General features: G+C 60.2%; 50 protein-coding genes (2 of these 50 cut by a window edge). 25 read left to right on the top strand and 25 right to left on the bottom strand.

The features are described 5' to 3' along the window. Both DX909_RS14495 and DX909_RS14490 read right to left on the bottom strand, forming a co-directional pair. Positions 1-913, bottom strand: the 5' portion of a protein-coding gene (locus tag DX909_RS14495) for a catalase (RefSeq protein ID WP_128545900.1). Its footprint begins 599 nt before the window's first position; 913 of the gene's 1,512 nt are visible here — the first part of the coding sequence; its start codon is at positions 911-913; the stop codon falls past the left edge of the window. Between the two features lie 197 nt (positions 914-1,110). Continuing rightward, positions 1,111-1,752 carry a cysteine hydrolase family protein gene (locus tag DX909_RS14490; RefSeq protein WP_128545899.1) on the bottom strand — a complete coding sequence of 214 codons (642 nt, stop codon included), beginning with the start codon at positions 1,750-1,752 and terminating at the stop codon, positions 1,111-1,113. A 180-nt stretch (positions 1,753-1,932) separates the two neighbouring features. On the opposite strand from DX909_RS14490, the gene DX909_RS14485 reads away from it, so the two are divergent. Next, entirely contained in the window at positions 1,933-3,126 is a 1,194-nt protein-coding gene (locus DX909_RS14485) for an FAD-dependent oxidoreductase (protein ID WP_128545898.1), read from the top strand. Positions 3,127-3,138: 12 nt separating this feature from the next. Here DX909_RS14485 and DX909_RS14480 read toward each other — a convergent pair whose 3' ends face one another. Then, positions 3,139-4,059, bottom strand: a complete 921-nt coding sequence (locus tag DX909_RS14480; RefSeq protein WP_128545897.1) for an aspartate carbamoyltransferase catalytic subunit — start codon at positions 4,057-4,059, stop codon at positions 3,139-3,141. 176 nt (positions 4,060-4,235) lie between these two features. On the opposite strand from DX909_RS14480, the gene DX909_RS14475 reads away from it, so the two are divergent. The 4 genes from DX909_RS14475 to DX909_RS14460 all read left to right on the top strand — a co-directional run bounded on the left by DX909_RS14475 (position 4,236) and on the right by DX909_RS14460 (position 6,364). Next, positions 4,236-4,694, top strand: a complete 459-nt coding sequence (locus tag DX909_RS14475; RefSeq protein ID WP_128545896.1) for a DUF3592 domain-containing protein — start codon at positions 4,236-4,238, stop codon at positions 4,692-4,694. A 54-nt stretch (positions 4,695-4,748) separates the two neighbouring features. Continuing rightward, positions 4,749-5,705, top strand: coding sequence for a hypothetical protein (locus DX909_RS14470; RefSeq protein WP_128545895.1), 957 nt, complete (start codon positions 4,749-4,751; stop codon positions 5,703-5,705). Positions 5,706-5,766: 61 nt separating this feature from the next. Further along, positions 5,767-5,994: a hypothetical protein gene (locus DX909_RS14465; RefSeq protein WP_128545894.1), complete on the top strand. Its 228-nt coding sequence runs from the start codon at positions 5,767-5,769 to the stop codon at positions 5,992-5,994. Beyond that, positions 5,981-6,364: a type II toxin-antitoxin system VapC family toxin gene (locus DX909_RS14460; protein ID WP_128545893.1), complete on the top strand. Its 384-nt coding sequence runs from the start codon at positions 5,981-5,983 to the stop codon at positions 6,362-6,364. Before DX909_RS14465 ends, DX909_RS14460 begins: the two co-directional genes overlap by 14 nt. Positions 6,365-6,371: 7 nt before the next feature. Here DX909_RS14460 and DX909_RS14455 read toward each other — a convergent pair whose 3' ends face one another. Both DX909_RS14455 and DX909_RS14450 read right to left on the bottom strand, forming a co-directional pair. Continuing rightward, positions 6,372-7,919: an alpha-amylase family glycosyl hydrolase gene (locus DX909_RS14455; RefSeq protein WP_128545892.1), complete on the bottom strand. Its 1,548-nt coding sequence runs from the start codon at positions 7,917-7,919 to the stop codon at positions 6,372-6,374. Between the two features lie 390 nt (positions 7,920-8,309). Further along, positions 8,310-10,229: a helix-turn-helix domain-containing protein gene (locus tag DX909_RS14450; RefSeq protein WP_128545891.1), complete on the bottom strand. Its 1,920-nt coding sequence runs from the start codon at positions 10,227-10,229 to the stop codon at positions 8,310-8,312. A 147-nt stretch (positions 10,230-10,376) separates the two neighbouring features. Between DX909_RS14450 and DX909_RS14445 the strand changes: the two genes are divergently transcribed. The 7 genes from DX909_RS14445 (at position 10,377) to DX909_RS14415 (ending at position 17,668) form a co-directional block, all read left to right on the top strand. Then, positions 10,377-11,231 carry a pirin family protein gene (locus tag DX909_RS14445; protein ID WP_128545890.1) on the top strand — a complete coding sequence of 285 codons (855 nt, stop codon included), beginning with the start codon at positions 10,377-10,379 and terminating at the stop codon, positions 11,229-11,231. 37 nt (positions 11,232-11,268) lie between these two features. Then, positions 11,269-12,465: a molybdopterin molybdotransferase MoeA gene (locus DX909_RS14440; RefSeq protein WP_128545889.1), complete on the top strand. Its 1,197-nt coding sequence runs from the start codon at positions 11,269-11,271 to the stop codon at positions 12,463-12,465. Between the two features lie 100 nt (positions 12,466-12,565). Continuing rightward, the gene (locus DX909_RS14435; RefSeq protein WP_128545888.1) at positions 12,566-13,648 is read left to right on the top strand and encodes a DUF922 domain-containing protein; all 1,083 of its coding nucleotides are present in this window, start codon (positions 12,566-12,568) and stop codon (positions 13,646-13,648) included. Positions 13,649-13,713: 65 nt separating this feature from the next. Next, positions 13,714-14,730: a dipeptide epimerase gene (locus tag DX909_RS14430; RefSeq protein ID WP_128545887.1), complete on the top strand. Its 1,017-nt coding sequence runs from the start codon at positions 13,714-13,716 to the stop codon at positions 14,728-14,730. Between the two features lies 1 nt (position 14,731). Next, positions 14,732-15,799 (top strand): aminotransferase class I/II-fold pyridoxal phosphate-dependent enzyme, encoded by a 1,068-nt coding sequence (locus DX909_RS14425; protein WP_128545886.1) that lies wholly within the window; start codon positions 14,732-14,734, stop codon positions 15,797-15,799. After that, positions 15,780-17,078, top strand: coding sequence for a serine hydrolase (locus tag DX909_RS14420; protein WP_128545885.1), 1,299 nt, complete (start codon positions 15,780-15,782; stop codon positions 17,076-17,078). The genes DX909_RS14425 and DX909_RS14420 overlap by 20 nt, the downstream gene beginning before the upstream one ends. Before the next feature lie 134 nt (positions 17,079-17,212). Then, positions 17,213-17,668, top strand: a complete 456-nt coding sequence (locus tag DX909_RS14415; RefSeq protein WP_128545884.1) for a hypothetical protein — start codon at positions 17,213-17,215, stop codon at positions 17,666-17,668. Between the two features lie 96 nt (positions 17,669-17,764). On the opposite strand, the gene DX909_RS14410 is transcribed toward DX909_RS14415, so the two are convergent. Both DX909_RS14410 and DX909_RS14405 read right to left on the bottom strand, forming a co-directional pair. Beyond that, the gene (locus DX909_RS14410) at positions 17,765-19,090 is read right to left on the bottom strand and encodes a glycosyltransferase (RefSeq protein ID WP_128545883.1); all 1,326 of its coding nucleotides are present in this window, start codon (positions 19,088-19,090) and stop codon (positions 17,765-17,767) included. A 144-nt stretch (positions 19,091-19,234) separates the two neighbouring features. Further along, entirely contained in the window at positions 19,235-20,104 is an 870-nt protein-coding gene (locus tag DX909_RS14405) for a c-type cytochrome (protein ID WP_128545882.1), read from the bottom strand. 130 nt (positions 20,105-20,234) lie between these two features. Between DX909_RS14405 and DX909_RS14400 the strand changes: the two genes are divergently transcribed. Both DX909_RS14400 and DX909_RS14395 read left to right on the top strand, forming a co-directional pair. Then, a complete protein-coding gene (locus DX909_RS14400) occupies positions 20,235-21,254 on the top strand; it encodes an AraC family transcriptional regulator (RefSeq protein WP_128545881.1) in 1,020 nt (339 codons plus the stop codon). 158 nt (positions 21,255-21,412) lie between these two features. After that, positions 21,413-21,697, top strand: coding sequence for a hypothetical protein (locus tag DX909_RS14395; RefSeq protein ID WP_128545880.1), 285 nt, complete (start codon positions 21,413-21,415; stop codon positions 21,695-21,697). Positions 21,698-21,713: 16 nt separating this feature from the next. Here the strand turns inward: DX909_RS14395 and DX909_RS14390 are convergent, their stop codons facing one another. Beyond that, positions 21,714-22,550 carry a sugar phosphate isomerase/epimerase family protein gene (locus DX909_RS14390; RefSeq protein WP_128546031.1) on the bottom strand — a complete coding sequence of 279 codons (837 nt, stop codon included), beginning with the start codon at positions 22,548-22,550 and terminating at the stop codon, positions 21,714-21,716. A 45-nt stretch (positions 22,551-22,595) separates the two neighbouring features. Continuing rightward, positions 22,596-23,006: a c-type cytochrome gene (locus DX909_RS14385; protein WP_128545879.1), complete on the bottom strand. Its 411-nt coding sequence runs from the start codon at positions 23,004-23,006 to the stop codon at positions 22,596-22,598. 134 nt (positions 23,007-23,140) lie between these two features. Here DX909_RS14385 and DX909_RS14380 point away from each other — a divergent pair, with 134 nt between their 5' ends. Next, complete coding sequence (locus DX909_RS14380; RefSeq protein ID WP_128545878.1) at positions 23,141-23,938, top strand: FRG domain-containing protein; 798 nt, start codon at positions 23,141-23,143, stop codon at positions 23,936-23,938. Between the two features lies 1 nt (position 23,939). Here the strand turns inward: DX909_RS14380 and DX909_RS14375 are convergent, their stop codons facing one another. Together DX909_RS14375 and DX909_RS14370 are read right to left on the bottom strand one after the other, a co-directional pair. Beyond that, the gene (locus DX909_RS14375; protein ID WP_128545877.1) at positions 23,940-25,589 is read right to left on the bottom strand and encodes a DUF8832 domain-containing protein; all 1,650 of its coding nucleotides are present in this window, start codon (positions 25,587-25,589) and stop codon (positions 23,940-23,942) included. A gap of 26 nt (positions 25,590-25,615) precedes the next feature. After that, positions 25,616-26,875 (bottom strand): hypothetical protein, encoded by a 1,260-nt coding sequence (locus tag DX909_RS14370; protein ID WP_128545876.1) that lies wholly within the window; start codon positions 26,873-26,875, stop codon positions 25,616-25,618. Between the two features lie 155 nt (positions 26,876-27,030). Between DX909_RS14370 and DX909_RS14365 the strand changes: the two genes are divergently transcribed. The 3 genes from DX909_RS14365 to DX909_RS14355 all read left to right on the top strand — a co-directional run bounded on the left by DX909_RS14365 (position 27,031) and on the right by DX909_RS14355 (position 32,429). Beyond that, positions 27,031-29,718 (top strand): cation-translocating P-type ATPase, encoded by a 2,688-nt coding sequence (locus DX909_RS14365; protein ID WP_128545875.1) that lies wholly within the window; start codon positions 27,031-27,033, stop codon positions 29,716-29,718. Positions 29,719-29,817: 99 nt separating this feature from the next. Next, entirely contained in the window at positions 29,818-31,599 is a 1,782-nt protein-coding gene (locus DX909_RS14360) for a DUF885 domain-containing protein (protein ID WP_128545874.1), read from the top strand. Beyond that, a complete protein-coding gene (locus DX909_RS14355) occupies positions 31,599-32,429 on the top strand; it encodes a CvfB family protein (protein WP_128545873.1) in 831 nt (276 codons plus the stop codon). Before DX909_RS14360 ends, DX909_RS14355 begins: the two co-directional genes overlap by 1 nt. Positions 32,430-32,441: 12 nt before the next feature. Here DX909_RS14355 and DX909_RS14350 read toward each other — a convergent pair whose 3' ends face one another. From DX909_RS14350 to DX909_RS14325, 6 genes are all read right to left on the bottom strand, one after another. Next, complete coding sequence (locus DX909_RS14350) at positions 32,442-33,041, bottom strand: Uma2 family endonuclease (protein WP_128545872.1); 600 nt, start codon at positions 33,039-33,041, stop codon at positions 32,442-32,444. A gap of 27 nt (positions 33,042-33,068) precedes the next feature. Next, entirely contained in the window at positions 33,069-35,147 is a 2,079-nt protein-coding gene (locus DX909_RS14345; protein ID WP_128545871.1) for an acylase, read from the bottom strand. Positions 35,148-35,156: 9 nt separating this feature from the next. Next, positions 35,157-37,556, bottom strand: a complete 2,400-nt coding sequence (locus DX909_RS14340) for an ABC transporter permease (protein ID WP_128545870.1) — start codon at positions 37,554-37,556, stop codon at positions 35,157-35,159. A 387-nt stretch (positions 37,557-37,943) separates the two neighbouring features. Further along, entirely contained in the window at positions 37,944-38,906 is a 963-nt protein-coding gene (locus DX909_RS14335; protein ID WP_128545869.1) for a hypothetical protein, read from the bottom strand. A gap of 58 nt (positions 38,907-38,964) precedes the next feature. Next, the gene (locus DX909_RS14330; RefSeq protein WP_128545868.1) at positions 38,965-41,085 is read right to left on the bottom strand and encodes a M3 family metallopeptidase; all 2,121 of its coding nucleotides are present in this window, start codon (positions 41,083-41,085) and stop codon (positions 38,965-38,967) included. 37 nt (positions 41,086-41,122) lie between these two features. Further along, a complete protein-coding gene (locus DX909_RS14325) occupies positions 41,123-42,193 on the bottom strand; it encodes an alpha/beta hydrolase (protein WP_128545867.1) in 1,071 nt (356 codons plus the stop codon). Positions 42,194-42,347: 154 nt separating this feature from the next. Here DX909_RS14325 and DX909_RS14320 point away from each other — a divergent pair, with 154 nt between their 5' ends. Then, complete coding sequence (locus DX909_RS14320) at positions 42,348-42,773, top strand: DUF3592 domain-containing protein (RefSeq protein ID WP_128545866.1); 426 nt, start codon at positions 42,348-42,350, stop codon at positions 42,771-42,773. Positions 42,774-42,776: 3 nt separating this feature from the next. On the opposite strand, the gene DX909_RS14315 is transcribed toward DX909_RS14320, so the two are convergent. Next, positions 42,777-43,826, bottom strand: coding sequence for an SDR family NAD(P)-dependent oxidoreductase (locus DX909_RS14315; RefSeq protein ID WP_229311046.1), 1,050 nt, complete (start codon positions 43,824-43,826; stop codon positions 42,777-42,779). Positions 43,827-44,084: 258 nt separating this feature from the next. Between DX909_RS14315 and DX909_RS14310 the strand changes: the two genes are divergently transcribed. Further along, entirely contained in the window at positions 44,085-44,537 is a 453-nt protein-coding gene (locus DX909_RS14310) for a hypothetical protein (protein ID WP_128545865.1), read from the top strand. Between the two features lie 244 nt (positions 44,538-44,781). Here DX909_RS14310 and DX909_RS14305 read toward each other — a convergent pair whose 3' ends face one another. After that, entirely contained in the window at positions 44,782-45,831 is a 1,050-nt protein-coding gene (locus DX909_RS14305) for a bile acid:sodium symporter family protein (RefSeq protein ID WP_262707513.1), read from the bottom strand. 283 nt (positions 45,832-46,114) lie between these two features. Here DX909_RS14305 and DX909_RS14300 point away from each other — a divergent pair, with 283 nt between their 5' ends. Next, a complete protein-coding gene (locus tag DX909_RS14300; protein WP_164851285.1) occupies positions 46,115-46,765 on the top strand; it encodes an NAD(P)-dependent oxidoreductase in 651 nt (216 codons plus the stop codon). Positions 46,766-46,810: 45 nt separating this feature from the next. Here DX909_RS14300 and DX909_RS14295 read toward each other — a convergent pair whose 3' ends face one another. After that, positions 46,811-48,043 (bottom strand): hypothetical protein, encoded by a 1,233-nt coding sequence (locus tag DX909_RS14295; RefSeq protein ID WP_128545863.1) that lies wholly within the window; start codon positions 48,041-48,043, stop codon positions 46,811-46,813. A 3-nt stretch (positions 48,044-48,046) separates the two neighbouring features. Continuing rightward, complete coding sequence (locus tag DX909_RS14290) at positions 48,047-50,566, bottom strand: DUF2339 domain-containing protein (RefSeq protein ID WP_128545862.1); 2,520 nt, start codon at positions 50,564-50,566, stop codon at positions 48,047-48,049. Between the two features lie 337 nt (positions 50,567-50,903). Here DX909_RS14290 and DX909_RS14285 point away from each other — a divergent pair, with 337 nt between their 5' ends. The 3 genes from DX909_RS14285 (at position 50,904) to DX909_RS14275 (ending at position 54,057) form a co-directional block, all read left to right on the top strand. Further along, entirely contained in the window at positions 50,904-51,314 is a 411-nt protein-coding gene (locus DX909_RS14285) for a hypothetical protein (protein WP_128545861.1), read from the top strand. 116 nt (positions 51,315-51,430) lie between these two features. Further along, positions 51,431-52,582 (top strand): helix-turn-helix domain-containing protein, encoded by a 1,152-nt coding sequence (locus DX909_RS14280; RefSeq protein WP_128545860.1) that lies wholly within the window; start codon positions 51,431-51,433, stop codon positions 52,580-52,582. An 89-nt stretch (positions 52,583-52,671) separates the two neighbouring features. Continuing rightward, positions 52,672-54,057 (top strand): serine hydrolase, encoded by a 1,386-nt coding sequence (locus tag DX909_RS14275; RefSeq protein ID WP_128545859.1) that lies wholly within the window; start codon positions 52,672-52,674, stop codon positions 54,055-54,057. Between the two features lies 1 nt (position 54,058). On the opposite strand, the gene DX909_RS14270 is transcribed toward DX909_RS14275, so the two are convergent. The 3 genes from DX909_RS14270 to DX909_RS14260 all read right to left on the bottom strand — a co-directional run bounded on the left by DX909_RS14270 (position 54,059) and on the right by DX909_RS14260 (position 55,496). Further along, positions 54,059-54,481 carry a PIN domain-containing protein gene (locus DX909_RS14270; protein ID WP_128545858.1) on the bottom strand — a complete coding sequence of 141 codons (423 nt, stop codon included), beginning with the start codon at positions 54,479-54,481 and terminating at the stop codon, positions 54,059-54,061. Next, positions 54,481-54,696, bottom strand: a complete 216-nt coding sequence (locus DX909_RS14265; protein ID WP_128545857.1) for a hypothetical protein — start codon at positions 54,694-54,696, stop codon at positions 54,481-54,483. The genes DX909_RS14270 and DX909_RS14265 overlap by 1 nt, the downstream gene beginning before the upstream one ends. 83 nt (positions 54,697-54,779) lie before the next feature. Then, positions 54,780-55,496, bottom strand: a complete 717-nt coding sequence (locus tag DX909_RS14260; protein WP_128545856.1) for a LolA-like protein — start codon at positions 55,494-55,496, stop codon at positions 54,780-54,782. 137 nt (positions 55,497-55,633) lie between these two features. Between DX909_RS14260 and nfi the strand changes: the two genes are divergently transcribed. Further along, positions 55,634-56,323 carry a deoxyribonuclease V gene (gene nfi, locus DX909_RS14255; protein ID WP_128545855.1) on the top strand — a complete coding sequence of 230 codons (690 nt, stop codon included), beginning with the start codon at positions 55,634-55,636 and terminating at the stop codon, positions 56,321-56,323. 2 nt (positions 56,324-56,325) lie between these two features. Here the strand turns inward: nfi and DX909_RS14250 are convergent, their stop codons facing one another. Further along, positions 56,326-57,075: the 3' portion of an alpha/beta hydrolase gene (locus DX909_RS14250; protein ID WP_128545854.1), read on the bottom strand. 117 nt of this gene lie beyond the right edge of the window; only the last 750 of its 867 coding nucleotides appear in the window; its start codon lies off the right edge, out of view — the gene reads right to left on this strand; the stop codon is at positions 56,326-56,328.

Genomic DNA, 57,075 nt, shown 5'->3' with positions numbered 1-57,075 from the left:
TGGCCGGCACCTCATTCAGTTCCAGCGTTCCGACGTCGATGAGCGGGTAGTCGGCGTGCGGCCAGATTTTGGTCAGGTCGAACGGGTTGAAGGCGAAGCTGCGGGCCTGCTCCTCGGTCATGACCTGGATCTTCATGCTCCAGCGCGGGAATTCGCCCCGGTCGATGGCTTCGACCAGGTCGCGCTGGGCATGGTCCGGGTCTTTGCCCTTCATCTCGGTGGCTTCTTCGCTGCTGAAGTTTTTGATGCCCTGGAGGGTCTTGAAGTGGAATTTGACGTACACCCGGTGGTTACCGGCATTGATGAGGCTGAACGTGTGGCTGCCGTAGCCGTTCAGGTGGCGGTAGCTGTAGGGCGTTCCGCGGTCGCTCATCAGAATCAGCACCTGGTGGAGCGATTCGGGGTTCAGCGACCAGTAATCCCACATCATCGTCGGCGACTTGCAGTTGGTGCGCGGGTCGCGTTTCTGGGTATGGATGAAGTCGCCGAACTTCTTGGGGTCTTTCACGAAAAAGACCGGTGTGTTGTTGCCCACGAGGTCCCAGTTGCCGTCTTCGGTATAGAACTTGACCGCAAAGCCGCGCGGATCGCGCTCGGTATCGGCCGAGCCTTTCTCCCCGCCGACGGTGGAGAAGCGCAGCAGCACCCGGCACTGGTTCCCGACCTGGCTGAACAGCTTTGCCCGCGTGTACCTGGTGATGTCGTGGGTGACGGTGAAGGTACCGAAAGCGCCTGACCCCTTGGCGTGAACGACGCGTTCCGGAATCCGCTCCCGGTTAAAGTGCGCCATTTTCTCGTGCAGAATGTAGTCCTGCAGCAACAGCGGACCGCGCGGTCCGGCCGACTGGGTGTTTTCGTTCTCGAAGTAGGGACGTCCGGAGGCAGTGGTTAACTTTTTGCTTTCGTCGCTCATGAGTGGGAGTAGTTAGATGGAGCGCTAAAAGTAAATGGTTGCCGGTAATTGAAAAAATCAATTGTTTTTATGGATTATAGACGGAGTCTATGAAACCACCCCCCGGCCCCCTCCTTACCAAGGAGGGGGTGGCTTCGCGGTACGTGGAAGTGGCGGAGCACTCCCCCTCCTTACCAAGGAGGGGGTCGGGGGGTGGTTCAGGCGGTATACCCCCGCGTCTCTACCTCCGAAACCGTTTCGCCGGTGAGTTCTTCCAGGAACTGCGTGTGGGTCATAGGTTTGGAGAACATGGGGTAGTTTTTCTCACAGGCGAATTTCTGCTCCTCCTCGCTCAGTGTGGCCGTGCAGTCGGTGAGGGTAACCACTTCGAAACCTTTTTCGTAGCCCGACCGCATGGTCGACTCGACGCAGCAGTTGGTCAGGAAGCCGCCGAGGGCGATGGTGTCGATGCCTTTGCTGCGCAGGATGAAGTCAAGGTTGGTGCTGGCGAAGGCGTCGAGGCCGCGCTTGCCTTCCAGAACGATGTCGCCCGGCTGCGGTTTCAGTTCGTCGATGATCTCGACACCCCAGGTGCCTTTCCGGAACGACTTACTGTCGACGACGCCTTTCAGAATCCCGTAGGGGTGCGCCGTGATCTCATAATAACCGTCGTGAAAGCTGATGGGCGAGTGGATTACGGTGGCTCCCATCTCGCGGGCCTTCTGCACCAGCTCCTTCGTGTTTTCCAGCATGTTCGTGGATTCCATGACGCCCTTGACGGCGTCGTGCAGGGTGCCTCCGGGGGAGGTGAAGTCATTCTGGTACTCGATCAGGACCAGGGCGGTTTTCGTGGGATTCATGGTTTTGGATATGGTTTGAAGTGAGGGGCTAAAGCTAAAAAAAATCGGCAGGTAACGGCAAAAGGTCGTCGATTAATCCGCCGAAATCGTCGGCCCGTCGGCTAAAAACCGGCGTTGGCGAACAAGGGCGTGACTGCTCTCCGGTGCACGTCTACTTTTGATGCTTCCAAACGACGATCCATGAAGACCTCTCCCCGCAAAGCGCTCATCATCGGCAGCGGCATTGCCGGCCCGGCGCTGGCCCTGTTTCTGCAAAAAGCCGGTATCGAATCCGAAATCTACGAAGCCCGGCCCGGTCCGGAGGACGAAGCCGGTGCCTTTCTGAATCTGGCCCCCAACGGCATGAACGTGCTGAAATCCCTGGGAATCGGTCAGCCGGTGGAAACCGGGGGCTTTCCCGTCAAAGGCATGATGTTCTTCAACGGAGAGGGCCGTCGGCTGGGCGTGGTCGAAAACGAGGGGGAAGCGGACCGGTTCGGCAGCCGCAGCGTGGTCATCAAACGGGGGCAGCTGCAGAAAGTGCTGCGGGAGGAAGTGCTCCGCCGGAATATTCCGGTGCATTACGGCAAAAAACTTACCGACATCCGGCCCACGGGCTTTCAGGGCGTGACGGCCCATTTCGCCGACGGCACCACCGCCGAAGGAGACATGCTGATCGGCTGCGACGGTATTCACTCCCGCACGCGCCGGCTTACCTTTCCGGCCGCCCCCGAGCCGTCTTATACCGGGCTGGTGGATTGTGGCGGTTTCGTGCGCTGCCATCCGGCCCTGTGGTCGTCGGGGTACATGCACATGACGTTCGGAAAGAAGGCATTTTTCGGCTATCTGGCCAAACCGGACGGAGAAGTATACTGGTTCAGCAACGTGGCGGTGTCTGACGAACCGGCGGAGGAGGAACGCAGAGCGGTTCCGGACGGGCCATGGAAAGACCTGCTTCTGGAACGGCACGGCGAGGACCCGGAGCCGATTCCGGCCATTCTGCGGGCCATGTCGTCCGGGATCGGGCGGTGGCCAATTTACGACCTGCCTTCCCTGCCCCGATGGCATAAGGGGCCGGTTTGCCTGATCGGGGATGCGGCTCATGCCACCTCGCCCCATGCCGGGCAGGGAGCCTCGCTGGCGCTGGAGGATGCCGCCGTGCTGGCCCGATGCCTGCGGGAGGTACCGGATTTCGAGGGGGCGTTTGCACTGTTTCAGAGCCGTCGCCGGGAGCGGGTCGAAAAGCTGGTGCAGCAGGCCCGTCGGATCGGCAGCCGCAAGGCCGTCACGCATCCCATAGCCCTCTGGTTCCGGGACCTGATCCTGCCGTTTTTCCTGAAGCGGAGCGCAAAGTCGGCCGCCTGGGTGTATGCCTATAAAGCGGATGCGATGTAACGGTCGGGTCGGTCAGAGCTGGGCCAGCAGGTACAGCACCGCCATCCGGACGGCCACGCCGTTTTCGACCTGATCGAGAATGATGGAATGGTGGGAGTCGGCGGCATCCGACGTCAGTTCGACGCCCCGGTTGATGGGGCCGGGGTGCATCAGTACGATGGGCCGGTCCAGCTCGTCGAGCATTTTTTTGTTGATGCCGAAATAAAGCGAATATTCCCGCAGTGAAGGGAAGTATTTGATCTGCTGCCGTTCGAGCTGAATCCGGAGCACGTTGGCTACGTCGCACCAGCTGAGGGCCTCCCGCACGTCGTGCGAAACCTTGACGCCCAGCTGACCGATGTATTTGGGAATCAGCGTCGTGGGGCCGCACACCATCACCTCGGCCCCCTGTTTCTGAAGGCAGAAGATATTGGAAAGCGCCACCCGGGAGTGCAGAATGTCGCCGATGATGGCGATGCGTTTGCCGGCCACGTCGCCCAGTTTGTCTTGGATGGAAAACGAGTCGAGCAGGGCTTGGGTGGGGTGTTCGTGCGTGCCGTCGCCCGCGTTGACCACGTTGGCTTTGATCCGTCCCGACAGGTAGTGCGGAGTGCCGGGGCTGCTGTGGCGCATGACGATCATGTCCACCTTCATCGCCAGAATGTTATTGACCGTATCGAGCAGCGTTTCCCCCTTTTTCACCGAGCTGCCCGAGGCCGAAAAGTTGACCACATCGGCCGAAAGCCGCTTCTCCGCCAGTTCGAACGACAGCCGCGTGCGGGTCGAATTCTCAAAAAAAACGTTGGCAATCGTAATGTCCCGCAGCGAGGGTACTTTCTTGATGGGTCGGTTGATGACGTCTTTAAACTCGCGGGCCGTATCCAGAATCAGTTGGATGTCGTTTTCGGTCAGGTTTTTAATGCCCAGCAGGTGTCGGACGCTGAGTTGTTGCATGGCGGAGCGCAGGGAAAAGTTTGGCAAAGATAGCGTCTGAGGGACGGTTTCAAAATCCCGGTCCGTCCGGTTTCGGGCCGGTTTTTTCGGAATAGCGGTTCATGACCTGTTAACCTTTTTAGAAACAGGCAGATAGAAGGGAGCCGATTCGGTACCAACTTTAACTATCTCCGACCATGTTTCCGCTCCTGTCCTCCGCAGGCCGGTCTGCTTCCGGCCGCTTTTCCTGCTTCCTGCTCCTTCTGATGGGGGCCTGTACGCTGTTTTTAACGGAAGAGGCCCTGCGGGAAACCCTCGGCCACCGGAGGGTCCGGCGGCAAGGACAAACGCTGGAAGTAACGGTTACCGGCCTCAGCCGGAAGCCGGCCGGGCGCGGCTCCTTCCGGAACCGGACGCAGACGTATCGGTATCAGGCCCGTTTTCTGTACAAGAACCGCCCCCAAACGGTCCGGATCACGGAAGACGACTTCCGGCGGCTGAAACCCGCGGACCGGGTGAAGGTCCTCTACGATCCGGCGGAGGAAGCGTTTCTGCCGACCGACGCCCGCCCGGAACCCCGGCTGATGCTCCTGCCGGTCGCCGGCTGGCTGCTGTTGTTCGGCCTGCTGCGTCTTGGATTTTGCCGGTATTGCTGATTTCTTCGGTAACTTCCTTATTTTTAGCCGGGTTACCGTCCGACGACAGCATTCATGTTTGGCCGAATCCTTCATTTCCTTGGCAAACTCTACCAGATCGTCTTTGCGCTGGTCATGATCGCCGTCTCGGCGGGCGCGGCCTGGCTGATCTGGTATTTTTATGAGGACGAAAAGCTCCAGAACCGCTTCATCCGGGAAGGAAAGATGGTTCAGGTGAAGGTGTCGGAAACCACCTACGAACAGCACGACTGGCGGGACCGCATCGGCAACAGCCATTACATCCACTTCCCGTATCAGGGCAAAACCTATACGACCCGGTATGTGTTCGATACCGCCTGGGTGAGCGTCGGCGACCGGGTCCGGCTGCTTTACCACCCGCAGCTGGATCAGTTTCGCCAGATTCACGTCGAACGGCCCCCCAGCCGGGTGGTTTCACCGCTCATCGAATGGAGCACGACGAAGGGGCTGAGTCTGGAACACAAACTGCTGGGCGGAGTCATCCTGGCCGTTTGTTTCATCTTTTTTTTCGCGGGCAGCCTGCTGGTGCTGCTGACCGGCTGGACCTTCATCACGATCCTGGCCCGGGGCCTGCTGGTACTGGTGCTGGGGGCGCTGGCCGTGTTCTTCACCTACGACACCATTCAGTATTACAACTACTGGAACCGGCTGCGTGACAACGGCCGCCCGATGACCGTTACGGTGGAAGGCACCGACCGGCACAGCCTGAGCCGCCGGTCCCGCACCCGTTCCAGTTCCTTCCGCCAGTACCGCTACGAGGCTTCCTTCCGGTATCGGAACCAGACCCGGATCATCCCCATCGGGGAGCAGGATTACGACCGGCTGAAGCCCAAAGACCGCCTTGAGGTTCTGTATGACCCGGCACTGGACGATTTCATGCCCGTGGGGTATGCCGGCGACCGCTTCAAGGTGCTGCTGCCCCTGTTCTTCCTGGCCCTGTTCCTGATCTTCGGCTGGAACCTGGTTTTCAAGAAAGAAGCGAAGGGGAGGTGAGCCCCTGGAGCTTATTGTTTGTTATCCGTCAAATGACTTATTTGCGCCAAACGATTGGGATATGCAGACTTTTTCTGTGCAGATATTGAATCCGAAAGCAGTCCGGCTGTTAAAGGATCTGGCTGATTTAAAGCTGATTGCATTGACGGAACAAAAGGAGGGAAAAAGCCGGGCCGGTAAGCTAGAGCATTTGTTGCTGAATGGCCCCACCTGGACGGCCTCCGACTACGACCAGTACCTTCAGAATCGGGCTGAGTTAGACCAAACCGGCGAGCATGATCCTGATTGATACCAGCATTCTGATTGATTATTTCAGGAAATCGGAAAAAACGAAAACCGCGTTCTTCAGGTTGATAAAGCGGTATCCGGACATTGCCGTTTCCGCGCTGACCAAGTACGAAATTATCGTTGGGAGTTCATCACTTCAGGATGAGTTTTGGGCCAGTTTGTTCGAATCGGTTGTCTTGTTGCCTTTTGGCGACGAAGTCGCCGTGACGACCGCAAAAATTAAACGAGACTTGGTACGGAAAAATCAACAGATCGGTTTTGCCGATATGGCCATTGCGGCAACTGCTCTAGTGTATGATATGCAGCTTGCCACTTTAAATGTAAAGCATTTCTCAAGAGTAGAGGGACTGGTAGTGGTTGACCTCGAGTAGCTCTCTATTATTTATCCTCCAGCACCACGCACCCGTAGGCGGGCAGCCGCAGTTTGCCGCCTTTGATCAGCCGGGCTTTTCCCTGCGTATCCAGAACGATCTTTTTGCCCTCGGCTTCGGCCGCCGGGTACAGCAGCACGTCCATGCCGCGTTTGGTCAGGTTGTGGAGCACCAGCACGGAACGGTCGCCGGACCGGCGGTGGAACGCGATCACGCCCTTCTGGCGGATCTCACTGCCCTCCAGCCGGCTTCGGTTGTCGTTCAGGACGGGGTGGCCGTTGCGGAAGTGGATCAGCCGGCGGTAATGGTGGAACAGGGAGTGCGGGTCGGCCTGCTGCCGGGCCAGCGGAACCACCGTACTGTCGGTCGAGAATTTGGGCCTGCGCCAGCGGCTGCGCCCGGTATCGCGGCCTTTTTCGTCCCAGAGAAACGGCTCCCGAATGTTTTCGTCCGGTTTCATGCCCAGCATGCCGATCTCCTCGCCGTAATACAGATACGGGTTGCCGGGGAGCGTCAGCAGGAGGTTGGCCGCCACTTTGAGATGGTCGGCGTTGCCCTTCAGCACGCTGCCGATGCGGTTCTGGTCGTGATTGGTGAGCATGATGGCGTCGAGGAAATTCGGGTTCACCTGCTCGAAGACGGAGCGATTGTGCAGTAGCATCCGCACGATCTCGACCGAATCGCGTTCCTTCGGGATCAGTTCCTGGAGGGCCAGGCTCAGGTCGAAATTGAAGTTTGCCTTTAGCCCGCGGAAGTAGGGGGCGATGCGCTCGGCGCTCGTCCAGACCTCGCCCACCGTGTAGGCTCCCGGTTTGACGGCTTCCATCTCGCGGCCGAATTCTTCCCAGAACTGATGGTTCTTCGGCTCCTCCCAGTCGGGGTAGATATGGCGGGCGGCATCGAGCCGAAACCCGTCCACGCCGATCTCTTTCAGCCAGTAGGCCCCGGCTTTATAAATTTCCTTCCGGACGGCCGGGTGGTCGTAGTTCAGGTCCGGCATTCCGCTCCAGAACAGCGCGTAATAGCGTTCAGGGAAAGGCGCGCCCGGCACCGCGTGCCAGGGGCTGCGTTCCTGCGAATCGGCCGTGATCTCCCGGGTGGCGATGTTGAGGGAGTCAATCTGTTGGCGGGTCATCCAGACATACCAGTCGTGGTAGGGGTTCTCGCGGCTTTTGCAGGCTTCCTGAAACCAGGGGTGCCGGCTGCTGGTATGGTTGATCACAAAGTCCATGATCACCCGGATCCCGCGCCGGTGGGCTTCATCCACCAGCCGTTTGAAATCATCGAGGGTGCCGTATTCCGGATCGATCCCGTAATAGTCGGTTACGTCGTATTTATGGTAACTCGGCGACGGGTTGACGGGCATGAGCCAGAGGGCCGAAACGCCCAGGTCCTGAAGGTAGTCGAGCCGGGAGGTGACGCCGTTCAGGTCGCCGATGCCGTCGCCGTTGGAATCGCAGAACGCGCGGACGAAAATCTCGTAATGAACGCCGGTACTGCCGGGAGAAGGGGAGGAGGTACGGGAAGCCGTCCGGGCCGGAGCGGGATGAATCATAAGCCAAAAGAATGCAAAACTGAGCAGTAAACCTCCGGGCCGGTGCATAGGTTTGGTTCGCGCGTAAAACAAGGGCATAGCGGGAAAGACCCGCTATGCCCGTTTCTCATAGGATTAGCACTGAATGAAAGCGTTTGTTGATGGGAGTGTCGTCCGGCCTTTCGATTGACACCTTTAGCGATACTTCTTTATCATAGATCGGTAAGACGAACGGGACAAAAGTAGAGATCCATGCGGCTTGAGTCGCCCCACTTTGCCGGGCTCGGCTCCGCCCGGTTTTTAGGACCGGTTCTCAGGATACATTATTGGTAGTCAACAGTTTGTATAGGAAATTTGAGGTGCCACTTTTTGAAGTTGGCACCACAACCGGAAAAAAGAAGCCCGGATTTTTTACTCTTTCACGGCCTGGAAGTATTCGCTGGGGGTCTGTTGAGTCAGCTTTTTGAAGGCCCGGTTGAAGGAAGTCTTGGAGTTGAAGCCGACCTCGTAGGCCAGGCTCAGCAGCGTATAATGCCGGAACCGCGGGTCGTCCATGCACTGCTTCAGTTCCTCCACGCGGTAGTAATTGATAAAGTCGAAAAAGTTCTTGTCGAACCCGTCGTTGATCACCCGCGACAGCTGATGCGGCTGCATCTTGAGTTTGCCGGCGAGTTCGTTGATGGTCAGGCTGGGGTTGGTATAAGGCTTGTGCCGCTTCATGTAGGCTTCCACCTGCTGCATCACCGGTTCGAGGTCCTCCTCCGGTTCGGGCTGCGGAGCCGCATAGGCCGCCGGGGCGGAAACAACCGTCGGGACCGCTTCGGTATCAGGGGCGGCCGGGTCCGTTTCGGGGCCGGGTCCGGGCCGGGGCGGTTCGTCGGCCGGAAACTGCCGCACCTTGAAAATCTCCGGCTGGTGGATGGCGAAATAGCCGAGGAAATACACGATGGTCGAGAAGGCCAGCCAGATCGTGTCGACGCTGCGCCCGGCGATGGTCGCCACGTCGAACCGGAAGCCCTGACCCACGCCTAGCAGCAGGAACGTAAACAGCCACAGCACCAGACAGACCGCCTGAATGACCAGCACCGTATTGAAATAATGAACGTTCTGTTCGTAGGAAAGGCTGCTCTGGTACTGCCGTTTGTATTCTTCGATCATCCGGCGGCAGCGGAGCCAGTACAGACCGTTGAAGATCAGCCCGGCCAGACCCGTAACCAGAAACAGCGCCGTGACGTCCGCCGTCTGGTTGACGATCTTGTGCTGAAATTTCCTGCTCTCCATCAGAAAGAGCGGCATGTAGGCCAGCAGCTGAACGGCCGCCGGAATGAAGTGGTAGGGCCAGCGCGAACTCAGCCGGCTGGGCTTGAAAAGTAGCTTCTGAACGTAGATGTAGAACAGCGGGGCATAAACGAAGTACAGGAAGTCGGGCAGCAGCAGCATCTTGGTGTAAATCTGCGCCACCTCCCGAAAACTGCTCACTACCCGGATGAGCACCAGCAGCGACGAAACGCCCATCAGAATCACCAGCCAGCGGTTGGCCGCCCGGTTGTAATTCTGGATGGAGGGGATGAAAAAGAGCAGAAGAAAGCCCTGAAAAGCCGAGAAAAGCAGCAGCAGATCGTAGATCGAGAAGAAGTTGAACGTCCCCGACAGGTCTTCCCAGCTCTGAATCCGGATTTCGATGGCCTTGTTGTCGATGTCGTCGTAGCGGTTGAGAAGCCGGTTGGGCAGGGCTTTGCCGTTTTCGCTGCCCTCGACCATTTCCCAGCTTCCCCGCGTAAACTTGTATTCGAGTTGGGGCAGGTCGGTGTGCACCGTGACGCGGTAGGTGCCGTCCACCTGCTTCCGAAGCCGGTATTGTTCGTCGCCCGCATCCCATTCATTGAAGTTTCCCGAGATATAAAGCCGCGCATCTACCGGCGTATTTCCCGGCAGTTCCGTCACGACGAACTGATAACCCGGTTTTCGTTCCCAGGCCGTGATGGTGTCCCGGACCAGAGCCGGAGAGCGGGCCGTCCGGCGGTCATAAACCCGGTTGGGGCGCAGGGACCCGTCGGCCATGCCCTCGACGGCCGTCCAGCTTCCCTGCGTATACTTGTATTCGAAATGCTGGAGCGTATCGGGTAACTCGATGAAGTAGACGCCGTTATCCCGTTGGGTGAGCTGATAGGCCGGATCGCCGGGGTTCCAGTTGTTGAACTCGCCCGCAATGAAAAGGCCCGGCCCCGACTGGTTCAACGGGGGATGCCGGACCACCTCCACGACCAGTTGCGCCCGGCCGGCCGTAGCCAGCAGGAGGATTCCGGAAAGAAGAGTGAGAATGAATTTCATACGCCGTCGGCAAACGCCCTTCTTTCAAAGATAGTATTTTTATTGGTTGTGACGGTATACCCGGATATACCGCCCAAAGAAGAAAACCAGAAATTATTTCGAAATAGTTAATGTATATACATAAAATGTAATAACATCTTAATAACGATGAAAACTGAACGCACCATCCACCAGATCGTCCCGGCTCCGCTCATGAGCATGGGCGAACTCCGGGTTCGCCAACCCCTGCCTTCCGGTCGCCTGTCGTACCACGATCCCTTCGTGCTGCTGCACCACGGCCACAGCTTCCTGAAAGATCATGAACGGCCCGACCATGCCGGGGTCGGGCCGCACCCGCACCGCGGCTTTTCACCCGTGACGTTCGTTTTCAAGGGTGGGGTACGCCACCGCGACAGCCGGGGAAACGACAGAAGCGTGTCGGAGGGAGGTACGCAATGGATGAACGCCGGCATGGGCATCATCCACAGCGAACGCCCGCTGAGCGACGAGCAGGAAATCATTCAGATGTGGGTCAACACGCCGGCCGCCCATAAAATGGACCCGCCGACCTACTACCCGCTGACGAAGGAAGAAACGCCTTCCGTGACCAGTGAGGACGGCAAAGTGACGGTCAACGTCGTCACCGGCGAGCTGCTGGGTCTGAAAGGGCCCATCCCGACCTTCACGCCCATCAACTCGGCGACGCTGTATTTAAGAGCCGGCGGGAAAATTTACCTTCCGCTTCCGCCGAACCACAACGCCTTCGTCTACCTGCTCGACGGTAAACTGCGGGTCGGTGACTTCGGCGAGGTGGGACCCCGTTACCTGGTCGTTCCGGCCAACGACGGTGAAGGCCTCACACTCGAAGCGCTGGAAGACACCCGCGCCCTGCTGATGTCGGGAGAGCCCATCGGCGAGAACATTCTGGCCCAGGGTCCGTTCGTGATGAACAGCGAAATCCAGATCATGGAAGCCTACCGCGATTTCCGTATGGGCAAAATGGGTGTGCTGATCGAGGATTGATGCCCCAAAACCCCTTCTTTTGCAGAAAAAACGTCCTATGCTTTCCGTCCCCGAAGCCTTTAGCCTGATCCTGAGCCATGCGCTGACTCTACCGGAAGAAGAGATTTACATCCATCAGGCCGCCGGCCGCGTGCTGCGTGAGCCGCTGACGGCCGACCGGGACTTTCCGCCCTTCGACCGGGTCGCTATGGACGGCATTGCCGTTCAGCACCGGCAGTTCGACTCCGGCCGGCGGGTGTTTACCGTGACGGGGATGCAGCGGGCCGGGCAGCCGCAGCAGACGCTGGAGGACGAAACCGGTTGTCTGGAAGTCATGACCGGCGCCATGCTTCCGGTCGGGGCCGATACGGTGATCCGTTACGAGGACGTGAAAATAACCGAAGGGAAAGCCCAGGTGCTGATCGATGACGTGCCGCCCGGCCAGAACGTCCACCGGCAGGCCGCCGACCGCAGCCGGGGCGAAACGCTCGTCCCGGCCGGAACCCGCCTGGGGCCGGTCGAAATGGCGGTGGCCTCGTCGGTCGGCAAGGGAACGCTGCGGGTGACCGCCAGACCCCGTATTGCCCTGATTTCCACCGGTGATGAACTGGTCAGCGTGTCCGACACTCCGGAGCCGTACCAGATTCGTACCTCGAATACGCTCCTGCTGGAAGCCGTGTTGCAGGCGGCCGGTGCGCAGACGATGAAGTTTCACATGCCCGACGATGTCGACATCATGGAAAGCGCCGTATCCCGGTTCATCGGGGATTACAATGCACTGGTGCTGAGCGGGGGCGTCTCGGCCGGAAAGGCCGACTTCGTGCCTGAACTGATGCGTCGGCTGGGCATCCGGCAGATTTTCCACCAGGTGGCGCAGCGCCCCGGAAAACCGCTCTGGTTCGGAGCCTCCGCAGAAGGCAAGGTGGCCTTTGGGCTGCCCGGCAACCCCGTTTCCACCTTTCTGTGCGCCATTCGGTACCTGCTGCCCTGGCTGAAGGGGTCGCTGGGCCTGCCGCCCGACGAGACGCCGGTGGCCCGGCTTTCGCGGTCGTTTACCTTTGCGCCCCAACTGACGTATTTCGTGCCCGTCAGCCTGTCCGTCGATGCCGACGGAGTGTGGGTGGCCGAGCCGCTGCCGGGCAGCGGCTCGGCGGACTACGCCAACCTGCTGCGCTGCCACGGCTTTCTCGAACTGCCCCGGAACCGCTCCGAATTTTCGGCCGGAGAAAGTTTTCCGGTATTCACGTTCCGATAAGCCGGGCGAATTTCTACTGAAAGGGCGGGGAAACCGCTTTCCCGGTAAATCATCTACCGGGTTTTTGTGTTATCCCAAGGTGAAACTGCGGCAATTTTTAGTGCTTTTCCTCCTTCCCTGTCTGACGGCGGCCGGGCAGGGGGTGGCTGTGCTTCAACTGAAGAAAGACCCGGTCACGATTCGCTCGGCGACCTTTTCCCTGCTCAATGTGGTGGACGAGCGCCGGGTCGGCACCAGCATCGGCCTGATTCTGGCCGGCCCGAAGGAGACCATTCCGGTGCGGGCCGCCGGGAACGTAGGCCAGGCGTTCGAAGACCTGCTAAGGGCCGGCTTCCGGCCCGACTCGATGCGGGTCCCGATCATCGTCCGGATCACCGGCTTTGCCTTCAACGAGAAAAATAAGGACGACCAGCAGGCCGAGGGCCACTGCCGCCTGGAACTGGCCTTCGACGTCCTGCGCGACCAGAAACCCATCCAGCTGACCACCTACACCGCCCGCACCCATTACACCCGCTCGTTCGGGCAGACCGACCGGCTGGAGTTCGTGGCCCGGAAGGCGCTCGAAAGCGCCATGCAGTACCTGTCCGACTGGATCAGGGTCAATCGCGACAAAAGCCCGGCGCTGGTGAAAGGCATCCGGTTCGTGTTTATCGACCACAGCATCCAGAAGCCGTCGAGCGATACGGTGTTCTACAGCCCCCTGCGCCCGCTGACCTGGGCCGACTTCCAGGGCGAACCCCGGGGCGGAAGCCGGAACGCGGCCGCCATCTACCCGACGTTCTCCTACGAAGGCCGCAGCCGCTGGGTGAACGGATACCTCCAGGTCGAACTGACCTTCCGGACGTTCATGGTGAAAAGTATGTCGTGGGTGCGGCCCGGCATCCAGAACGACTATAGCCTGCGCCACGAACAGAAACACTTCGACATCGTCAAACTCATCGTCGAGCGGTTCAAGCAGCGCATCGCCACCGACGACGACATGGACATCGACGACTACAACAGCCGCATCCAGTATCTGTATCTCGACGCCTACCGCGACATGAACCGCTGGCAGGAGCAGTACGACCGCGAAACGCAGCACGGTATCGTTCAGCCGGAGCAGGAACGCTGGAACCGCAAGGTCGAGGAGGAATTGCGGAAAGCCGAGGAACTGACCGCCGTGGTGATCGGCAACCGGCAATAAAGGAGCGGGAAACCGGTGCGCAAACGGAAGTTTTTTAACTTGCCCATTCATCGACCCATGCCCTTATGCCGGTTTCGCTGCGTTTTCACCGATTCGATCTTCCGCTAAAACATACCTTCACTATTGCCCACGACTCCCGGACGGTGCAGCCGACCCTCATCGTCGAACTGAACGACGGCAGCTGGAGCGGTTTCGGGGAGGCTACCTCCAACAAATATTACGGCAACACGATCGACCGGATGGTGGCGGCCCTCGAAGGCATCCGGCCGCTGATCGAATCCGGTGCCTGGGCTTCGGCCGAAGACCTCTGGCAGCAGGCCCACCCCGCTCTGGCCGACCATCCGTTTGCCCAGTGCGCCCTCGATGAAGCCGCCCACGACCTGACGGCCAAACGGGCAGGCCTGCCCCTGTACCGCTTCTGGGGTCTCGACCCCTCGCGGAACCCGCTCACCAACTACACCATCGGTATCGATAGCGTCGAAACGATGGTTGCCAAGCTGCGCGAACTGCCCTGGCCGCTCTACAAGATCAAACTCGGCACCGCCGACGACCTGGCCATCGTGCGCGAACTCCGGCGGCATACCGATGCGGTATTCCGGGTGGACGCCAACTGCGCCTGGGATGCCGAAACGACCCTGAAAAACGCCGTGGTCCTGAAAGATCTGGGCGTGGAGTTCATCGAACAGCCCCTGAAGGCCGACGACCGGGCGGGCCAGGAGCGCGTCTACGCCGAAAGCGCGCTGCCGGTGATCGCCGACGAAAGCTGCATCGTGGAGAGCGACGTCGAGCGGTGTGCAGGGCGGTTTCACGGCATCAATATCAAGCTGACCAAATGCGGAGGACTCACCCCGGCCCGGCGCATGATCGCCCGGGCGCGTGAGCTGGGCCTGAAGGTCATGGTCGGCTGCATGAATGAAAGCAGCGTCGGCATCTCGGCCATCGCCCAGCTGCTGCCCCTGCTCGACTATGTGGACATGGACGGCACGCTGCTGATCACTCACGACCCGGCTTCGGGGGTGACCTTCGATTATGGCAAAGTGCTGTACGCCGACGAGAACGGAACGGGAGCCCGGCTGATCTGATATGAACGACTTCTATACCATCGACCATCTGCCTGGCCGGACCATCCTGCTCGACGGCCGGGAGTTTCTTTTCTTCAGCGGGACGTCTTACCTCGGCATCGCCCAGAACCCGGCTTTTCAGGCCCTGCTGGCCGAATCGCTCGGCCGCTACGGCACCATGTTCGGCTCGTCACGCAACGGCAACCTCCGGCTGGGGGTGTATGAGGAGGCCGAAGCCCGGCTGGCCGCGTTCGCCGGGGCGCCGGCGGCCCTGACGCTGTCTTCCGGCATGATGGCCGGGCAGGTGGTCGTCAACTGGCTGCGGGGGCAGGGCTACCGCTTTCTGTATGCCCCGCACACCCACCCGGCCCTCTGGCAGCAGCCGGTGGAGGCCCTGCCGACGGCGACATTCGACGAATGGGCCACCCGGCTGCCGGAACGGGTGGCCTCCGCGCATTCGGAGAAGCTGGTGATTGCCCTGAACTCGCTGGATGCGGTTCGCTCGGTCGGGTATTCCTTCGAGTGGGTCCGGGACCTGCCGGCCGATCAGGAAATTACGCTGCTGGTGGATGACTCCCACGGTCTGGGCGTTGCCGGGCCCGAGGGGAGCGGCATCGGCTCGCTGATTCCGCACCGGCCGGATGTGCGGCTCATCGTGACGGCTTCGCTGGCGAAAGCGATGGGACTGCCCGGCGGAGTGGTGTTTGCGGAGCCGTCCGTGCTGAAAGCCATCCGCGAAACGCCTTTCTTCGGAGCCTGTTCACCCATTGCCCCGGCTTATCTGGACGCCTTCGGGCGGTCCGGTGATCTGTATGCGCACGCCTTCCGGAAATTGCGGCAGACGGTCCGGCGGTTTGAGGAAATCGTCGGGAATCGTGGGCCGTTTCAGCATATTCCCGAGTATCCGGTCTTTTATACACCGCAGGATGAGTTATATTCGTTTCTGTTAACGAAACGGATTCTGATTTACTCGTTCGCCTATCCTTCACCGACCGACAAACCCAACACACGGATCGTTCTCAGTGCCCTCCACCAACCCGAAGACCTCGAAACCTTAGCCGATTGCCTCTATGAGAAGCGTTTTCTGTAAGGAAAAGATCACCATCGGGTGGCTGTGCCTCCTGGCGCTCGTCCTGGCGGCCGGCCGGGTCCGCGCGCAGCATACCGACCGGCTGCTGGAAGACCTGCTGAAAAAAAGCCCCGAGCTGTTCGGGCGGGTACTGGCCGATCCGGCGAAGTACGACGTGCAGATCCTGTATACCCAGATCAACCGTGACGACCAGAACCACCCTTCGTTCAGGACCTTCCGCTATCGGGTCGATAAAGACCGGTATTTCTACCCCGCCAGCACCGTCAAGCTGCCCGCCGTTCTGATGGCGCTCGAAAAGATCAACCGGCTGAAGAAGAAAGACGACCGGCTTCAGGCCCTGACCCGCTACTCGCCCATGCTGACCGACTCGGCCTATGCGGGCCAGACCGCCGTCCGGACCGACACCAGCGACGTCGACCGGATGCCCTCGGTGGCACAGTATGCCAAGAAAATCCTGATGGTGAGCGACAACGACGCTTTCAACCGGCTATATGAATTTATCGGGCCGTGCGAACTCAACGACGGCCTGTATGAAAAAGGCTACCGCGATCTGCGGATCGTCCACCGGCTCAGCATCCCGCTCACGGCCGAACAGAACCGGCGCACCAACCCCGTCCGGTTCGTCAACCGTCGTCCGGACGGCACGCAGGAGGTGCTGTATGAGCAACCCATGCAGATCTGTGACAGAAGTTACCGGCCGGAGCAGCCCATCCGGCGCGGAACCGGGTTCATGCGGGGCGATTCGCTGATCCGACGGCCTTTCGATTTTACGGAAAAGAATTTCCTGTCGCTGGAAGATCAGCAGGAGATGCTGCGGGCGGTACTGTTTCCGGAGGCCGTTTCCGCCCGGAAGCAGTTCGACCTTACGCCCGACGACTACGGTTTTCTGTATCAGTACCTTTCGCAGCTGCCGCGCGAATCCAGGCACCCCGGTTACGATACCTCCTATTACGACAGCTACTGCAAATTTCTGATGTTCGGGGATACGAAAAGCCGGATGCCGGCTTCAATCCGGATCTTCAACAAGGTCGGTGATGCCTACGGCTACCTGATCGACAATGCCTACATCGTCGATTTCGACCGGAACGTGGAGTTTCTGCTTTCGGCGGTGATCTACTGCAATGAGGACGGCATTTTCAACGACGACAAATACGACTACCAGACCGTCGGGTTTCCGTTTCTGGCCAATCTCGGCCGGATCATTTTCGACTATGAGGTCAAACGAAAGCGACCGGTAACGCCCGATCTGAGCCGGTTTCGCGTTCGGTACGATCCATAGCGGAGGAATGATTTACACTTTCAAACGCTATTGATAACGATTCAAACCGGCAATTTGCCGATTCATGTAAACGGTGGTTGTTTCAGGGGCGGTGCATGCGCTAAGTTTGCAGCGAACACACAAACAACACACTAATGAAAAAGGTACTTATCTTCCTCTTCGCACTCCTGACGTTCGCAGCCTGCAAAAAAGAAAACGATCCGCAGCCCGAACCGAAAGATCCTATTTCATCCGTCGCCGGCAGCTACAAAATGAGCTCATTCCATTTCGTGCAGGGCGCCGATGAACTCGAACTGCCGAAACTGCCGCTGGTGGAAGCCGGCAAAACCGTCGCTTCCGGAACCGCCGTCATCAAGAAAACCTCGACCGGTGCTACCATGGACGTGACGCTGAAACTGGACGGCGAAGGCACCATCGCCCTGATCGAAGACATGGACATCGAAGTACGCGAATCCGGTAAGGTATTCGGCCTGTATGCCGGTGGTGACCGCATCGGGGACGCCGACGGCAGCAACATCATCTTCAACATTTCCGGCACCGACCCCGACACGGGCGACAAGCTTTCGCTGGCCTTCACGGCTAAAAAATAAGTAAACAGGAATAATTGGTTAGGTTATTGGGAAATTCAGAAAACCAGATACCACACGGTATCTGGTTTCTTTTTTTGGTATGTAGTTAATTGAAAATCAGAATGTGATTTCTGCCTCCGGCTGCGGCATCCGGCGGCTTTCCACCAGTTCGGCGATGTATTGCTCACAGAGCAGGCCAGCGTTGTATTTCCGGAATTCTTCGCTCATGGCCACCATGTTTTTCCGGTATTGCTTGTCGGCCAGCACCTGCTCGACGCTCCGGCGGATCTGGGCGGCCGTCGGGCGTTCGGTGTTCAGGTTGACGCCCAGCTTGAAATAACCGACCCGGGCGGCAATCTCATTCTTCCCTTCATGAACGCCGGCCGTCACCATCGGCAGTTCGTTCAAGATGCTGAGCATCACCCCGCCGTAGCCCGCGTTGGTCACGTAGACGTCGGCATGGGGCATGATGGAATTGAAGTCGATGAAATCCTCGATGATGACGTTCGGCTCCGGAAACCGCGCCCGCAGCTCGGCCGTCTGCGAACCGCCCGTCGTCGCCACCACCAGGTATTCGGTGTTGCGGAAGGCTTCCAGCGTCGGTACCAGAATCTTGCCGGGGTCGCGCTCGACGGTGCCCTGCGTCGCCAGGATGACCTTGCAGTGCTTTTTCAGCTTTTCGATATGTCTGAACGGATGCTTTGCGCCGTTTTGATGGGGCAGCATCGGCCCCACGAACCGGATGTTCCGGCCCAGATCGCTGCGTTGGTACTCAAAGCCGGGCGTACCGCTCTGGAGATACAGGTCGGCGTCCTGCACGAGGGCGTCGAAAATGCTCACCTCGAAGGGCGGCAGGCCGAACGACTCCATGATCCGGTTGGCGTATTCCGTCGATTCCCTGAAGATGATGTTTTTGTTGACCCACCGGAGGACGGCCTGCATTACGCGGCCCGGAAAATGACGGGAGGGCGTCAGGCCGAGGCCGGTCGGGGCGAGGTCGCAGGAGGTCTGCATCAGCGGCATGACGCCGATCACGACGCTCAGCACCCCATACCGTTTGCGGGCGATGGGCGAAGCCCCGAAGGCGCAGTCGCTGACGAGTATATCGAACGGAAAATCTTCCCGGATTTCGTCCAGATCCGCTACAAATTCCGGCACCCGGGCCAGAAAGGCGTGTTTGATGTCGAATTTCAGTTTCGCCAGTTTGCCCTTGTGTTTGCTGCGTTCGGGCAGGAGCTTCTCCAGGTTCTTCTGGTTCAGTTCCACGGCTTTCAGGAACGGGTAGTGCCGGATACCCAGGCGGTTCAGGCCGTCGGCAAAGCCGGCCCCGGCATACCAGCGGACGTCGTGTCCGAGGCTTTTAAGATGAACGGCCAGGGCCGTCAGCGGGTTGAAATGCCCTTCGAAGGGCATACAGGCAAAGAGGAATTTCTGCTTTTTCATCGTATTTGTCGTGTGGTACTTTTCGGTTGGTCATCAACGGTGCAAAACTATAGACTGCCGCTGACCCGGGAGGTAGTAAAACATGACAACCGACGACCGCTTGCTCAAGATTTTGCCGTGCCCGGGGCCTCCGGATCAGGCCCTTCAGACCGATTTCAGATAAAGGTGCAGCGCCCTCAGTTCGGTATCGGTCATTTCCTTCGTCATGGCCCAGGGCATACCGGGGGCCAGTTTGCGGCCGTCGGGCCGGATACCGGTGCGCAGGGTGCGGATAAACTGCTGCTCGGTCCAGCGGCCCGCCCGGCCGGTCGAGGTGATGTCGGGCGGAGTCGGCTTGCCGTCTTTGGCCGGCCCGACACCTTTCAGGTCGGGTTGATGACAGCCGCTACAGACCATCGCGACGTACTGGCCGTACTGAACCGTCACCGCCGGTTTTAGGTTCCGGTTCAGGGGCAGGTGATGATCCACCAGTTCGGCCGGAAACAGCGGCACTTTGTCGAGGTCGGTCATGATCCGGCCAATCGGTCCCAGGCGGCTTTCGGGCAGTTCCCGGTCGACGGCCGGCACCTGCGCGCAGTAGGCGATGATGGCTTTCAGATCGGCTTCGCTGAGCCGGCTGAAGTTCTGGGCGGGCATGTAAAGCAGGGACTTGCGGTCTTTTCCCAGGCCGTGCCGCAGGGCCATCACCCAGTCTTCCGTGTCGAAATCGGCCGGGAGGCCGCCTTTGCCCTTCGTCAGGTTGCGGGCCACGAGCCGCCCCATGAGGGGGTCGTCCAGCAGCACTTTGCCGCTGAGGTCCCTGCCGTGGCAATCGGCGCAGGCTTTCACGGTCACGAGCCGTTTTCCGGTCGCCAGCAGGGCGGAGTCGGCTTCGATCCGGAGCGGTTCGGCGGTGACCGCATACACTTTCTGGCGCCGGGCTTCGGTGCTGAGGTAGGCTTTTGCGTAGTAGGCGAGCGCCAGAAGCAGGACCGCCCCCACCAGGACGCCTGCCGTTTTCAGTCGTTTTTTCATCTTGCATTTGTTGTTTACGGTAAGACCCCCTTACCGGTTAATAATCAGCACAAAGAAAGCCCTTCCATTCGGCCGCGGATGTCGTAATTTGCGCCAAAGAGGGGGTAATTCATGCCATTTTAGCCAGCGGATGTACACCACGGTTTACATTATACGCAACATCATCTACAACGCTGCGGCCCGGGGCGCCGACCTCCAGCGGCTCTGTGACGGCGTGGGCCTGCGGCCCGAAGACCTGTCGGACACCGAGCGCCGGATTCCGGGCGTCGAGCCGATTACCCGGTTGTGGGAGGAAATCCTGCGGACCACCGGCGACGAGGTGGCCGGCCTGCATCTGGGCGAGCAGAACACGCCCGGCGTGCTGGGCATGGTCGGTCACCTGATCCAGAGCTGCCCGACCATGAAGGAAGCGGTTCTGGCGATGCGTGAACACCAGCGGATGCTGTCGGGATGGGTTTCCTACGACCTGGAGCGGGTGGGGGATGGGTATGCCTACAGTTACGGCGTCGATCCGTTGTGGCAAAACGTCTCGCCGGTGACGGCCCGGCACGCCGTCGAAATGGCCATGTCCAGTTCCGTCAGCATCGCCCGGCTGCTGACCGGCCGGAAGCTCGTACCCCTGCGGGCCGAGTTCAGCTACCCCGAAAACGGCTCCCCCGACGAATACCGACGCATTTTTAAGTGCCCGCTCCACTTCAATTGCCCGACCGACCGGCTTCTGTTCCGGCGGGAAGACTTTGAAGCGCCCCTGCTCAACTACGACCGTTCGGTTTATGCGCTGCTGAACCACCTGCTGGCCGAGAAGAAAAAGGAGGTGCTGCGTTCGATGCGGTTCTCCGACCAGGTGCAGTCCGTGCTGATGCAGGACTTTAAAGGGCAGGTGCCGCCCGTGGAGGTGATCGCCCTGCACATGAACCTGAGCCTGCGGTCGTTCCAGCGCCGGCTGGCCGGAGAAGGCAGTAGCTACCGGGCGGTGTGCAGCCAACTGAAAAAGGAACTGGCCGTCCGGATGATCCGGAACACCGACGCCAAGGTGCAGGCCATCGCCGACGTGCTGGGCTATACTGAGTCCAGCTCGTTCCGCAAAGCCCTGAAAACCTGGACCAATGCCACCCCGACTCAGATCAAAAAGGAAATGAGCCGTTTCTGAACCGCCGGGCGTCGTTCGCCGTTCGACGGCCGCCGTCGAACGGCCGCCATTTCCGACCTGTTGTCAAGCCATCCGAACCCGGTATTGATTCCGGCTGGCTTGCGGCCCCAGCCCGGTTTAGTTTTGTACCGTTCCGGTAAACACAACTACGAAGGGAGATGAACTGGTTTTTTCTGACAGGGGCGGCCATCAACGGAGCAGCCATTCTATATGCAGTCTACGAGATGCTGTCCGACCGGAGGTTCCGGCGGAAGACGGATTCCATCGGCAGCCTGCTGTCGGCCACGCTGCTCAGCACCGGCGACGTCGGGCTGGCAATGTTTCTGAAAAACAACGGGCAGCCCGAACTGGGCGTCATGGTGCTCTGGATGCTGGCCCTGCCGCTGCTGACCTACGGTCTGTTCGTGGGGATGCTGCTCCTGGTCCGGCCCGACTGGAAATAGCGAACCCGGCCAACCGCTACAGGGCGGTCCGGAGAAAGGCGACGCTCTCCGGCACCTGCTGCATCGCCCGCGAGGATTCGTCTTCGATGAAATAGTGCTTCACCCCCGATTTTCGGGCCTGTTTCATGATTTCGGCAATGCCGAGATCACCCTGGCCCAGCGTCACGTTCGACTCCACGTCCACATGGCCGGTATCGTTGCCCGGGGTGCCGGGCCTGCGGTCTTTCAGGTGCATCAGCGGAAACCGGTTCGGATATTTCTTCAGCAGGGCGACCGGGTCCTGGCCGGGGTGTCTGACCCAGAACACGTCCATCTCGAAGTTGACATATTTCGGGTCGAGGTTCTCGATCATGTAGTCGAAGAAAGTCCCGTTCCGGTACGGTTGGAATTCATAGCCGTGGATGTGGTAACAGAACGAAAAGCCGTTGTCTCTCAGTAATTTGCCGGCGGTATTGAAAGCGTCGACGGCCCGCTGGGCGTCGTTGATGGTAAACCGGTCCCCCTGGTGCGGTATCCAGGCGCACATGACGTATTTCACGCCGAAGGCCCGGGCTTCCTCCAGAATTTTCGGTACGTTTTTTTCCAGGTCCTCGAAGGAAGCCCCGGTGCTGACGGCTTTCAGGCCGTTTTTATCCAGCAGTTTGCGGAAGTCGGTCAGGGACAGGCCGTAGGTTCCGGCCAGTTCCACTTCCCGGAAGCCCATCTCCTTCACCCGGGCCATCGTTCCGGCCACGTCCTTCGGGAATTCCTGACGGAAACTGTACAACTGAAGGCCGACCGGCGACGTCTTCTGGGCCGTTGCGGCAGCGACCGGCCCGAGGGCCAGCAGGGCAGAGAGAATTACCTTCTTCATCATCAGCAAGGGTTTGGTTGCCGGCCCGCCACGGCGATCCCGGTATTATTTGGCCGCCCGTACCTTCTTCACCTCGTCGGCCGTTACGGCCTCGGCCTTGTTGCCGAAATTACTGCGCACATAGGTCAGCACGTCGGCGATCTCCTTGTCGGACAGGAAGTCGTGGGCGGGCATGACGTTGTCATACGTTTCTCCGTTGATCTCGATCGGTTCCTGCAGCCCCTTCAGCACCACGTTGATCAGCCGGGCTTTCTCGCCCTGCACCCAGTCGGTCTGGCGCAGGGGCGGGTTCAGGTTCGGTACGCCCGAACCGTCGGCCTGGTGGCACGTCAGGCAGTATTGTTCATACACCTTCTGGCCCGCGCCGGCGGCGGCCGGTTTGGGTACGGGCTTACGGGATTGGGCAAAAACGGCTGTGGACAGGAAGCAGAAACCGAGTATGAACGCTAATCTCATAAATACAGTCAACATTCCGTAAAGTTAATCGGATTGCCGATAGGTTCGACCGTTCCTTCAATTTTAGCCCGGCCCTCCTAACAAACGGTCCCGAAGGCGGGTTTGTGTCAACAACGGTAAAGTGGCGCATGGGAATGGAAACGCGAATCAGTAGCTGGAATGAATTGCAGGATAGTCTGTACGAGAACGCCTGGATCGACGAGATTCAGCGGTTTCGACCGCCCTTTGCGTTCCGGGGGCTTTCCTGCGCCGACTTTACCCTCGCCACTTCGCTCATGCGGCTGACCGACAACCATGCCCAGCTGGAGGGGCACCTGGTTCGGAACTTCAAGAAGTACGCCCACCGCGACGTGGTCGACCAGGGCTCGTTCTGGTACTGGCTCTCCGTGGCCCAGCACCATGGCCTGCCGACCCGCCTGCTCGACTGGACCTTCTCGCCCTACGTCGCCCTGCATTTCGTTACCGACAATCCTCTGCTATACGACTGCGACGGGGCGGTTTGGTGCGTCGACTATAAAAAAGTCCACGAGCAGGTTCCCGAAGCGCTCCGGTCGCTGCTGGCAAAAGAAGGAGCCGACGTCTTTACGGTCGAAATGCTGAAGGATATTCCCTCGCTGTCGGAGTTCGACGGGCTGGCCGGGGCGGAGGACTTCGCCCTGTTTTTCGAGCCGCCCTCCATCGACGACCGGATCGTGAACCAGTTCGCTCTGTTTTCGGTCATCTCCAACCCGCTCACCGGCATGGACGGATGGCTGCGCAACCATCCCGACGTCTACCGAAAAATCATCATTCCCTACGAACTGAAGTGGGAAATTCGCGACAAGCTCGATCAGGCCAACGTCAACGAGCGCGTGCTCTTCCCCGGCCTCGACGGCCTCAGCCGCTGGCTGAAACGGCAGTACCTTCCCATCCGGGAGAAAATGAAGTCGTAGCTCACAGGATGCTTTCCTTCACCTGCGTATCGAACACCCCGGTCAGCACCCGGCCGTTGCGTTTGACCTGCACCCAGATCCGGTAATGGCCGGAGCGCGGAAAGGCATAGGGGAACTCCACCATGTTGTTCACCTTCATATCGTGCGACATGCCCGGCATTGAAGCCGCCAGCAGTCGGTTTTTCTCCGCTTCCGGTGCCTGTTTCAGCCGGGCCACGAAGCGGTCGACGCTGTCGCGGAAGGCCGCCGGGTTCGGAAACGTAAAGCGCCGGGTGGTGTCGGCGATCCGGTCGACCATGAACGACTCGGCCGCCATCGAATACGTCCCGACGGGGTGCAGGTGGATATACACCGACCCGTCCGACCGGACGATGGCCGCGTGGCCGCTCATGCCCAGATACGGCTCGATCGGGGCCGGTTTGCCCCCGGCGTCGGCCAGCGCAAATTTGAGGGTATACGGTTTTCCGGCTTCCAGCACCTGCCCCGGTTTATCCATCCAGAGCATACTGGAACCGTCGGCCAGCTTCGAGGAAGCGCCCGGAATACCGCACAGCACCATGTCGTCATCGAGGTGCGGCACGCCCACGGCGTTGGCTTTGACGCCCATCGGCTCGGCCACCATCCAGCTGTCGTCGGGGTCGGTCGGGGGGGCGGAGGCCGCCGGGCGAGCGGGCAGGGCGATGGTGTCCGTCAGGGTTTCGGCAAAACCGCTGCGGTAAACGATGTCGGCATACAGCAGGTATTTTCCGGCGGGCAGAGGGGGTAATTGGGCCTGATACGTGGTCGTATCGCGCCGGTCGGGGTGCAGGTGGGCGAAGGCGTCGAGGCCCGGCGCCCGCACCAGAAAGACGTGCATCAGCTTGCCGTGGTCGGGCACGACGAAACTCAGCATCCGGCGTTTCTGCCGGTTTTCATGAAACCCGGTCGTATCGAAGTGAATGCTCAGCAGCGACTGCGCCCCCTCGGTTTTTACCTCCGTCCGGATCGGCAGCGGGGTATAGAGCTGATGGGTGCGGTAATCGTCGGCCCAGCTGTTCCACCAGGTGCGACCGCCGGCCAGCAGCAGCACCAGCAGGACGGCCCCGATGCCCATGCCGACCAGCCGCTTGCGCCGAAACCGGGGCGGCACGGCCTCGCCCGGTTTGAGGGTACTGTCGGCCAGACTGGACCCGATGATGGTCACCATCAGGATGACCAGCAGCAGCCCGACGATGGAAAGCACCACGCCGGTTTCGGCGGGCATGGTTCGCTGGGCCGTCGCCACGGACACCACCGGCACCACGACAGGCGTTCTTCCGTCAGGGCCGTTCAGTTCGAGTTCGATGCTCGACGAACCGGTATCCATCAGCCAGACGATGCCCTCGAAGCGATGGTCGGCCACGGCTTTCAGTTCGTCGTGGGTGGGCGCCCCTTCGTCGCCGGAGCCGAAAAAGACCGGCCGGGCCAGAATGGAAGTCGGGTTGCCCTGCTCGACGAACACCGTCACTTTGGCGGTGCCCGGTACGACGTCGGGCGGTATTACATTAACCAGCACCCGGTATTTGCCGGACTGCTTCTGCACCAGCACACCGGGGCTGCCGACGTGGGCGAAAGAGAATGTGCCGCCGGTGAGCAGCAGCGCCCACAGCAGAAATCGGAAGAATCGTTTCATGTTTTTAAATAATCAGGCTCGGTGGGTTACCGTTGTACGCGTTTCATCCAGTTGCCCCAGAGCAGGCCGATGCGGGCCGAAACGAAGGCACACGCCAGCGCGATGCCGATGCCTTTGACGAAGCCGGCCGGAGCCTCCAGCAGCGACGGGTGGAAATCATACCGGTAGGCCCAGTTCGGATCGTCGCTGTACGACCACGAATTGGCCAGAAAAAACCAGTTTCGGGCCAGGGGCGACTGAAGCGTAAACGCCCCGAAATACCATTGGACCGCCAGCAGGGCGCCTACGAAAAGCACTGCGGCTACGCCGGCCAGTGCCCAGTCGTTCATCCGGCGGGTTCCGTCCGGCGGGTTGACGCGCTCCAGCAACCGGTCGAGCAGAAAACCGGGCACGAACAGCAGCAGCGGAAACACGAATGCCTGGTAGTGGGTGATCGGGTTCAGGACCGGCCCCAGCCGGGGCGTTGCGGGAAAGAGTGGTAATATCCAGCTGGGAATCAGCATGGTGAACAGGTAAATGAAGCAGATGATGGTGATGGGATACCGCAGCATCGACGCCCGTCCGACGGCGAGCAGATACACCGGAAAGGCGATGGCCGCCGTGATGTAATACGACGAATGGTGCGACCGCCAGTTACCCAGCTTCTCGGCCAGCAGGGTGAAGAGAACCGCCAGCAGCAGCCCCGCCGAGATGCCGAACAGAACGCGCAGCCGGAGCGCCTGACGATCGAAGAAAAGCCGGTTTTCGCCGGTGGCCTTCACCGAGGCATCGGCATTCCGGTTCTGGAGGGCCAGTACCCCGATCATGGCCCCGAACTGGACGGTCATCATCCCGAGCAGCAGAACCGTGTGCGGAGGGGTCAGAATCTGGACGTCCAGACCGTAGGTATTGTGCCACCAGTCGTCGAACGGAGCGGAGGTCAGCATTGCCAATGCGCCCCAAACGCAGTACATTGCACCCAGTGAGCTGTAAAAAACGCCCCAGAACCGTACGGACTCCCGGCGGCCGGGGTCGTTTTTCCGGAAGGTGAGCTGCAGAATCTTGAAGCCGGAGAACAGCCCTGCCACCACGGCCCCCACGTACATCAGCAGGTGGGGTGGAGCAAACAGGCCGTCGCGGCCGATGCTCATGTGCCACATAATGTCCCAGAGCAGTCCCCAGACGATGCAGAGCGACGAAAACACGACCGCGTAGATATAAGTGGGGATTCCCAGCCGCCAGTCGGTGGCCCGGTCGGCGGGGCGGGTCAGGTCGGAGGAGTAGGACGAGGGGATTGCGGGTTGCATACGGGAAAATGAAATGTAATCCGGTAAATATAGAAAAAGTCGCCTTTCGTTTCGACAACGTACAGAGAATGACTTTTTTAACGGAAAGACACGCTTTGCTTTCTCTACCCCTATAAACGTTTTGTTAATTTTTCTCAACCGTCAACCGGCCTGCCATGCCGCATCCAACCATCCTCAACACGCCCGACACCCCGCACCGCCTTTCCATTGAACAACTGGTGCAGGACCTGCAAACCGACCCCCGCAGCGGCCTTTCCGCCGACGAAGCCCGGCGCCGGTATGAGCAGCTCGGCCCCAACGCTCTCCAGGAAACCAGACGGGAAGGCTGGCCGACCATCCTGCTGCGGCAGTTTACGGGGATCATCGTGTACATTCTGGCGGCCGCGGCCGTCCTTTCCTTCTTTCTGGGCGACACCGTCGAGGGCTTTGCCATCATCGCCGTGCTGCTCATCAACGCCATCACCGGTTTCATTCTCGAATGGAACGCCAGTCAGTCGATGGATGCCCTGCGGAAGCTCGACACCACGCCCGCCCGCGTCCTGCGCGACGGCCGGGTTCGGGAGGTTTCGTCGGAGGACATCACCCTCGGCGACGTGCTGGTGGTCGAAGCCGGCGACGTCGTGGCGGCCGATGCCAGCCTGTTCGACGTCAACCAGCTGGAGGTCGACGAGTCGGCGCTGACGGGCGAATCCCTGCCGGTTGCCAAAGACACGCAGATACCCCCGCCCGACGCCCCGCTGGGCGACCAGCTCAACCGGCTGTTCAAAGGCACCGCCGTGACGGCCGGCAACGGCCGGGCCCTGGTGACGGGCATCGGTCAGAAAACCGAACTGGGCAAAATTGCGACGATGGTCGAGGAGGCCGAACGCTCGGCCACTCCGCTGGAAGCCAAACTGGACGCCCTGGCGAAGGTGCTGATCTGGGTGACGGTCGGGCTGGCCGCGCTCTTTCTGGTGGTCGGGCTGATCCGGAAGGAGGAGCCGGTGCAGCTGATCGAAACCGCCCTGGCCCTGTCCATTGCCGCCATTCCGGAAGGGATGTCGGTGGTGGCGACGATCGCGCTGGCTTACGGAATGCTGCGGCTGGCCGAAAACAAGGTGATCGTCAAACGCCTGTCGGCCGTCGAGACGCTCGGCGGCACCAACGTCATCTTTACCGACAAAACCGGCACGCTGACCCAGAACCGCATCGAGGTCGATACGCTCCAACTGCCCGGCGGGAAAGTCGGGATCACGGTGGATGCCCCGGCCGGGAAGCTCACGCTGGTCGACGGGGAAGCCGGTCTGCTGGAATCCGAAACCTTTGACAAACTGGTGCAGGTCGGGATTCTCTGCAACAATGCCGACTACGATCTGGCGGACGGCGAAGCCAGAGAGGTAGGTGACCCGGTGGAGGTGTCGCTGCTGAAATTTGCCCTCGGCGCGGGCCGTAACCCGGAGGAGATCATCCGGCAGTTTCCTCGTCGGGCCGAGAAGGCGTTCAGCTCCGACACGCGCATCATGGCGACGCTCCACGAACGCGACGGCCGGTATCTGGTGGCCGTCAAAGGGGCCGCCGAGGAGGTGCTGGACCGCTGTACGTCGGTGGACGAAGCCGAACGGAAAACCTATTCCGATATTTCCGAAAAAATGGCGACGGACGGGCTGCGGACGCTGGCCTTTGCCTACCGCGAAGCCGATACCCGGCCGGGCGATAACTTCGCCGACGGCGACCTGACCTACCTCGGCCTCATCGGCTTCCTGGACCCGCCCCGCACCGAGGTGACCCCGGCGCTGCAATCCTGCCGCGAAGCCGGCATCAAGGTCATTATGGTGACCGGCGACCACCCCGCCACCGCCCTGACCATTGCCTCCAAGGTGAAGCTCATCGAGCCCGGCGAGGAGATCGTCCTGACCGGCAAAGACCTGAAACCCATCGACCAGCTATCGGAAGCTGAACGGGAGCGGCTGCGGGCCTGCCGGGTGTTCGCCCGGGTCAGCCCGGCCCAGAAGCTCGACATGATCGACCTCTACCAGCAGAACGGCGACATCGTCGGCATGACCGGCGACGGCGTCAACGATGCGCCCGCGCTCAAGAAGTCGGACATCGGCATTGCAATGGGGCTGCGCGGGACGCAGGTGGCCGCCGAAACCGCCGACATGGTCCTGAAAGACGATTCGTTTGCGTCCATCGTGGTGGCCATCGCCCAGGGGCGGGTCATTTTCGAGAACATCCGCAAATTCGTGCTGTTCCTGCTGTCCTGTAACCTCAGCGAAATTTTTGTGGTGACGTTTGCCGGCTTTCTGAATGTGGGCAACCCGCTGCTGCCCCTGCAGATTCTGTTCATCAACATCGTCACGGACGTCTTTCCGGCCCTGGCGCTCGGCGTCGGGCGCGAAAACCGGGGGCTAATGAAGGACCCGCCCCGCGACCCCAAAACGCCCCTGCTCGACACCCGCGACTGGCGGAGGGTGGTATTCTACGCCCTGGTTATCACGGCCGCGGTGCTGGGCGTCTACTTCATCGGGACCCGGCGGCTGGGCCTGACGCAGGACGAGGGCAACAACCTGACGTTTTATGCGCTTTCCTTTGCGCAGTTGCTGCACGTGTTCAACCTGTATTCGACCCAGGGGCGGCCGTCGGTCCGGCGGTTTTTTGCCAATGAGATCACCCGCAACCGGTTCATCTGGTACGCCCTGCTGGTGTGCGTGGTCATTCTGGTGCTGACCTATTACGTGCCGTTCCTGCGCGACGTGCTGGCGATCCGGCCCATGACGACCGTCGAGCTGGAACTGATTGCCCTGGCGGGGCTGCTGCCGGTCGTGGTGGTGCAGATCGTGAAGCGGCTGGCCCCCGGATTGTAAGCCCGAAAGCCGCCCTGCGGTTTTTGACCGAATTATCGTAAACTTGTGCCGAATACCGTTTTCCGGCACTTTCTTTACCCTGTTACCTGTGAGAGAATGATGAAAAACCTGCTTTTGTCGGCCGCCCTGGCCGCTGTCGTCATGGCCTGTAATTCCAATCAGAACGGCGAAACCGGCGCCGGCTCCGGCAGAGATTTCGGAAAGGTACTGGACGCCTATTTCGAAGACCGTCTGAAGCTGTTCCCGCTTGAAGCCACCACCCAGGGCGATCCCCGCTACAACGACCAGCTTCCGAACAGCATTTCCCAGGAATTTCTGAACCGGACGAAAACGTTTTATACCGAATATCTCCGGAAACTGAACGCCTTTGACCGCAACGGGCTGTCGGATGAGGACAAAATCTCCTACGATATTCTCAAACAGGAGCTGGAGCTTCAGCTGGAGCAATATAAATTCCACTCGGAATACATCCCGTTCAACCAGTTCGAAGGGCTGCCGCTGCAATTCGGGCAGCTGGGGAGCGGGGTGGGCGCGCAGCCGTTTAAAACCGTGAAGGATTACGACGACTGGCTGAAACGGGTATCGGCCTTCCGGGTGTGGGGCGACACGGCCGTCGCCAACTTCCGCAAGGGCCTGGCCGCCGGCATGGTGCTGCCGAAAAGTCTGGTGGTGAAGATGATCCCGCAGATGGAAGAGCTGGTGGTGACGGACCCGGCTCAGAGCCTCTTCTACGGCCCGATCAGCCGCCTGCCGAACGACTTCAGCCCGGAGGAAAAGAACCGCCTGACGGCCGCGTACCGCAAGGCCATTCAGGAAGAGATCGTGCCGACCTACAAAAAGCTGGGCGATTTCCTGAAGACCGAATACCTGCCGAAAGCCCGGGCGACCTCCGGCATCGACGCCGTTCCGCAGGGGCCGGAACTGTATAACTACCTCGTCCGGACCTGGACGACGACCGACAAATCGCCGGAAGAAATCTACCGGACCGGCCTGGAGGAAGTGGCCCGGATTCGCGGGGAGATGGAAAAAGTGAAGCAGCAGGTGGGCTTTCAGGGCTCGCTGGACGCGTTTTTCAACTACCTGAAAACCGACCGGAAATTCTATCCCTACCAGCAGCCGAAGGAGGTGCTGGCGGCATTCAACGCCATCCTGACGAAGATCGAGCCGAACCTCCAGAAGATGTTCACCCAGACGCCGAAGTCGAAATTCGAGGTGCGGCAGACGGAGAAGTTCCGGGAGGCTTCGGCGAGCGCGGAGTACAACCAGCCCTCGGCGGACGGCAGCCGGCCCGGTATTTTTTACGTCCCGATTCCCGACGCGTCGAAATTCAACATCACCTCGGGTATGGAGTCGCTGTTTTTGCATGAGGCTATTCCGGGCCACCATTACCAGATTTCGCTTCAGCAGGAAAACACCGGTTTGCCGAAATTCCGGCGGTTTGCGTGGTACGGGGCCTACGGCGAGGGCTGGGCGCTCTACTGCGAGTCGCTGGGCAGGGAACTGGGGCTGTATACCGACCCCTATCAGTACATGGGCGCCCTGAGCGACGAGATCCACCGGGCCATCCGGCTGGTGGTGGACGTAGGGCTGCATACCAAACAGATGTCCCGCGAGCAGGCCATTAAATACATGATGGACAACGAGCCGATTGCCGAACAGGGTGCCGTGGCCGAGATCGAACGCTACATGGCTATCCCGGGACAGGCGCTGTCGTATAAGATCGGGTCCATCAAAATCCGGGAGCTGCGCCGGAAATACGAACAGCAGCTGGGCGAAAAATTCAGCCTGGCGGCCTTCCACGACGAATTCCTGAAAGACGGCTGTATGCCGCTCGACGTGCTGGAACGGAAGATGGACGCCTGGGTGGAAAAGCAGAAGTAATGATCATTATCGGACGAATCAACACCCTGACCGCCCTGCGCGAAACCAGCGTCGGGTTTTTCCTCGGCGACGACGAAGGCAACGACGTCCTGCTGCCGAACAAGTACGTACCGCTCGATCTGCGCGTCGACGACACGATCGACGTGTTCATCTATACCGACTCTGAGGACCGGCTCATTGCGACCACGCTGATTCCCAAAATTCAGCGCAACGAGTTTGCCCGCTTGCAGGTGGTGTCGGTCACCGGCGTCGGCGCTTTTCTGGACTGGGGGCTGGAGAAGGACCTGCTGGTGCCGTACCGCGAGCAGGCCCGGCCGATGGAGGTCGGGCGCTGGTACATCGTCTATCTGTATCTGGATTACGATACCGAGCGGCTGGTGGCGTCGGCCCGCATCAACCGGTTTCTGGATACCGGCCGCCCGGACCTGGAAGAAGGCCAGGAGGTTGCTTTGCTGGCCTATGAAGCCACCGACCTCGGCGTCAACGTCATCATCAACAACCGCTACCGGGGGCTGGTCTACGCCAACGAGATTTTCCGGAAGATTTATCCCGGCGACCGGCTGACGGGCTACATCAAACAGGTGCGCGAAGACGAGCGGGTGGACGTAAGCCTGCAAAAACCGGGTTATCAGAACGTGGAGGCCGGTACCGACCGGATTCTGGCCGCCCTGAAAGAACGCCGGGGCTTTCTCCCCCTGACCGACCACAGCGATCCGGAGGAGATCTACGACCTGTTGGAAATGAGCAAGAAGACGTTCAAAAAAGCCGTCGGCGCCCTCTACCGCGAACGCCGGATCATCATTAAGGAAGATGGTATTTACCTGACGTGAGACGCGGTTTCACTACGACCAGGATACATTTTCATACACTTCGGACAGGAGGACCGGAATCTCCAGCGAGCGGAGATAAGCCCTGACTTCCAAACCGTTATAAACGGTTTTTCGCCAGAGATTTTCCTCTTCGCGGAACCAGATTTCGATTTCCGGCCGGTCCTGCTCGACCAGAACATATTCCCGGAAACTCGGAAGTTGCTGGTAAAGCAGGAACTTGTCGCCCCGGTCATAGCGGCTCGTGGTGCGGGAAAGGATTTCGACGACCACGAGCGGATTGACGATCAGGTCACGTCGGTCGTTCCAGAAAATTGGTTTTTCGCAGATCACCAGGGCGTCCGGATAAACGGCGGTCCGGGCCGTCTCGATATAAATTTTCTGGTCGCTGTTCAGGACGAAATATTTCGTCGATAGGGGCCGGACGGCCGATTTTAGCAAGGATGTGAAATTACTGGCAATCAGGTTATGCTCTAACGTACCTCCGGGCATTCTTTTCGTTCTTCCGTTGTAAAACTCGTGTTTCTCCAACGCCCTTTCTTCACGAGCCAGGTATTGCTCGAAAGAAATCGACCCTGGATTTCGAAGTGCCGTTATCCGTTGAGCAGGATGCATAGGTCTTTTTGGCAAATATAGAAATTTTTATAGGTCTTCCTGCTTTTCGAGGTGTTTCAGGATGTCGGGTTTTTCCAGGAGGGCGGGGCGGAGTTTCTTCTCCGACAGCAGCTTCCACTGGTCCCCGGCGTGTTTGTGGCCGGGCTGTGATGCGTTGCCGTAGCTGAGCGCCACCATCGCCCGTACCTTGTCGCCGAATTCCGTCACGGCCACGTAGGTATCGCCGGCCACGGCCCGGTTCACCTTCGGGTTGCGGGGGTCCGGGGCAAAATAGATGGTGCGGAAAATACCGTACTGCTCCGAGCCGCCGTTGGCCGGAAAATCCTTCCCTTCCGGCCCGAACCGGTTCACTTCGCCCCAGGCCACGTCCAGCCTACCGTATTTCTGCCGCACCTGTCCGGCGGCTTTCACCAGCAGTTCCACCGCCTGTTTCGGGTTCCGGATGCCGTCGGGCGTATCGACGGGCCGCTGTGGGTCCCACGGAACCGCGGCCATGCCGGGGTGGAACTGGTCCAGCCAGTGGGCGAACAGCACGGCGCCCCGGCTGTCGGCGTTGGTGGCCTTATCCCAGTTTTTCAGAATCGCGGCCGCCTGCCGGGCGGTGCTGTCCGGGTGTTGTTCGACGGCGGCCAGCAGATCGTCGAGCAGGCGGTCGGCGGCTTCCATGCCGGTATTCAGCTTGTAGCCGGCCAACTCCTCGAAGGTAATCGACGCATCGTCTTTGACAAGATGGATGGCGCGCTGGGGCCGCAGCCGCAGCGGCATCCCGACCGGCGACACGTAGGGCGCATACGCCTTCGGGTCCAGCACGGCCGGATAAGTACTGCTCCAGGGGGCGTCGTTGGCGTTCTGCACGAAACCGGTAGGCGGGTTGAACACCGCCGGCAAGTCTTTGTAAGGCAGGGTTTCGGTCCAGATGTATTTGGAGGAGGTACCGTCGACGGCCCCCATCCAGAACCGCCAGTCGCCTTCACTGCGTTTTGGAACGTTGCCGTTGAACAGGTAAAGGATGTTGCCGGTCCGGTCGGCATAGATTACGTTGAACATCGGCAGCTGAAGCCGTTTCAGGGCCGCTTCAAACTCCGGCCAGCTGCCGGCTTTCGCCATCGCGTGGTGCTGGGCGGGCATCGAGGCATTGTCCAGCCCGGCAAACCGCAATGCGTAGGTTTTGCCGTCCTGGCTCTCCATCACCGGCCCGTGTTGGCTGTACCGGCAGGTGATGGTCAGCTCCTGAAGCCGTCCGTCGGGCTGTCGCACCTTCAGCGTGACGGGCTTCTTTTCAAAGGGCTGTTTGGCGCCGTCCAGCACATAGCCGTCGTCCTGAAGCGTCAGCACGTAGCGGTCGGCCGCGTCGATGGTATTGACCGTGTGCGTCCAGCCGAGGTGATTATTGAAGGCGATGTTCAGCACCGGCTGCCCCACCAGCGAGGCCCCGTAGGCCATGAAGCCGGGGGCGTTGAGGTGCGCTTCGAAGAACAGGAAGAAGTTCTCCCACGGCAGGTGCGGGTTCGCCATCAGCATCGCTTTCCGGGAAGCCGATTTCGAAGGGGCGATGGCGTAGGCGTTGGACCCCGGCGGCATGAGCCGGGCGGCCCCGGCTTCCGCTCCGCCGATAAACTCGAGGCAAATCACCCGGGTAACGTGGGCCAGCACGTCCTCGGCGGTGATGGGCAGCACCGGCCGGAATTCCGGCCCGATGGCGTCGGGGTGGACCTGTGCCCAGGCGTTCAGCCCCTGCACGAAGCCGTCCAGATACGGCCGGTAGTCGGGGTCCTGCGCCCGGTATTGGTTCCGGGCGCGTTCAGGCAGGTTGAAAAGAGCCACGAGCTTATCCGAAAACAGGTATTCGGCCCCCCAGTATTCGGCGGCCCGGCCCCGGGCCTGACCGTACAGTCGCAGCAGCAGGTTGGCGTGATTGTTCATCTGGGCGTAGCCGAAACCGTAGTACATGGCCTCGGTGCTGGAGCCGTAGACGTGCGGGACGCCGTGGGTGTCCCAGAGAATCTGCGTTTTTCCGGCCGGGGGAGCCGTAGCCGAACGGTTTGGGCCCGGCTTGCAAAAGGCGGTGAGGCTCAGCAGCAAAAGGAGCGCGATGATCGATTTCATGGAGGAGGGTTATTCGTTTTTCAGATAATGAATCGGATTGGTCAGGACGGCTTTCAGGGCCTGCCGGAATACGGTCAGGCCGGTCAGAAGCAGGGTCAGGCCGAGGGTGCCGGCAAACATCCAGCCGCTGATCGGGATGCGGTGGGCGTATTGCGCCAGCCAGATCGACATGAGCCACCAGCCGGGCGGCACGGCCGCCAGGAATCCCAGCCCCAGCAGCAGACCGAACTCCCGCCCGAACAGCCAGAGCAGCTGCGAGGTCCGCGCGCCCAGCACCCGCCGGACGCCGATTTCTTTCGAACGCGTTTCCGCCAGGAACGTCACCAGCCCATACAGCCCAAGACAGCTCATCCCGACGGCCAGCAGGGCGAAAACCTGGACGAACCCGGCCAGCAGGCGCTCGATGTCGGTGAAGCTCCGAAGCAGTTCATCGACCGGTTTGGCCCGGTAGACCTGCTCCGGCAGCAGCCGGTCCCAGACGTGCTCGACGGCTTTCAGTGTGGCGGAGTCCGTGGAGCGCAGGCTCAGGACGGCCACCTGACAATGCGCCAGGTCGTGGATGAGCGTTACCGGCAGGACGGGCTGGTGGAGATCCCCGCTCCGGAAGTCCTTCACCACACCGACGATGATTCGGTCGGCCTCTTTCACCCGCATCCGCCGGCCCAGCACCGCGCCGGGCGACGATAGTCCCAGTTGTCTGACAAGGGCTTCATTGACGATCACTTCCTGCGCCGTCGTGTCGCCCGTGCTGAAGTTGCGCCCGGCCACCAGCGGCAGGCCGAACGCCGGAAGATACTGCTCGTCGGCCGCCCGCACCCGCGTATCGAACGATTCCGGCTCGGTGGCGGTGTGGAAGCTGAACGGACTCGGCCGGTTGTAGGGCGTCGCCGGCAGGTCGCTGCCGAAGGTGACCTGCTCCACGCCCTTCACCGCCAGCCAGCGGGCCCGGAGCCGGTCCGGATCGACTCCTCCTTCACGGGGCAGCCAGACGACCAGCCTGGCGTCCTGTCGAAACCCCCACTCAACCGATTGCATGTGCCGAAGCTGAACGGTGATGACCAGCACGCCCATTACAAATAGCTGAGCCAGAAAGAACTGCCCGATAATCAGCCCCTTGCGGACCAGCAGCCCGGCGCCCGGCCGGCTGGTCGGTTTGCCCTTCAGGGCCGTCGTCGGGTTGAAGCCGGACTGCACCAGGGCCGGATACAGCCCCGCCAGCAGGACGACTCCGACGATCAGGCCCAAAAACCAGAACAGAGCCCTGGACTGAAAAAGATCGAGTATCGAAATCCGGGGGTCGAGCATTTCGATCTGAGACGCCAGAATCCGGTTCACCGCCGGCAGAACCGACTGCGTCAGCGCCAGAGCGACCAGGACCGCCAGGAGGGTCAGCAGGGCGGTTTCCAGCAGAAACTGGCCGATCAGCTGCCCGCGGGTGCTGCCGACGACCTTCCGGACCCCGATTTCCCGAAACCGTTTCAGCGCCCGGGCGGTGGCGAGGTTGACGAAGTTGATGCAGGCGGCCATCACCAGCAGGATGCCCACTCCGATCAGCGCGTACAGGATCGGGCGCGGGGCGGTACCGCTGCGTTCATGCATCAGGTCTTCCAGCGGCAGCACCTCGAAACCGAAATGGGCGATATCCTTCGGCGCATAGTATTTCCGGCGGATGGCGGGCAGCACCCGGTTCAGTTCCTGCCGGCCGGCCCCTTCCCGGAGCAGCACGAAGCACATCGCCTGCAGGCCGGTCCAGTCCTGAAGGGCCTCTTTTCCTTCCAGAACCGGGATGGTAGCGTAGGAAATTAGAGCGTCGTAGCGAAGCTGGGTGTTGGCGGGCGGGTTTCTCATGATGCCCGTCACGGTCAGGTCCGTCCGGTTGTCGAGCCGGAGCCTCCGGCCGAGGGCCTCGGCGGTATTGAAATATTTCAGCGCGTACCGTTCGCTGAGGACAATGGTATTCGGCGCGGCCAGGGCGGTTTTCGGGTCTCCCCGCACCCATTCCACGCCGAACAGGTCGAAATACTGCGGCTCGGTGAAGCAGAGGTTGCGGGCTTCGCCGAATTTGCCGGACCAGCCGCCCCGACCGTCCGGGACGCTGATCGTGCGCCCGAAAAAGGTTTCCAGCCGGACGGCCGATTCGACGAACGGATACTCCCGGCGCAGGACGTCGGCCAGCGGACGGGGAGCTGCGTCGGTCGGCATCACCCGCTCCTGCCGGATGTCGGTGACGATCCAGAACGAGCGGTCCATGTGGGGATGGTAGCGGTCGAAGCTGAAAAAATAATGAACCACCAGGAAGATGGTCAGCCCGCCGGCCAGACCCACGGCCAGGCCCAGGATGCTGATGGCGCTGGTCGCCCGGTTTTGCCGGAGGTTCCGCAGAGCAAGAGTTAGGTAATGAATAAGCATAGGATGTGGACGGGCCGGAAAGGTGGATCACTATGAAACCAATACCGGCAAATATATATAAGAATATTATATATAAAACTTTTTTCGGAAAAAGATGAGGGAACTTGTAGAGGAGATCCGGTGCCGAAGGCAGTCCGGAAGGTTCCGGCACACGGGTTCACGCGTTGAATACGCATCGCGGCCACGGAGCAGCCGCCGGCCATTCCTGATTTCGGTGGGTGTGCGGGGCGTTGTTCGCGGTGAAATATTCGGCCCGGGCAGCCCTGAACGGGTCCGGGACATGACAGGAGGGGAGGTTACGACGGGGCCGTCGGTGGTTCGCTGACGATGACCTCCGTGAAAATCGGCTGATCACGGAGGCCACACTCGGCGCATTGGTCCACCCGCTCAGGGGTTGAGCGTATAAAATTCGTAGGAGAGCTTCCAGGTAAATTCCTGGCCCGGTTCGAGCTGAATGCCGATGAAGGGTTCGGGTGAGAGGTTGCGGGGGTTGGTCCAGAAGGCTAGCTTGGAGAAGGGCCGGTCGCCCCGGATGCGGACGCCCGCGCCGGTCCTGCGGTTTTCGACCCGGATGTCGTAGTCCTTCGCGTCGGGGCCGTAGCCCTGCAGAATGGTGTAAAAGCTCTCCTTGTTCTGGAGCGGCCGGGTATAGGTCAGTTCGTTGCCGCGCACCTCGGCCATGCCTTTCAGGTCGTCCATCGCCTTCACCGTAAACGGAAACTGCACCCGGAAGTCCGGGCCCGCGGGCTGTTGGTCGATCACCAGGAAATTATGGTTGTAGACGGCCGTTTCGATGCGCTGCTTCCCGGTATTCTTCAGGCGGTGTTCCAGCACCATTTCCGGCTTGTCCTTCGTCAGTTTCACCGTTTTTTCGTATTCATAGGAATACCCGGCCGCGTCGTTCAGCCTGTGGGTAAACCGGACCTGATCCTTCTTTTTGTCCACCGACCACGCTCCGCCGTCGATCAGCTGGTAAGGCGTCACGAACTGGTATTTGGTGTCCTCCGTCTTCCGGAGGCTGCCGACCCCGATCTTGACGAACGGTTCGCCGGGTTTGGCGGTATCGAAGCCGAGGGCCGAAAACTCCTCCACGGGGCCGCTGATGGCGTCGTGCAGATACGGGTCGTAGCGGTCGAACCAGGGGCCGAAATAGGTGTGCCCCTTGTATTCGAGGCCGGCGATCACGCCCGACCAGTCGAAGCGAACGCCCCGGTAATAACCGGCTTTGGGGTCGGGCAGATAGAGTTTGGCCTTAACGGAACCGTTGGAAAGGTCGGCCTGCGGAACGTCGTCGGCCCGGCCGGCCAGAAGCCCGAACAGCAGCAGAAAACCCGGAAGGAATTTCGTCATGATTAAGGTTTTGGGTTTATGATATTACAGGGAAAAGCCGTCCGGTTTCCGGCCCCGGTTACAGGGCTTTCAGCAGCCCGCGACGGCGCAGGAGCGGCTTGATGTCGGGTTCGGCGCCCCGAAAATTCAGATATAGTTTCATGGGCTCTTCGGTGCCGCCCCGCTCCAGAATATTCTTCCGGAACGACTGGGCCGACGCCGGATCGAAAAGTCCTTTCTGTTTGAACACCTCGAACGCATCCGCGTCCAGCACCGCCGACCAGATGTAGCTGTAATAGCCCGCCGAATAACCGCCCGAGAAGATATGCTGGAAGTAAGTACTCCGGTATCTCGGCGGAATCTGCGGGATCAGGCCGATCTTCTCCATCGACTGTTTCTCGAACGCCGTCACGTCGGTCGGGGTCCGGCCGGGTTTCAGCGTATGGTAGTCGAGGTCGAGGAGGGACGCGGCCAGGTATTCGGTCGTTTCAAAGCCCTGGTTGAACAGCTGGCTTTTGTTGATTTTGTCGACGAGCGCGTCGGGAATGGGTTCACCGGTCTGGTAATGCTTCGCAAACAGTTTCAGCATCCGGCCCTCCACGGCCCAGTTCTCCATGATCTGCGAAGGCAGCTCGACAAAATCCCTCGGGACGGCCGTGCCCGACTGGCTGGCGTAATGCACGTTGGACAGCAGCCCATGCAGCGCGTGGCCGAACTCGTGGAAGAAGGTGCGGGTTTCGTCCAGCGTGAGCAGGGCGGGCGTGTCGCCGGAGGGCCGGGAGAAGTTGCAGACGATGGACACCACCGGGGTGATCTTCCGGCCGTTTTTCACCTCCTGCCGGCGGTAGCTGGTCATCCAGGCGCCCCCGCGTTTGCTGGCCCTCGGATGAAAGTCCATGTAAATGATGCCCAGATGTTTCCCGTCGGCTTCCTTCACCTCGTAGGCCACCACGTCCTCCTGGTATACCGGCAGGTCGGTCCGGCGTTCGAAGCGGAGGCCGTAAAGCCGGTTGGTCAGCATGAAAATACCGTCCCGCACACCTTCCAGCGAGAAGTAAGGCCGAAGCTGCTGCTCGTCGAGGTCGAATTTCTGCTTCCGAAGTTTTTCGGCGTAATAGCGCCAGTCCCAGCTTTCCAGCTTCTGATTTTTGCCTTCCTTATCCATCAGGGCCTGCAATTCGGCGGCTTCCTGCCTGGTGACGGGCACGGTGGCGGCCCAGAGCTGATTCAGTAGTTCACTGACTTTGGCGGGCGTTTTGGCCATGCTTTCCTCCAGCACGTAGGCCGCGTGGTTTTCGTAGCCCAGCAGCTGCGCTTTTTCCGCCCGCAGTTCGACCATCTTCTGCATGATGGCCTTGTTGTCACGCTCGTCGTTGTGGTTGCCCCGTTCGAGATAGGCTTTCAGAAGCTGTTCGCGCAGCGCCCGGTTGTCGGCATACTGAAGGAACGGCATGATGCTCGGATTCTGGAGCGTGAAGGCCCATTTACCGGGCTGGTTGCGTTTTTTAGCTTCTTCGGCGGCCGCATTCACGAGCGAAGCCGGCAGGCCGCTTAGGTCCTCCTGCCGCTCGACGATGAGGGCGTAGGTGTTGTTTTCCGCCAGCACGTTCTGCCCGAATTTCAGCGTCAGCACCGACAGTTCCTCGTTGATTTTCCGCAGCCGTTCCTGCTTTTCGGCCGGGAGGGCGGCCCCTCCGCGCACGAAGCCCTTGTAGGTCTTTTCAAGCAGCCGCTGCTGGTCAGGGCTCAACTTCAGGCTGTTGCGTTGATCATAAACCGCCTTGACCCGCTGGAACAGCACGGGGTTCAGGGCAATGTCGTCGCCCTGCCGGGAGAGCTTCGGGGCGATGGTCTGCGCAATTTTCTGGATGGCCTCGCTGGTATGGGCGTTATTGAGGTTGAAGAACACCGTGCTGACCCGGCTGAGCAGGTCCCCGCCGGCTTCGAGGCTCTCGATGGTATTGGCAAAGGTCGGCGCCTGTTTCAGGCTCGTGATGGCCCTGATCTCGGCGGTCTGCTGCTTCATGCCTTCCTCGAAAGCCGGTTCGAAATGCGCGGGCCGGATTTTGTCGAAAGCCGGAACCCCGAAGGGCGTGTCATAGGGCTTGAAGAAGGGATTCTCGGAGTCGGTCGGAGCGTCGGCCGGCGTAAAGGCGGTCATAAGCGCAAAGGACGCAAGGGAAAATAAGGAAAATCTCATGGATTAGTTGATGAAATCGTTCTTCTGATCACTGGATTCACTTTCGTTTCGGCTCGGCCGCGAGGTGCTGCGTAAAGAACTGGAGCATTTTCCGGCTGATGCGGTCGGCAATCCGGTTGATGTGGTCGCCCTCGTATTCTTCGTAGGTGTGCTGCACCCGGTATTCGTTCAGCACCCGGTCCAGGACTTTGATGCTGGCGGCAATGCCGGCGTCCCTGTCACCGGCGTCGAAGGCGATGGCGTGCAGTTTTCGGAGGTTGCCGATGTTCTGGTCGATGGCAGCCAGCGGGGCGTTGGCGGCCCATTTGGCCGTTACCATCGGTTGCGGTTGTCCGTCCTTCACCGGCAGGTCCAGGAAAAACGGCCCGTTGGAGGGGTTGGGCGACCAGGCCGCGGCCGAGGCAAAAGCCGCCTTGGTCATAAAATCGGCCTTCTCGATGTCTTCCGGGGTTTTGACGGCCTCCAGTTTGGCCATCGCAGCCGGGTTCTGGGGGGCGTTCATGTTCGGCGTCAGGCAGCAGGGGCTGAGCAGGTAGACGCTCGAAAAGATGTCGGGGTATTTCTGGCCGATGCGCATCGAGCCGTAGCCGCCCATCGAGTGGCCCGCCAGCCCGCGGCTTTCGGGCCGGGCCAGCGTGCGGTAGTGGCTGTCGATATACCCCACCAGTTCCTTCGCCACGTATTCTTCCCAGTTGCCCGTCGTCACGGAGTTCGAATACATACTGCCCTGATACCGGGTGAAGGCGTTGGGCGTCACGAGGATCATCTCGCGCAGGTTCGGGTCGGCGAGAGCCTGATCGACGACTTCGGGCAGGTTGATCCAGTGTTTGGTGAAGCCGTACCATTTATCGTCGCTGTCCGTAAAACCGTGCAGGAAATACACCACCGGATACCGCCGTTTCGAGTCGGTTTTGTAGCTCGGCGGCAGATAAACCGACACGTCGCGGTCGGGAGAATCCCCTTCCAGATTGCCTTCAAGGGCTTTCCCGTGAACTTTGATGCGTTCGACGGTACCGCGCCGGGCGGGGGCCGTCTGGCTAAAGGCCGAACCGACGGCGAGAGAGATCAGGATCAGGGACAGCGCCGGCCACCGGGCTATTTTTTTCATGGGTTGGGTCAGGAGCGATTTTGAAACAGCAAGTTAACAACTCTGCGGCTGAAAATACAGGTTTTCCCGTAGGCGAAATACAGGTTCCTGCGGATTTACAGGGGCCGGTGAATGACCGAACTTTGCTTCCGTCATTCACCAGCCCTGCTACCTCATGGAAATTTTTCTGATTGTTCTGCTTTGTGTCGTTATTATTTGCCCTTTCGGGCTGGCCTGGTATTTCTGGTCCAGACTCCGTCGGCACCGCCGGTTCATGGAAACCGCCCAGATTACGCACGGCGAAGTGATCGCCCTGTCCAGCGTCGAAACCAACAACGGCTATATGGTTGCACCCATCATGCAGTACACCGTCAACCGCAAAGCCTATGAAGCTAAGCCGGACCTGCTGCTGCAACCCAAAAAAGTGGCGGTGGGGCAGACCTTACAGATCCGGTACGACCCAAATAACCCGGAGAAAATTGCCGTCATGCCCAATGGCCGGGACACCACCGCGCAGGTTTACCGCATCTACGCCATCTGCATGCTGCTCGGAGGAATCGCCGTTCTTCTGACTCAGTACTACATCTTTTTCGTCGACTGAGATTTATTTCGGGCCGAGCTGGTTGTTGCGGTCGGCGGCTTCGTCGGTCGGGCCGGCCAGGAACGAATAGGAGAGGTCCGTCTCACTGTCTTTGCCCTGCGCCCGCTGCTCGCCGATGCCGCCAGGTTCGGGCAGCAGGTTGTTGATGACGGCCAGCACCTCGCCGGTCAGGCTCGGAAACAAGCCGTGGAGGGCCGTGATGACTTTAGCCGGAACCGTCGTGATCCGGACGGCCTCCCCGTATCGGCAGGCGTCGATGATCTGGCGGGCGGTTTCCTCCGCACTCAGCGACAGGCCCGGCAGCGAATCGCCGATCTTGAACCAGGCGTATTCCTTCTCGTTCTGTCCCTTGAAGATGGCGTTGCGGGGGCTGCCCGTCCGGATCAGCCCCGGGCAGGCCGTCGTCACATAAATGCCGTCCTTCAACAACTCGCCCCGCAGCCCCTCCGAATAGCCGACGATGGCGAATTTGCCCGTGATGTAAGGCAGCAGGTGCGGAAACGGCACCCGGCCGCCGAATGAGGAGACGTTGATGATGCGTCCGGAGCGGTTCCGGCGCATCTGGGGCAGCACGGCCTCAGTCGTATGGTAAGCGGCCCAGAAATTAGTTTCCAGGGCCTCCCTGAAATCCGTTTCGGTGAAGTGTTCGATCGGTGACACCATAATGATGCCGGCATTGTTGACCAGCACGTCGATGTCGCCCATATCCTGCTGCACGGCCTGAATGAACCGCCGGATATCGACGGGCTGCCTCAGGTCACAGACGTACGTATTGACCTCCACATTGAACACTTCCAGATCAGCCTTGGCGCGTTCGAGTTCCGGCTCGCTGCGGGCGCAGATGGCGATGCGGGCGCCTTCCTGCGCGAACTGGCGGGCCATCACCAGCCCCAGACCCCGCGATCCGCCCGTGATCACTACGGTTTTCCCCCGAAAGTCGGTTTTTCGCCGTTGTCTCAGGATGGAATTGACGGCCATCAGGGTCCCCACGCCCGCCAGTCCCCATAACCAGGTCGGCAGACCCGGCCCACTGCTTTTTCCGGATGTATTCATAGTTCGATCGTTTGTAGCCAATCTATTCAACTTTTCGTACCTCCGAATGTTGTCGCCGACGGGTCGAACCGAGGGAATGGCTTGCCCGCAAAGCGGCAAATCAGGCCATCAGGAGGGAATAAGTGCAGGAATTGACTCGTTCCCAGATAAAGTTGGGCTTTTTATCGAAAATATTTTCGGAGGGATTAAACGAAGAAGGGGCAGGCTCCTCTAAGAGTCAGTTAGCGCAGAAAAACAACGAAAAAACAACAACCAACCATGAAAAAGACGATCATTGCCCTCGTAACCTTAGCCTTACTGACCACCGGCGGTGTCATGGCCCAGCGCCCCTACGACCGCGACCGTAACCCGCAGGGCGACCCGCGCTACGATAATCCCCGCTACGATGACCGGCGCTACGACGACTCCCGCTACGGCAATCCCCGCCAGAACGAGCGCTACGACGACTATCAGGAAGACCTGCGCATCGACCGTCTGGATGCCATCGTCGGACTGACCCGCCGGCAGGAGCGCGACCTGAAACGCATCGAAGACCGCTACGACTACCGGGAACTGAACGCCATGCGGAGCCGCTCGCCCTACGCCTACCAGCGCACGCTGCGGCAGAAACGCGACGAAATGATGTCCGTCCTGACTCCCTTCCAGCGCGACCGCCTGTTTGCCTATTACCAATCCCGCCGGGGCGGAGGCTACTACGGTCGCCGGGGCTGAGAAAATCTGAGAATCGAGTACATACAACTTACTACCACGACCGGAATGGTGAAGCGACTTCGCTTCACCATTTTTTTTGACCACCCCCCGGCCCCCTCCTAAAACAGGAGGGGGTGGCTCTGCAGGACTGAAAAAGGGCAGCGCCCTCTCCCCCTCCTGTTTTAGGAGGGGGCCGGAGGGGGTCGGCGGGATGACAAACCGCTTCCCCAAACAACCTCTAAAGGGGGAGCTTAGCTCCGCCGGATCAGACTCCCCCTTTAGGGGGCTGGGGGGCGGCCCGCGCCATTGCCTGGGCCAGGATGCTGGCCGCAATCAACTGGAGTCCGTGGTAGATCATGATGGGCAGCAGGGCAATCCCGGCGATGGTGCCCGGAAACAGCACGTTGACCATGACGCTGCCCTGCACCAGCGATTTCTTGGAGCCGCAGAAAAGAGCCGTAATCCGATCTTCCCGGCTGAAGCCCATAAGCCGGCTGATCAGGAGGACCATCCCGAAAACAAGGAAAAACAGGCCGAGCATGCAGGCGCTCAGCACCAGAAAATCTTCCAGCGACAGGTTCTGGAACATACGTCGCGAAAACGATTCGCAGAAGGAGGTGTAGACGATCAGCAGAATGACGGTCTGGTCAAAATACCGCAGCGCTTTTTTGTGCCGCTCGGCGAAGGCCCCTCCCCAGCGGTTGAGCAGCATCCCGAGAATGACCGGGGCGATCACCTGCAGGGCCAGCTTGCCGATGATGCTGCCGAGATCGTAGTCGCCCGAGCCGGCCGCCAGCACCAGCCCCATCCAGACCGGTGTCAGAAACACCCCGATCAGGCTGGAAATGCTGGCGTTGAAGATGGCTGCGGGCAGATTGCCGCCTGCAATCGACACCATCACCACCGAGGAGGAAACCGTCGAGGGCAGGGCGGCCATGTAGAACGCGCCCAGCCACAGGGGGTCGGCCGGATCATCGGCAAACAGGCTCCGGGCCGCCAGAATTAGCAGCGGAAACAGCACGAAGGTGGTCAGGTGAACGGTCAGGTGAAGCCGCCAGTTGCTCAGCCCGACGCGCAGTTTTTCCAGGCTCAGCCGAAGTCCGTAGAAGAAAAAAATGAGCGACACGCCATAACCGGCCAGACTCGACAGAGAAAACGGCCCCTCCTGAATGCCCGGCTTCGGCCAGAGGTAAGCCAGCCCGATCATCGCCAGCAGGGCCAGCAGAAACCAGTCCAGACCGGCCCGGGCGGCCAGGGAACGGAAGCCGGACAGACGCGACGGCGGGGGAATAAGAGGGGGTACAACGTTTTTCACAGGCAATAGACCGGGACGGATTCATCCCCTTAACCGATTTTCTTTCGGGTTCGTTTGGCGTCCGGGTTCCAAATGCTATCTTCGCAGCGATTGAAACTGCTTTCCCCTTCCTATCGACTCCCTGTTCCCGGCCTTAGCGTAGTGGCTTAAGGCAGGTACGTTTTCTCGTGCCTGTCCGTTTACTTCTTCCTTATTTCCTGATTTTCCAACCAGTCATCCGGGTTCGGCAGGGCGTCTTATGCCGCTTCTCACGGAACGGACCCGGCATTTGCATTTCAATCGCATGAAAATAAATCAAAATGACTTGAAAATCGCCGTCATCGGTGGTTCCGGCAAAGCCGGGAGCGCCGTTGTTCGACAACTGCTGAAGGACGGCTACCGGCTGCGGTTACTCCTGCGCCGACCGGAAGCCTTTCCACTGAAAGACGACCGGCTGGAGGTGATCCGGGGCGACCTCCGCGACCCGGAAGCCCTGCCCGCCCTGCTGGCGGGATGCTCGGCCGTGGTCAGCGCCCTCGGCCGGCCCAGGGGCGAAAAGGAGCCGATCCTGAGTGCAGCCACCGCCCGCGTTCTGGCCGAAATGAAGCGGCTGGGCATCCGGCGATACATCGTCATCACCGGCCTGACCATCGCGGTACCCGGCGACCGGAAACGCTTCGGCTACCGGTTTCAGTCGGCCCTGATGCGGCTGCTTTTTCCCGGCGTCATTGCCGATAAACAGCAGGAATACCGGCTTCTCTCGGAAAGCGAAGCCGACTGGACGCTGGTCCGGATTGCATTCCTTTCGCCTTCGCCGGTTGCCGGAGCGTTACAGGCCCGGCTCGACAGCCCGCCCGGCGGTAAAACCGGCGCATCGGACCTGGCGGCTTTCGTGTCGGAGCAACTTTTCGACACCCGGTATTTCCGCAAAGCGCCCTTCGTAGCGAATGGGTAAAGTGAAACCACCCCCTCCTTGGTAAGGAGGGGGTTGGGGGGTGGTTCACCGGCTTTTCATGTCCGACAGCATCCGGTGGGAGAGAAAGGTCAGCAGCACGAGCACCAGCCCGATGGCGCCCCAGATCAGCACCGGACTCGTAAGGAACGGCCCGGCGGAGGCCGGTTCGCCCGGCTGAATGGTTTCGATGCGGCCCACCCGGAGCAGGGGAGCGTCGGCAGGGATTTTGTCTTTGAAGTAGACCAGGTCGTAGGCCGGCGCTCCCGCGTTCGGGTCGGAAAACCGGAGTTCATAAGCTGCGCCCGGCTTCAGTTCGGCGGTCAGGTAAGTGGTGGCCTGAAACGCTTCCACCGGACCGAGTTCGAGCGGAGGGCTGTCGAGATTTTCGATGATCAGGTGCAGTTCCTTCCCGGCCGGCCCGTTCAGAAAAACCGTATGCACCGGCCCGGCGGACGAGTTCAGTTCAAACGAGCGCAGGACTTCCGTAACGGTTTCGACCCGCCCGCGCCGTCCTTTCCGGGTGTGTTCCCGGACCAGCGAGGCCCGGCGCCGGTATTGCGCCGGCGCCTGCACGCGCAGCGTCAGTTTGTCCACCCGGCCTTCATCCTGCAGGCCGATGCGGACAAAGCTCTGCCGAAGGCTGTCCTTCCGGGTTACGGAAGCAACCGGAATCGCCGTGTAGCCGGTCGGGGAGGGCGTACTCGCATAGAAGCCGGCTTTCAGGATGTTCAGGGGCGCCGACAGGGAGTCGTTGATTTCCAGCCGGTAATAGGCATAGTCGCTGAGCGGAAAGTCGATCAGCCGGAGTTCGGAGGTCGAGTCGGGATTGGTGACCGGCTCGATCAGGTATTCGTCCTCGATGCCGTACCAGGTCCGGGCGTCGTTGCTGCCGCTCAGCCGCGCCCGCTTCCGCACGTTGGCATTCTTGATGACCAGCCCGAGCGAACTGATGCGGCTTTTGGCGGGTGGCTGCAGCACCAGCGTCGTCGCAACCCGGGGGGTGATGACGTGGCTGACCGTCCGAAACTCCTGAAACCGGGTCTGCCGGAGCGGCCGTTCTCGGGTGATCAGATACGGAATTTCGTGCCGGTTTCCGTCGAACAGACGGAGGTCGGTGAGGCCGTCGTTCAGTCGGCCCACGACGCCGGGCGGCAGCAGAATCCGGTGGTAGCCGGTTTTTTGAGGGGAGGGTACCTGCGCCCGGTACCGGAACGTTTGCGCCGGAGCCTGCATCCCGGGCAGCAGCAGAATCCACAAAAGTCCAGTAAGCTTATGCATCGATCAGGCCAGCGGTTGGTTCGGAGTGTCGGCCAGAAGCAATTTCTTGATTTTCTGGTACATGAACGAAATGATCAGCAGAATGACCCCGAGGGAGATGAATGCCGCAATTTTGCCGCCCTCCGAAATACCCTGAATATCATACAGAAAGAGCTTGGCGAGGGTGAGCGCAAACAAACTCAGGGAGAGGATGCGCAGGTCGCGGTTACGACGGTTCAGGCCCACCCACATGAACAGGAACGCACACAGGCCCCACAGGATCGGCAGGCCGACCTTGTTGGTCTGGGTCAGCAGGGCGTCGAACTGGTCGTAGGCCGCTGCCTGCCGGACCGGACTCAGCGCGACGCCCGGCGTCCGCGTGCCGGAGAAATTCAGGTAAATAAGATGCTGGAATAGCTCCGAACTGGCGATATACACCACGGTAAACCCGAGGAACCACGGCCAGGCCCGCCGAACGAAGGGCGGCAGGGTACCGAGCCGCTCGCGGTTCCGGACGATCAGCACCAGAATCCCGGCCACGAGCAGCAGGCTCAGGTAGTGAACCGGAAAGCCGATCAGGCTGGGTTCGGTATTCAGGTAATAGTCACTCAGCAGACGCATCACCTCCGGACTGAAGTTCAGAATGTAAAGCAAGATGGCGACAATGCCCAGCGCAGCGGCATTCCGGAACTGCGTCGGACTCGGACTGCGCCGGGCCGACAGCATCAGGCCGACGACGAAGGCCAGGTTATAACAGCCCGTCAGGATGGTGCGGTTGGGGCCGAAGCCGTAGGCGTTGACGAGTTGGTAGTCCAGTTCCAGCGCGCCGGCCAGGTAGATGACCGCGCCCGTCAGGAAACCGAGAATCCGGCGGTAGACAACGGGGTCGAGCTGCCCCAGCCAGAACGAAATGGGCGTTTCCTGCCGGGTCAGGAGCCGGCGCGTCCCGACCAGCCCGGCGATGGCGAGCAGGCTGGTGATGAAGGCTTCGTTCAGCAGCAGGGACAGGGGCGGCACGGACGTCGTGCTGTACAGATCGGCCCAGTCCATGAACAGGCTGATCAGCATCAGGCCCAGCACCACCACCGAGGCCGACGACACCAGCCGCAGGCCCGACTTCTGCGCCAGCCACAGCAGCAGCACGGCCTCCAGCGCCCAGAACATGGTGATGAAGTTGCCGTCGAGCTGAACCGGTACGGCCAGGCTGACGAAAGTAATGACCAGCCCGATGAGCAGGTAGATCAGCGTCCGGTCGACGGCCTCCCGGCGGTACAGTACGGCCGCCAGGGCGAAGTTCAGTACCCCGAGCGCTACCGTGAACAGGCCCTGGTAGGCGCCCTGCCCGAGCTGGCTCAGGATGACCATGCCGGCCCCGAAGTAAAAGAAGGTGTTGCTGAGCAGCAGGCTGATTTCCAGCGCCGAGAATTTCGTTTTGTTTTTCAGGTTATGGATGATGTTCATGGCCATGAACACCGCGTAGAACAGCGTTCCATATACCAGCGCCCCGACATAGGGAGCATTGGGGGTACCCTCGATGCTTGCCAGCCAGCCGCCGAAGATCAGCACCGTAAAGCCGTAGGCCACGATGTGCACCAGATTCCATTTCCTGAAATACGCCAGCACCAGCATGCCCAGGTCCAGCATCAGAATGTAGGTGAGCAGCACCCGGTAGTCGCCGGCCCCCGTGCTGACCATGAACGGCGTGGCAAAACCACCCACCAGCGACAGCACCGCCAGCTCGACGCGGTTATAGGAGATCGAAAGCAGGATCGAGAAGGCCGTGATGACCACCATGAGCGCAAAGGCCGCGCTCTGGCTGAAGATACCGTATTCATGGAAAGCGATGGTGATGGTGAAGTACAGCACCGCCAGACCGCCACCCACCAGCACCGAACTGAAGGCCGCAAACGAACGGCGGATGCGGTGGGCCACCCCGATGAGCAGACCGCCCGACAGGATGCCGATCAGCACGCGGCCGATCTCGTTGATCCACTCCTGGTCAATGGCGAATTTGACGAAATACCCGATGCCCAGCACCAGAATCCCGATCCCGATCTTGTTCATGAGGTTTTCGCCGATGAATTTTTCCAGGTCGGGGTTTTCCTTCAGGAAACGCTGGAAGAACGAAGGCTGCGGCTCGGCCGGAACCGGGCGCACCGGGGGCGGGGTCTGCATAACCGGGATCAACGGCATTTCGACCGGCTCGGGCGTCGGCGTTGCGGCCAGAATGGGCTCGGGTTCCGGTTCCGGAATTCGGGCCGGTTCCGGGGTCGGGGCCGGCAGCGGTTCTTCTTCGACCCGGAGCGGGAAGCCCCGTTCGTCCAGCCGGTACCATTCGGTCGGCGGTTCGGCGGTCGGTGCCTCCGAGACGGCCGGTTCGGGACCGGGCGCCGGCGGGGGAGGGACAAGCTGGAAAGCCCTGAAATCGGCCCGCAGGCGGCTGATTTCGTCTTTCTGCTGCTGGATCAACTGTTTGACGTCACCGAACTTGTTGTTCAGCAGGATGACAAATACAAGCAAAATAACAAGCAAAGTCAGTTCCATAGGGCCGATTCAGTGTTTTTGTTGTCTGGTTCTCAGAGGAATGCGGGGGTAATATACAGTTTGGCGAAAGCAAACGCTATTACACCGTGGCACGAAGATGTGAGGGAACGGCAACGATTTCCAGCAGGAGTTGATAAGTAGCGGAAACAAGTTAACAGCTTGCGGCCCCCGTTGGTAATCGGCCATGCAAAAAACGGGTTCCGGAAGCGGTTCATCGGTGAATTCGTACGGCTGATCGGTGAAACCGCCCGCTGGGTCGAATGAGGGTAAAGGGGCTTAAACGCGGGGGCGCCGGGCCGTTCTAATCCACAGTTTCGCTAAAAAAAACGAACCAACCATGAAAAAGACGATCATCACTCTGCTGGCCCTGGCCGCCTTCACCACCACCGGCGCTTTCGCCCAGCGTACGTATAATCCCGAAGCCGGCCGTCGCAACCCGGCCCCGTATTCAACCCCGGCCGACACCCGCTACGACGATTACCGGGAAGACCTGCGCATCGACCGGCTCGACGACGTCGTGAAGCTGTCGCGCAAGCAGGAACGCGACCTGAAACGCATCGAAGACCGCTACGACGCCCGCGAACTGGCGGCCACGCAACGCCGGTCCCCGCAGGCTTACCGGCGCATTCTGGCCCGCAAACAGCGGGAAATGATGGATGTGCTGACTCCGGCACAGCGGCAGAAATGGATGGCCTTCCAGGAGTCCGGACGCTTCGGACGCGGCAACGGCTTCGGCCGCCGGAGCTAACCGATACGCCCTTTTCCACCGTAACGAACCGCCCCCATTTCCAGGGGGCGGTTTTTTGTCGATAAGTTCTCCGGCCGAACGGCTTCGCCGACGCTTCTTTTTCGTATTTTGCCCATATGACGATTTCGGTACTGGATCTGGTTCTCCTGCTGGGGGCCGGGCAGGGTTTCATCCTGGCGGCTTTATTGTGGTTCGACGGAAAAGGCCGGCGTCTTTCCAACCGGCTGCTGGCCGTGCTGATCGGCCTGCTGGCGATGGCGAGCCTGTGTGTAGGCATGCCGATGAATAATCCGTACCTGCGGCTGGCGACCGAACTGCTGCCCCTGATCATGGTTATGCCGATGGGGCCGCTGCTCTACTTTTACACCCGCTCGCTGCTCGACCCTGATTTCCGGCTGGGCCGTCGGGAACGGCGGCACTTCTACCCGGTGGTGATCGACTGGGGCGCCGACCTGATCGGCTGGACCTTCATCATCGGCATGCTGCTCGGGTTTATTCCGCGGCAGGACGGGCCCCGTTGGGGAGACGTCATGGACGAATACAATACCTATGCCGATATTCCGCGCTGGATTTCGGTCACGACCTACCTCCTGCTGTCGCTCCGCTGGCTGAAACGATTCCAGGCCGGAACCTCGAAGGAAACGGACGAAACCCAGCAGGCCCACCGGCGCTGGATGCGGGTGTACCTGACGGTTTTCATGGTGTTTCAGGGCATCTGGCTGCTGTTTCTGGTGCCCTACATCATCCCGGCTTCCCGCAATCCGCTGCTGGATGCGTTCGGCTGGTATCCGATCTATATTCCCATCGTGATCATGATCTACTGGCTCGGGCTGCGGGGCTACCTGCACTCGCGGACGCTGCCCTTCGCCATCCCCGCCCGAAAAGCCGCATCGACCGCCCTGGCCGACCCGCTGGCCCGCGACACCGCCGACCGGCTGCGGCAGGCCATGACCACCGACCGGCTTTTTCTCGACCCCGAACTGACCGTCGACAAAGTCGGGCGGCATCTGGGCATAGCCCCCAAAACCGTCTCGGCCGTCCTGAACCAGCATCTCGGCAGAAGCTTCAATGCCTTCGTCAACGAGCACCGCGTCGAAGAGATCAAACGGCGGCTGACCGACCCCTGCCTTTCGCACCTGACCCTGACCGGGATCGCGTTCGAGTGCGGGTTCAACTCGCAGGCTACTTTCCAGCGGACGTTCAAACAGATCACCGGCTGCTCCCCCCGCGAATACCTCAGCCGCCAGCCCGCCGAGCAGAGCGAATAGGCGGTTTTGCTCCAAAAGGGCTGTCAAATCCGGATTTGAGCAGACTGGCAGACGGTTTTTACCTTCCTTCACGGCAAAACCGACACGCCATGCGATCTTTCCTTCCGGCCTTTGCCGCCCTGCTCCTGACCTTTTCCGCCCCGGCGCAGCAACCTTCCGGCCCGGCCCGGCCGATTTCGGAAAAACTGGATGAATACCTGACTGCGGCCAGTGGGCTGAACCGCTTCAACGGCTCGGTGCTCGTGGCCCGGAAAGGCGAAGTGCTGCTTCACCGGGCTTATGGCCTCCGCGACCGGGCGAGGCAGGTTCCGCACGATACCAGCAGTCTGTTTCAGGTAGGCTCCATTACCAAGACTTTTGTCGGGGCCGTGATCCTGCAGCTACAGGAGGAGAAAAAGCTGACGATGCAGGACAAACTGAGCCGGTTTTTCCCCGATTTCCCGAACGGCGACCGCATCACGCTCGACCAGTTGTTTTTTCATACGTCGGGCCTGTACGACTTCAAGAACCTGCTCTACAGCACCGACCCCGCCGAGCGCGACGCCCTGACCCGGCCCGTCGCCCGGGAGTGGCTGGTGTCCCGGTTTCGCGACAAACCGCTGGCCTCCCAGCCAGGAACCGAGGTTCATTATACCAATTCAGGCTATTATCTGCTGGGCATGATCATCGAAAAAGTGACCGGAAAGCCGTTTGAAACCGTCGTCCGGGAGCGGTTTCTCCGCCCGCTGAACCTGACCCGAACCGGTTTCGATTTCATCCACACCCGGCAGCCGGGGAAGTCGGTCGGCTATTCGTTCGAGAAGGACTCGGCCTTCGTGCCGGTGGCCGTGGTCGATTCGACGGTCGGCTATGCCGCGGGCGGGATGTACAGTTCCACAGGGGATCTCTACCGCTGGTCGAGGGTGGTGCAGAACCGACAGAGGCTCCGGCCCGAAAGCTGGGAAGCGGCCCTCAGCCCGCCGAACGGGGGCATGTGGGGCTACGGATGGGGCGTCAATAAAATGCCCGGCGATAAAAAGCTCATTTTTCAGAACGGCAACCTGCCCGGTTTCGGCACCTACTTTATCCAGATCCCCCAGGACGACGTCACGATCATCCTGCTCGGGAACACCGACGACGTCTCCGACCTCACCTCGACCGAACCCATCGCCCGCGACCTTCTCAGCATCGTCTACGGCTTTCCGTACCAGCTACCCAAAAACCGCAAGGTGATTTCGGTGAGCGAAACCGTGCTGCGGCAGTATGTCGGTAATTACCGGCTGTCGCCCGACAAGACCATCGCCATCACGCTGGAATCCGGGCGGCTGTTCCTCCAGGTGACCGGCCAGGACCGTTTCGAACTGTTCCCGGAAAGCGAAACCGACTTTTTCCTGAAGGTCGTCGACGCCCAGCTGACCTTCCACCGCGACGCCGGCGGCAACGTCTCCCGCATGGTCGTCCACCAGGGCGGAGACCACGAAGCGAAGCGGATGTAGATTAGGGCAATGAAGACTCGTCGAAGAAGTTGTCGAATCCTTTCTGACGAAGACCGTTTTTTAGTTCTTCGTCCCGGGTCCAGAGCAGGCCGTCCATTTCGAGCGTGAGTGCCACGTAAGTGGTGTCGTTTTCGTCCACCTCCCTGCACAAATGATAAGCTTCAACGAATTTCTCAATGCTCATCAGCTCCTCGTTGAAGAAATGAACCTTCTGGATAACTTTATCGAGATAACTTAAGATTTCTTCCTCCGATGCCTTCGACCGTGAAACGATACGCTGCCGGTGTTTGAATAATTCGAGGATGAGATAATTCGGGGTGTAAACCGGGAAAGGGGCGGTCATCAGCTTCTGCCGGGTGAGGGAGTCTTGGGTGTAGATGGCCGAAAAGTGGACGTTATGGTCGATAATTACTTTTTTCAACATTATTCCCTGATGAAGCGATGTTTATTCTGCTGCCACCAGCCGGCATTGATTTCCTCCGCAAGAGCAAGGATGGAATCATCGATGTCGACTTTTTTGGCGAGCCGCTCCAACTGAAGCCTTTCGAGTACCTCGATCAGTTGCTCTTTTTCGATGACACTTTTATCGAGACTGATGATGTACCGATCCGACTGGTCATGAATTTCAATCGCATTCATAGGAAAATCAGTTTTCTCAACTGTAAACGGGAGGAATGAAAGAAAGATTCGGATGTCCGTTCACTCCTCCCGTCGATAGGCTATTACTGGCTGACGACGAAGTCGGAGTCTTTGACGCCCTCGTTGACCCGGACCTTGTCGACGGTCAGCTGCATCTGGAACTGGCCGTTGCCCTGGCTGATCGTAGTCGGGTATTTGAGTCCCTTGAAATCTTTGTAGTCGCCGTAGCGGATGGTCTGCTGCATCTCCCCGCGGGGTGTTTTCTGCATCGCCACGGTCTGCACCTTCAGGCCCGTGCCGGTGTCGTAGAAGTCCGTCCAGGCGTAGCTGCCGTCGGCGGCCGTGTGGGTGATCTTGTAGGCATCCTTGCCGTCGATTTTCTCGACCCCGTCGAGGGTGTTTTTAACGCCCAGAGCGGCCATGTGAAGTTCCGGAAACAGCGTGCCCATCATGATCGCCTGCTGGGCGTCCTTGCCTTCCATGGTCTGGTTGCCCCGCGGGCTGATCATCGAAATCTTCGAGCCGTCGCTGACCATTTTGAAGACCTCCATGCCGCCGGCGTTCATGACCTGCGTGAATTTATTGGGCGCTTTCTGCTTCCGGGTGACGAGCATCGGGTTGCCCTGCATCTCGGTTGACATCTGGATCGTCAGGTTCTCGATTTTGGAAAGAAAGTCTTTCCCGCCGATGGCCGTCAGGTAGTTGTTCATGACCTCGTCGGCCGTGGGGTTGTTCTGGGCGCGGACGGTCTGGCCGAACGCTCCGGAGAGAAACAGCAGAAGGATTGCGAGCTTTTTCATAATTTCTGGAAGAAGGAGAAGGGTCAACGGTTTGTTTCCTGACGTTTCGGACAGGAGGTCAAAGTAGAACATTTCCGTCGATTAATCAACCATCCCGCCGTTCCGGTCGTTAGGTATACGCATCAGCGCAGAACCGCATGGCCGACTATCAGAACCTCCACGAATGGAACGTGACGCCCGAAGGGGCCGTCGAGCTACAGAAACAACTCCGCAGCCGGATTCGCATCGAGCCGCCCGACCGGCCGTTCGAAACCATCGCCGGCTGCGATATTTCCTTCAATAAATTCGAGGAGACGGTGTATGCCGGGATCATCGTTCTGCGGCTTGCCACGCTGGAGGTGATCGAGGAGGTAGGAGTCATCAGCCGGGCCACGTTCCCTTACATTCCGGGGCTGCTGTCGTTCCGCGAGATTCCGTCGCTGCTGGAGGCCTGGCAAAAGCTGACGACCGAACCCGACGTGGTGATGTTCGACGGGCAGGGCATCGCCCACCCGCGCCGGATCGGGATCGCTTCGCACGGGGGGCTGTTTCTGGACCGCCCGACCTTCGGCTGCGCCAAGTCGGTGCTGGTCGGCAAATACGAGGAACCCGCCCCGGAGCGGGGCAACTGGTCGCCGATGACGCATTACGGCGAGGTGATCGGCGCGGCCCTGCGGACCAAAAACCGCACGAACCCGGTTTATGTCTCCCCCGGCCACCGGATCGACCTGCCCACGGCCCTCCAACTGACGCTTCAGTGCGACGGCGGCTACCGGATTCCCGAGCCGACCCGCCGGGCGCATAACCTCGTCAACGCCCTCCGGCGGGGAGAACGCCCGGCCAACTGAGGCTATTTCAGGTACTTTTTCAGGAAAGCGAGCACTTCTTCGGTCGATTCGTCGTCGACGCCGGAGAGTTCATGGCCTTCGTTCGGATACAGTTTATAGACGTGCGGAACGCCGTATTGCTCCAGTTTCCGCCGGAGAAGTTCGGCCTGCTGGTAGGGTACCACGTCGTCGGCGGTGCCGTGCATGACGAGCGTCGGGGGGCTGTCGGCGGTGATGTATTTCAGCGGGCTCGAACTGTTGTACAATACCGTATCGGCCGAGTTGGGGTTGCCCATCAGTTCGACCAGCAGCTTTTTCAGTTCCTTGTCTTTGGACTGCTTATAGAACGAGAGCATATCCGACGGCCCTACCTGCTCGACCACGGCCAGCGGTTTGAACGAGGTCTTCCCGTACTTGTAGGCATACAGCATCGCCAGTTGAGCCCCGGCACTCTGTCCCCAGAGCACGAAGTTTTTCGAAATTTTATAGGTACTGCTGTTGTTGAGCACCTTCTCAATGCAGTCCTTTACGTCCTGTTCCTGCGCCGGAAACTTAAAGTTACCTTTCCCCTGGTCATAAAGTCGGTAGTTAAAAAGAACGATGGCGGAAGTCGGAAAGAGACTGCGCAGATACGGAACGGCCGCCGTGATGGAATCTTTATCGCCTTCGATCCAGGCGCCCCCGAAAATGAAGAACAGGGTGGGTGTCGTTTCCTCCGTGCGGCCGGCAGGAAGGTAGATGTTAAAGGTCTGCTTGGCGTCGGAGCCGTAGGC

This window comes from Larkinella soli, from assembly GCF_003703975.1.
Lineage (GTDB): Bacteria > Bacteroidota > Bacteroidia > Cytophagales > Spirosomataceae > Larkinella > Larkinella soli.
The sequence above is the reverse complement of the archived record's forward strand: the minus strand, read 5'-3'. Positions and strand labels throughout refer to the sequence as shown.

Bases quoted from the DNA above. Each gene is read 5' to 3' on its own strand.
- DX909_RS14490 (WP_128545899.1), bottom strand. From the start codon at position 1,752: ATGAATCCCACGAAAACCGCCCTGGTCCTGATCGAGTACCAGAATGAC.
- DX909_RS14485 (WP_128545898.1), top strand. From the start codon at position 1,933: ATGAAGACCTCTCCCCGCAAAGCGCTCATCATCGGCAGCGGCATTGCC.
- DX909_RS14480 (WP_128545897.1), bottom strand. From the start codon at position 4,059: ATGCAACAACTCAGCGTCCGACACCTGCTGGGCATTAAAAACCTGACC.
- DX909_RS14475 (WP_128545896.1), top strand. From the start codon at position 4,236: ATGTTTCCGCTCCTGTCCTCCGCAGGCCGGTCTGCTTCCGGCCGCTTT.
- DX909_RS14470 (WP_128545895.1), top strand. From the start codon at position 4,749: ATGTTTGGCCGAATCCTTCATTTCCTTGGCAAACTCTACCAGATCGTC.
- DX909_RS14465 (WP_128545894.1), top strand. From the start codon at position 5,767: ATGCAGACTTTTTCTGTGCAGATATTGAATCCGAAAGCAGTCCGGCTG.
- DX909_RS14460 (WP_128545893.1), top strand. From the start codon at position 5,981: ATGATCCTGATTGATACCAGCATTCTGATTGATTATTTCAGGAAATCG.
- DX909_RS14455 (WP_128545892.1), bottom strand. From the start codon at position 7,919: ATGATTCATCCCGCTCCGGCCCGGACGGCTTCCCGTACCTCCTCCCCT.
- DX909_RS14450 (WP_128545891.1), bottom strand. From the start codon at position 10,229: ATGAAATTCATTCTCACTCTTCTTTCCGGAATCCTCCTGCTGGCTACG.
- DX909_RS14445 (WP_128545890.1), top strand. From the start codon at position 10,377: ATGAAAACTGAACGCACCATCCACCAGATCGTCCCGGCTCCGCTCATG.
- DX909_RS14440 (WP_128545889.1), top strand. From the start codon at position 11,269: ATGCTTTCCGTCCCCGAAGCCTTTAGCCTGATCCTGAGCCATGCGCTG.
- DX909_RS14430 (WP_128545887.1), top strand. From the start codon at position 13,714: ATGCCGGTTTCGCTGCGTTTTCACCGATTCGATCTTCCGCTAAAACAT.
- DX909_RS14425 (WP_128545886.1), top strand. From the start codon at position 14,732: ATGAACGACTTCTATACCATCGACCATCTGCCTGGCCGGACCATCCTG.
- DX909_RS14420 (WP_128545885.1), top strand. From the start codon at position 15,780: ATGAGAAGCGTTTTCTGTAAGGAAAAGATCACCATCGGGTGGCTGTGC.
- DX909_RS14415 (WP_128545884.1), top strand. From the start codon at position 17,213: ATGAAAAAGGTACTTATCTTCCTCTTCGCACTCCTGACGTTCGCAGCC.
- DX909_RS14410 (WP_128545883.1), bottom strand. From the start codon at position 19,090: ATGAAAAAGCAGAAATTCCTCTTTGCCTGTATGCCCTTCGAAGGGCAT.
- DX909_RS14405 (WP_128545882.1), bottom strand. From the start codon at position 20,104: ATGAAAAAACGACTGAAAACGGCAGGCGTCCTGGTGGGGGCGGTCCTG.
- DX909_RS14400 (WP_128545881.1), top strand. From the start codon at position 20,235: ATGTACACCACGGTTTACATTATACGCAACATCATCTACAACGCTGCG.
- DX909_RS14395 (WP_128545880.1), top strand. From the start codon at position 21,413: ATGAACTGGTTTTTTCTGACAGGGGCGGCCATCAACGGAGCAGCCATT.
- DX909_RS14390 (WP_128546031.1), bottom strand. From the start codon at position 22,550: ATGAAGAAGGTAATTCTCTCTGCCCTGCTGGCCCTCGGGCCGGTCGCT.
- DX909_RS14385 (WP_128545879.1), bottom strand. From the start codon at position 23,006: ATGAGATTAGCGTTCATACTCGGTTTCTGCTTCCTGTCCACAGCCGTT.
- DX909_RS14380 (WP_128545878.1), top strand. From the start codon at position 23,141: ATGGAAACGCGAATCAGTAGCTGGAATGAATTGCAGGATAGTCTGTAC.
- DX909_RS14375 (WP_128545877.1), bottom strand. From the start codon at position 25,589: ATGAAACGATTCTTCCGATTTCTGCTGTGGGCGCTGCTGCTCACCGGC.
- DX909_RS14370 (WP_128545876.1), bottom strand. From the start codon at position 26,875: ATGCAACCCGCAATCCCCTCGTCCTACTCCTCCGACCTGACCCGCCCC.
- DX909_RS14365 (WP_128545875.1), top strand. From the start codon at position 27,031: ATGCCGCATCCAACCATCCTCAACACGCCCGACACCCCGCACCGCCTT.
- DX909_RS14360 (WP_128545874.1), top strand. From the start codon at position 29,818: ATGAAAAACCTGCTTTTGTCGGCCGCCCTGGCCGCTGTCGTCATGGCC.
- DX909_RS14355 (WP_128545873.1), top strand. From the start codon at position 31,599: ATGATCATTATCGGACGAATCAACACCCTGACCGCCCTGCGCGAAACC.
- DX909_RS14350 (WP_128545872.1), bottom strand. From the start codon at position 33,041: ATGCATCCTGCTCAACGGATAACGGCACTTCGAAATCCAGGGTCGATT.
- DX909_RS14345 (WP_128545871.1), bottom strand. From the start codon at position 35,147: ATGAAATCGATCATCGCGCTCCTTTTGCTGCTGAGCCTCACCGCCTTT.
- DX909_RS14340 (WP_128545870.1), bottom strand. From the start codon at position 37,556: ATGCTTATTCATTACCTAACTCTTGCTCTGCGGAACCTCCGGCAAAAC.
- DX909_RS14335 (WP_128545869.1), bottom strand. From the start codon at position 38,906: ATGACGAAATTCCTTCCGGGTTTTCTGCTGCTGTTCGGGCTTCTGGCC.
- DX909_RS14330 (WP_128545868.1), bottom strand. From the start codon at position 41,085: ATGAGATTTTCCTTATTTTCCCTTGCGTCCTTTGCGCTTATGACCGCC.
- DX909_RS14325 (WP_128545867.1), bottom strand. From the start codon at position 42,193: ATGAAAAAAATAGCCCGGTGGCCGGCGCTGTCCCTGATCCTGATCTCT.
- DX909_RS14320 (WP_128545866.1), top strand. From the start codon at position 42,348: ATGGAAATTTTTCTGATTGTTCTGCTTTGTGTCGTTATTATTTGCCCT.
- DX909_RS14315 (WP_229311046.1), bottom strand. From the start codon at position 43,826: ATGAATACATCCGGAAAAAGCAGTGGGCCGGGTCTGCCGACCTGGTTA.
- DX909_RS14310 (WP_128545865.1), top strand. From the start codon at position 44,085: ATGAAAAAGACGATCATTGCCCTCGTAACCTTAGCCTTACTGACCACC.
- DX909_RS14300 (WP_164851285.1), top strand. From the start codon at position 46,115: ATGAAAATAAATCAAAATGACTTGAAAATCGCCGTCATCGGTGGTTCC.
- DX909_RS14295 (WP_128545863.1), bottom strand. From the start codon at position 48,043: ATGCATAAGCTTACTGGACTTTTGTGGATTCTGCTGCTGCCCGGGATG.
- DX909_RS14290 (WP_128545862.1), bottom strand. From the start codon at position 50,566: ATGGAACTGACTTTGCTTGTTATTTTGCTTGTATTTGTCATCCTGCTG.
- DX909_RS14285 (WP_128545861.1), top strand. From the start codon at position 50,904: ATGAAAAAGACGATCATCACTCTGCTGGCCCTGGCCGCCTTCACCACC.
- DX909_RS14280 (WP_128545860.1), top strand. From the start codon at position 51,431: ATGACGATTTCGGTACTGGATCTGGTTCTCCTGCTGGGGGCCGGGCAG.
- DX909_RS14275 (WP_128545859.1), top strand. From the start codon at position 52,672: ATGCGATCTTTCCTTCCGGCCTTTGCCGCCCTGCTCCTGACCTTTTCC.
- DX909_RS14270 (WP_128545858.1), bottom strand. From the start codon at position 54,481: ATGTTGAAAAAAGTAATTATCGACCATAACGTCCACTTTTCGGCCATC.
- DX909_RS14265 (WP_128545857.1), bottom strand. From the start codon at position 54,696: ATGAATGCGATTGAAATTCATGACCAGTCGGATCGGTACATCATCAGT.
- DX909_RS14260 (WP_128545856.1), bottom strand. From the start codon at position 55,496: ATGAAAAAGCTCGCAATCCTTCTGCTGTTTCTCTCCGGAGCGTTCGGC.
- nfi (WP_128545855.1), top strand. From the start codon at position 55,634: ATGGCCGACTATCAGAACCTCCACGAATGGAACGTGACGCCCGAAGGG.